The sequence below is a fragment of the Streptomyces sp. NPDC060031 genome (genome assembly GCF_042736805.1).
In the GTDB taxonomy this organism is placed as follows: domain Bacteria; phylum Actinomycetota; class Actinomycetes; order Streptomycetales; family Streptomycetaceae; genus Streptomyces.
In genome coordinates, this window is sequence record NZ_JBHWVM010000016.1 from 1 (window position 1) to 55,250 (window position 55,250).

Genomic DNA, 55,250 nt, shown 5'->3' on the forward strand with positions numbered 1-55,250 from the left:
GCCGTTTTGTGGGGGTTGTTCGGGTTGCCGGGGCCGGGGGGCGACCTGCGGGGGGGGGGCTTGCCGCTGCCCGCGGCCGGTGGAGGGGCGGCCCCGCGGGGGCGGCCCCGGCCGTGGGGGCTGCCCGCGCGGACCCCGCGTACCGTCAGCCGACCGCCTTCGCCGCCGCGCGCCCGGCCGCCCGGCCCGAGAAGATGCAGCCGCCGAGGAAGGTGCCCTCCAGGGCCCGGTAGCCGTGCACGCCGCCGCCGCCGAAGCCGGCCGCCTCGCCCGCCGCGTACACACCGGGCAGCGGCTCGCCGTCCGCGGCCAGGACGCGCGAGGACAGGTCCGTCTCCAGCCCGCCCAGGGACTTGCGGGTCAGGATCGAGAGCCGCACCGCTATCAGCGGGCCGGCCTTGGGGTCCAGGATCCGGTGCGGGGCCGCGGTGCGGATCAGCCGGTCGCCGAGGTACTTGCGGGCGCCGTGGATCGCCGTCACCTGGAGGTCCTTGGTGAACGGATTGGCGATCTCCCGGTCCCGGGACACGATCTCCCGGCGCACCGTCTCCTCGTCGAGCAGGTCCTCCTTGGTGATCTCGTTCATCCGGCGGACGAGTGTGGACAGGTCCCGCTCGACGACGAAGTCCGCGCCGTTGTCCATGAAGGCCTTCACCGGGCCCGGTACGGCCTGTCGTGCGCGGTCGATGACGTCGCGGACCGACTTGCCGGTGAGGTCGGGGTTCTGCTCGGAGCCGGAGAGGCCGAACTCCTTGCCGATGATGCGCTGGTTGAGGACGAACCAGGTGTGGTCGTGGCCGGTCTTCATGATGTGGTCGAGGGTGCCGAGGGTGTCGAAGCCCGGGAAGAGCGGTACGGGCAGCCGTCGGCCGGTCGCGTCCAGCCAGAGCGAGGAAGGGCCGGGCAGGATGCGGATGCCGTGCCTGGCCCAGATCGGGTTCCAGTTCTCGATGCCCTCGGTGTAGTGCCACATCCGGTCCTTGTTGATGTGGCTGGCGCCCGCCGCCTCGGCGATGCCCAGCATCAGGCCGTCGACGTGCGCCGGGACCCCGGAGAGCATCCGCCGCGGCGGGGTGCCGAGCCGGGCCGGCCACTGGCCGCGCACGAGGTCGTGGTTGCCGCCGATGCCGCCGCTGGTCACGATCACGGCCTGGGCCCGCAGGGAGAAGGCCCCGGCGCTCTCGCGGCCGCTCGCGGTTCCCCGTACGGCGTCGGAGGGCTCCAGAACCTCGCCCGTGACCGTGTCCACCGCGCCGGCCGTCCGGGAGAGGCCGGTGACCCGGTGGCGGAAGCGCAGCTGGACCAGGCCGCGGGCCACGCCGGCGCGGACCCGCCGCTCGAAGGGCTCCACCAGGCCGGGGCCGGTGCCCCAGGTGATGTGGAAGCGGGGTACGGAGTTGCCGTGGCCGTTCGCGTCGTAGCCTCCGCGCTCGGCCCAGCCGACGACGGGGAAGAAGCGGACGCCCTGGGCGTGCAGCCAGGGGCGTTTCTCGCCCGCCGCGAAGTCGACGTACGCCTCGGCCCAGCGGCGCGGCCAGGCGTCCTCGGCGCGGTCGAAGCCGGCCGTGCCCAGCCAGTCCTGGAGGGCGAGGTCGTGGCTGTCCTTGATCCGCATCCGGCGCTGCTCGGGCGAGTCGACGAAGAACAGGCCGCCGAAGGACCAGTGCGCCTGGCCCCCGATGGACTGCTCGGGCTCCTGGTCGAGCAGGATGACCTTGCGGCCGGCGTCGACGAGCTCGGCGGTGGCCACGAGGCCCGCGAGCCCCGCCCCGATCACGATCACGTCTGCGTCGTACGTCATGCGAAACCCGTCCTCCGTCGATGGTGGGGCGATCCTTGGCTACGGACCGGTAACCCGTCAACAGGGGTGATGGGATGAACCGCGTGAGTGCCGCTGATGAAGTACTGGACGTGGTGGACCGGGCCGACCGGGTGACGGGGCAGGCGCCGCGGGGCGAGGTGTACGCGCGCGGGCTGATCCACCGGTGCGCGTTCGTGCGGGTCAGGGACGCCGCCGGGCGGATCTTCGTCCATCGCAGGACGGCCTCGAAGCTGGTCTTCCCCTCGCACTACGACATGTTCGTGGGCGGGGTGCTGGGCGCCGGGGAGGACTACGCGCGGGCCGCGCTGCGGGAGGCCGAGGAGGAGCTGGGGGTGACGGGGCTGGCGCAGCCGGAGCCGCTCTTCAAGTTCCTGTACGAGGGCCCGGGCGGGGCCTGGTGGTCGTACGTCCACGAGGTGCGCTGCGAGCTGCCCGTCCACCCGCAGGCCTCGGAGGTGGCGTGGCACGACTGGCTCCGCGCCGATGAGCTGGAGCGGCGGGTGGCCGACGGGCAGTGGGCGTGGGTGCCCGACGGGCTGGAGGCCCACCGGCGGCTGCAAGGGTTCCTGGAGCCGCGCCAGTAGATTGTCCGGGTGATCGACTTCGTCAAGGACGTGCGGCTCTGGTTCGCACCGCAGCGGGTGCGGGACGAGGGCGAGACCCCCGACTACCGTTTCTCGCTGGCCAACGAGCGGACCTTCCTGGCCTGGATCCGGACCGCGCTCGCCCTGGTGGGCGGCGGTTTCGCGGTGGACCAGTTCCTGCCGGACCTGCGGTGGGGGGTGCGGGTCTCGATGGCCCTCGCGCTGCTCGCGGTGGGCGCGGCCTGTGCGCTGCGGGCGGTGAACCACTGGGTGCACTGCGAGCGGGCGATGCGGCGGGGCGAGGACCTGCCGATGTCCCGGTTCCCGGTGGTGCTGAGCCTGGGGGTGGGGCTGGTCGCGGTGGCGATGGTGGTCGTCGTGCTGCTGGGCTGGACGACGGAGCGGTGAGCCCTTCCGGCACGGCGCACCGCGATGCCGGGCTGCAGCCGGAGCGGACCCGGCTCGCGTGGCGGCGTACGACGCTCTCCTGTTCGGTCACGGCCGTACTGGCGCTGCGGCAGGTGCTGCGCGGGTCCGGTTCCGGGGTGGAGATCATCGGGGCGGCGGGCATCGCCCTGCTCTGGCTGGCCTTCCTGGGGGTGGCGCACCGGCGGATGGGGGCGCTGGCGGCCGACCGGCCCCCGGCACTGGCGCCGCGGGCGGCCCTGGCGGCGGTGGCCTGCACGGTGGCGTTGGCGATGGCCGCGATGACGCTCATCGTCTGAGCGACACGACCGGAACACGTGGAGGACACAACCGGCGATACGGGGCAATTCGCACTAGCCTCGGCGCCATGACGACCCTGCACCACGAACACCCCACGCACGAGCACGCGCACGGCCCGGACTGCGGTCACGCCCCGGTCGAGCACGGCGATCACGTCGACTACGCGCACGACGGCCATCTGCACCGCGAGCACTCGGGGCACTGGGACGAGTGCGAGCCGCAAGGGCACACCGCCCACGAAGGCCACGAGCACGCACACGGCCCGGACTGCGGACACGAGGCGGTCCGGCACGGCGACCACGTCGACTACGCGCACGACGGGCACCGGCACGCGGCGCACGACGGGCACTACGACGACCACTGATCGCCCGGCTGACCGACTGGCCGACGGACCGACTGACCGGCCGACTGGCCGACCGGCCGACTGACTGACTGAGCGGGCTCCGCTCGACCGCCCCTCCTCCCCCGGGGCCGCCGCGACTGGCAGGATGCCGATCACCTGTCAAAGCGACCCGGGGAGAGCGCAGATGCCCATCGACGACCCGTACCTCGTCCAGCCCGCGGACGGGGTCTACGCCTACGTCCAGCCGGACGGCGGCTGGTGCCTCAACAACGCCGGCTTCGTCAGCGACGGGGGGCGGACGCTGCTCGTCGACACCGCCGCCACCCAGCGGCGGGCGCTGGCGCTGCGCGAGGCGGTCGTCGCCGCCGGGGCGGCGCTGCCCCGCACCGTGGTCAACACCCACCACCACGGCGACCACACCTACGGCAACGGCGTCTTCGCCCCCGAGGCGCTGATCCTCGGGCACGACAACGCGCGGGCCGAGCAGCTCACCGCCGGGCACCAGCTGGAGATGATCTGGCCCGCCACCGACTTCGGCGCGATAGAGATAACGCCCCCGACCCTCACCTACAGCGACCGGATGACCTTGCACGTCGGGGAGACGGAGGTCCGGGTCATCCACCCCGGCGTGGCCCACACCACCGGGGACTCGATCGTGTGGCTGCCCCGCCAGGGGGTCGTGTTCACCGGGGACCTGGTCTTCGCCGGGGGCACGCCGTTCCTCGCGATGGGCTCGCTGGCCGGGTCGCTGCGGGCGCTGGAGCTGCTGCGCTCGCTCGGCGCGCAGACCGTCGTACCGGGGCACGGGCCGCTGACCGACCCCTCGGCGTACGAGTCCACCGAGCGCTATCTGCGGTACGTGGCCGAACTCGCCCGGGAGGGCCGCGCGAAGGGGCGGAGCGCACTGGAGGTGGCGCAGCAGGCCGACCTCGGCGAGTTCGCCGCCTGGCGGGAGAGCGAGCGGCTGGTGGCCAACCTCCACCGGGCGTACGCGGAGCTCGCCGGTGAGCCGGAGGGTGCGCCGCTGGACATCCTGACGGTGCTGCGGGACATGACGGTGATGAACGGCGGGACGCCGATCCTCTGCCACGCCTAGGCGGTCTCCGTCCTGGTGGGCGGGTCGGAAGAGTTTCTTTCGGTCCGCACTCTGGACGGCATACCGACTGGTCGGCATGATGGCCCCAGACACCATCGACTCAGTACGGAGGCGCCCACCATGACCTCAGCCCCGGACGATCCGCGGGGACTCGATCTGGAGCGGCTGCGCGGCCATCTCGACGCCGCGCGGCCGGGACTCGTGGCCGGGGCACTGAGCGGCCGGCTGATCGAGGGCGGCCGCTCGAACCTCACGTACGAGATCACCGACGGCGCCGCCCGCTGGGTGGTGCGCCGGCCCCCGCTCGGCCACGTGCTGGCCACCGCGCACGACATGCGGCGCGAGCACCGGGTGATCGAGGCGCTGCACGGCACCGCCGTGCCGGTGCCCGAGCCGATCCTGCTGTGCGAGGACGAGGCGGTGCTCGGGGCGCCGTTCTACGTCATGGAGTACGTGGACGGGGTGCCGTACCGGACGGCCGGGCAGCTCGCGGCCCTCGGCCCCGAGCGCACCCGGCGGGCCGTGCTGGGCCTGGTGGACACGCTGGTCGAGCTGCACGCGGTGGACCCGCGGGCTGTGGGCCTGGGCGACTTCGGACGGCCCGAGGGCTTCCTGGACCGGCAGCTGCGCCGCTGGGGCAAGCAGCTCGCGGCCTCCCGGGGCCGGGAGCTGGCGGGCGTCGACGAGCTGCACGGCGCGCTCGGCCGGGCGCTGCCCGACTCCCCCGCCCCCACCGTGGTGCACGGGGACTTCCGGCTCGACAACGTGCTGATCGGCGCGTCCCCGTCCGGTACCGACACCATCCGTGCGGTGCTGGACTGGGAGATGTCCACGCTCGGCGATCCGCTGACGGACCTCGGGCTGCTCGTGATGTACAGCTCCGACCTGGGGCTGAAGGACTCCCCGGTCAGCACGACGAGCGGAGCCCCGGGGCACCCGGCGCCCGCGGAGCTGATCGAGCGCTACGCCGCCCGATCCGGCCGGGACACCTCGTCGATCGCCTGGTACACGGCCTTCGCCTGGTTCAAGCTCGCCGTGATCCTCGAAGGAATCCACTACCGGTACACGCTCGGGCAGACCGTCGGGGCCGGCTTCGACCGGATCGGCGAGCTGGTGCCGGTCTTCATCGAGCACGGTCTGACCACTCTTCATGAACGCCAAGGACTCCAGGAAAACTGAGGCAGCCACCCATGGACTTCGCATTCGACGCCCGGACCGAGGAACTCCGCGAGCGGCTCCTCGCGTTCATGGAGGAGTACGTCTACCCGGCGGAACCCGTCGCCGCCGAGCAGCGCGCACGGCTGGCCTCGCCCTGGGACACCCCGGCCGTCTTCGGTGAACTGAAGGCCGAAGCGCGCCGCCAGGGCCTGTGGAACCTCTTCTTGCCGGACGCGGAGTACGGCGCCGGGCTGACCAATCTGCAGTACGCCCCGCTCGCCGAGATCACCGGCCGCAGCCCGCACCTGGCACCGACGGCCACCAACTGCGCGGCCCCGGACACGGGGAACATGGAGCTGCTCGCCCAGTTCGCGGACGAGGAGCAGAAGAAGCAGTGGCTGCACCCGCTACTGGCGGGCGAGATCCGTTCGGCCTTCGCGATGACCGAGCCCGAGGTGGCTTCCTCGGACGCGACGAACATCGAGACGCGGATCGAGCGCGCGGGCGACGAGTACGTGGTCACCGGCCGCAAGTGGTTCATCTCCGGGGCCATGAACCCGGACTGCAAGATCTTCATCGTGATGGGCAAGACCGACCCGGACGGCGCCGACCCGCGCCGCCAGCAGTCGATGATCCTGGTCCCCCGCGACACCCCGGGCGTGGAGGTGCGCCGGGCGATGACGGTGTACGGGTACGAGGACCACGACCACGGCGGCCACGCCGAGGTGGTCTTCGACGGGGCCCGGGTCCCGGCGGGGAACCTGATCGGCGAGGAGGGCACCGGCTTCGCCATCGCCCAGGCGCGCCTGGGGCCGGGCCGGATCCACCACTGCATGCGGCTGATCGGCATGGCGGAGCGGGCCATCGAGCTGATGTGCCGGCGCGCGATCGGACGTACGGCCTTCGGCAAGGAACTGGCCGCGCAGGGGGTCGTGCAGAACTGGATCGCGGACGCCCGGGTCACGGTGGAGCAGCTGCGGCTGCTGGTGCTGAAGACGGCCTGGCTGATGGACACCGTGGGGAACCGGGGCGCGCACACCGAGATCCAGGCCATCAAGATCGCGACCCCGCGGGCGGTCGTCGGGATCCTGGACCAAGCCGTGCAACTGCACGGCGCGGGCGGGGTGAGCCAGGATTTCCCGCTGGCCGAGCTGTGGGCGGCGGCGCGGACGCTGCGGCTGGCGGACGGCCCGGACGAGGTGCACCAGCGCTCGCTGGCCCACCGGGAGCTGAAGCGGTACCGCTGACGCGCGCACCTGGGCGTCAGCGATACGCCTCGGGGAGGGGACTTCGGGGTGGTCTAAACCACCCCGAAGGTCCGATATATTCGGTACCTCCCCCACCGAAGGTGCATATCGTCATGCCTAGCTCCACCCTGGCCGCCCCGGCGCCGGTGACCGCGCCCGCCACCGAGCCGCAGGCCCCGGCCGCCAAGGTCGCCAACCCCGGGCCGCTCGGTCTGGCCGCGTTCGCCCTGACCACCTTCGTGCTCAGCCTCTTCAACTCGGGCCTGATCTCGAACGCGGCCCTCAGCGCCGTCGTGCTGCCGCTGGCCCTCTTCTACGGCGGGCTCGCGCAGTTCGTCGCGGGCATCCTGGAGTTCCGCCGCGGCAACACCTTCGGGACCACCGCGTTCGTCTCGTACGGGGCGTTCTGGATGGCCTTCGCCGGCTACGTGAAGTTCGTCGTCCCCACGCTGCCCGCCGACCAGGCGCACATCGCCACCGGCTGGTTCCTCGTGGCCTGGTTCATCTTCACCGCGTACATGTCCGTCGCAGCGCTGCGCCTCGACCTCGCGCACCGGGCCCTGTTCATCGTGCTGACCCTGACCTTCCTCTTCCTCGCGCTCGGTGACCTGGCCGAGGCCACCGCCCTGACCCACACCGGCGGCTTCCTCGGCCTGCTGTGCGCGGGCATCGCCTGGTACATCTCCTTCGCCGTGGTGACCGAGGAGACATGGGGCCGCAAGGTCCTGCCGCTGGGCTGAACCGCCCCGGCGGGGCCCTCAGGGGCGCAGCGCCCGCAGCAGCAGGTCGGCGAGGTGGTCGGCGACCTGCTGCGGGGTGAGCGGGCCGTCCTCCCGGTACCAGGTGGACAGGTGGTGGACGGACCCGAAGTGGTAGTCCACCACCAGGTCGGCCGGCGTGGCCGTCGAGAAGACGCCGGTGCGCTGACCCTCCTCGACCAGCGCCCGGAAGCGCTCGTGGTAGCGCCGGCGCTCCGCCCGCACCTGCTTGAACTTCTCCGGGCTCAGCTGGTGCATCGAGCGGAAGAAGATCATCGCGTCATCGAGGTTCTCGATGGTCGTGACGACCACGTCGGCGGCCGCGGCGCGCAGCCGCTCCTCGACGGGTGCATCGGATTCGGCCACCGCGTCCAGCCGCTGCTGCTGGAGGCGCAGCATCCGCGCGTACACCTCGTGCAGGAGGTCGTCCTTGGACCCGAAGTAGTGGTAGAGCGCGCCCTTGGTCACCCCGGCCGCCTCGACGATCTCCTGGACCGAGGTGCGGTCGTAGCCGCGCTCGGCGAACAGCCTGGTGGCGACGGCCAGCAGCCGCTGCGGCACCGGTGCCTCGTGTGCGGCTTCGGGCTCCTTGGTCTTGGCGGCCATGGCGCTCGCCTTCCCTTCCTTCTTGCGGACGTGCCTGCGTGACGCCGTGCGGCCTGCGGCTGTTTTCAGCCGCGCTCGCGCAGTTCCCGTCGCAGGATCTTGCCACTGGTCGTCTTCGGAAGGACAGGCAGGATCTCCACCTGACGCGGGTATTTGTACGCGGCGATGCGCTCGGCGCAGTACGCGGACAGTTCCGCGGGCTCGGCGCTGGCCCCGGGGCGCAGGCTGACGTACGCCTTCACGCTCTCCCCGCGGTACGGGTCGGGGACCCCGACCACGGCCGCCTCGCGGACGGCGGGGTGGGTGTAGAGCACGTCCTCGACCTCGCGCGGCCAGACCTTGAAGCCCGAGGCGTTGATCATGTCCTTCTTGCGGTCGACGACGTAGAGCCAGCCGTCCGCGTCCATGAACCCGACGTCCCCGGTGCGCAGTTCGCCGTCCGGGAAGGCCTTGGCGGTGTCGGCCGGCAGGCCCCAGTAGCCGGGGACCACCTGGGGGCCGCGGACGGCTATCTCACCGGTCTCGCCGAGGGGAACCTCGGCGCCGGCCTCGTCGAGGATCCGTACCAGGGTGTCGGCGCCGGGCAGGCCCACGGAGAGGGTGCCGGAGACGGGGTCGACCGGCGCCTCGCGGTGTGCGGGGACCGAGGCGCAGGGGGCGGTGCACTCGGTCAGGCCGTAGCCGTTGCGCAGGTAGAAGCCGAAGGCGGAGCGCAGGCGTTCCACGAGCGCGGGCGGGAGCGGGGCGCCGCCGGAGGAGATCACCTGGAACGAGGCGAAGTGGTCGGGGGTGACGGCGGGGTGCGCGGCGAGGGCCATGAAGGCGGTGGCCGGGCCGACGGTGTAGGCGGGGCGGTGTTCCAGGAAGGCGTCGAGGACGACGCCCGCCTCGAAGCGGTGGGCGAGGACGAGGGTGCCGGCGTTGGCGACGCAGGCGGCGAGCTCGCAGACCATGCCGGTGATGTGGAAGAGCGGGGCGAGCGCGAAGTAGGCGGCGCCCTCGGGCAGGGGGTGCCCGGCGACCTGCCGGGCGGCGTTGTGGGTGAGGGCGCCGTGCGGGTTCATGGCGCCCTTGGGGGCGCCGCTGGTTCCCGAGGTGTAGCTGATGAGGGCGGTGTCGGCCGCGGTGGGTTCCGGGTCCGGCGGGGCGGGGTGGCCCGCCCGGGCCACGGCGGTGAGGTCGTCGGCGTCCGCGTACCCGTCCGCGTCCGCGTGCGCCTGTGCGGGCCGTGGCTCACCGCCGGGCGCGAGGACCCGTACGTCGTCGCGCGTCTGGAAGTCCAGGTCGCAGGCGGTCAGCGTGATCCGTACGTCGCTGCCGCGGGCGGCCCCGCGCAGGTACGCCGCCCACGCGCCGCCGTCGCAGACCAGCGCGGCGGCCCCCGAGTCGCGCAGGATGTGCCCGACCTCGCGCGACTTGTACATCGGGTTGAGCGGGACGACGACCGCCCCGGCCTTCCAGGCGGCCAGGACGGCGAGGACGAAGTGCGGGGTGTTCTGGAGCATGACCGCGACCCGGTCGCCCCGGCCGATGCCCCGCGCGGCGAGGTGACCGGCGACGGAGTCGGAGAGGGCGTCGGCCTCGGCGTAGCCGATCCGGCCGTCGAAGTAGGCCAGCGCGGTGCGTCCGGGGGCGCGGGCCACCGCGTCACGGAAGGCGTGCAGCACGCTGGGCGGCGGCGAGATCGGCGCCCGCTGGGCCGCACTGAGCAGGGCGGCCCAGGGCTTGGCGGCGTACGGGGAGGGCCGGGGATCGGAGCCGCCGCAGGAGTGGGCCGACCGCGTCAACGCGACTCCCATTTCCGCTGGAGGTGGTTCATGCCGCTCAGCCAGCGGTCCGGCTCGGTCGCGCGGGCGGCGTAGAAGTCCGCGACCTCGGGGTGCGGGAGGATCAAGAACCGGCCCTTCTCCATGCCGTCGAACAGTGCGGACGCGACCGTTTCGGGCTCGATCGCGGTCGGCGCGAGGACCAGCTCGCCCGCCGATCCCGCGGCGGTGAGCATGTCGGTGCGCACTCCCTGCGGGCAGATCGCGTGGACCTGGATCCCGCGGTGGCGGTAGGTCAGCGAGAGCCACTCCGCGAAGGCCAGCGCGCCGTGCTTGGTGACACTGTACGGCGCCGCTCCGATCATGGTCAGCAGACCGGCGGCCGAGACGGTGGAGACGAAGCGGCCGCTCCCCCGCTCCAGCCAGTCCGGCAGCAGCAGCCTGGCGGCGCGCACGTGCGCCATGACGTTGACGTCCCAGGCGGCTTCCCACACGGACTCGTCGGCGAACGCGTCGCCGCCGGAGGCGAGTCCGGCGTTGGCGCAGTAGACGTCGACCGTGCCGCCCAGCGCCGCGCGGGCCCCGTCCACGATCGCCGACGCGTCGCCGGGCACCGCGACGGCCCGGGCGCCGATCGCGTCCGCCACGGCCGCGGCCTTGGCGGGGTCGAGGTCGTTGACCGCGACGGTGGCTCCCTCGGCTGCGAAGCGGTGGGCGAGGGCGGCGCCGATCCCGCCTCCCGCGCCGGTGACGACGACTCGCTGGTCCTGGTACGCGCTCACGGGATACACCTCTCGTCACCGGCTGCTGCTGGACGGCAGACTAACCAGTCGGTATGTCGCTGCGGAAGGGGTCCGGCACCTAGCTTGGCGGGATGACGCTGTCGCGACGGGGGTTGCTGGGGCTGGCCGGGGCGGCGGGCGCACTGGGGGCGGCCGGCGCCGCCGCGCCCGGGGCGGAGGCGGGCGAGGACCGGGTGCGCACCGGGTTCGAGCGGCTCGCGGAGGACGGGTACGACGTACTCGCCGGGCAGAGGATCGGGGTCATCACCAACCCCACCGGGATCACGGCCGACGCCCGCCACCTCGTCGACGTACTGCACGCGGACCGGCGGGTGGACCTGGTCGCGGTCTTCGGGCCCGAGCACGGCTTCCGCGGGACGGCGCAGGCGGGCGGCTCGGAGGGCGCGGGGCGGGACCCGGCGACCGGTCTGCCCGTGTACGACACGTACGACAAGAGCGGGCAGCGGCTCGCGGACGTCTTCACGGCGGCCGGGATCGACACCGTCGTCTTCGACGTCCAGGACGTCGGGGCGCGCTTCTACACCTACATCTGGACCCTCTACGACTGCATGCGCGCGGCCGCCCTGGCCGGCAAGGCGGTGGTGGTGCTGGACCGGCCCAACCCGGTGGGCGGGCGGCGGGCCGCGGGGCCCGTGCTGCAGCGCCCGTACGCGAGCTTCGTGGGCCGGGAGCCCATCGCGCTCGCCCACGGGATGACGGCCGGCGAACTGGCCCTGCTCTTCAACGGGGAGTTCCTGGCCGGGAGCCCGGTGGGGCTGCGGGTGGTGCGGATGTCCGGCTGGCGGCGGGAGTCGTTCTTCGGGGCGACCGGGCTGCCCTGGGTGCCGCCGAGCCCGAACATGCCGACCCCGGACACGGCCCTCGCGTACGCCGGGACCTGCCTGTTCGAGGGGACCAACCTCTCCGAGGGGCGCGGGACGACCACGCCCTTCGAGGTGCTGGGCGCGGAGGGCCTGGACCGGCGGTGGGCGGAGGCGGCGAACGGGCTGGGGCTGGGCGGGGTGTGGTTCCGGGAGGCGTACTTCACGCCGACGTTCTCCAAGTACGCCGGGAAGGTGTGCGGCGGCGTCCGGCTCATCGTGCACGACCGGGAGGCCTTCGACCCGGTACGGGCCGGCATCGGCCTGCTGGTCACCGCGCGGCGGACGTGGAGCGGCTTCGCCTGGCGCGCGGACCGGTGGATCGACCGGCTGACGGGCTCGGACCGGGTGCGGCTGATGGTGGACGCGGGGGCCGGGGTGGAGGAGATCGCGGGCGACTGGGCGGCGGGGCTGGCACGGTTCGAGGCGGTGCGCGGGCGGTACCTCCTCTACTGAACCTCCCTCCCCTGACGGGCTTCTTCAGCCGGTCCTCTTCCGCCGGGCCTCCTCCACTTGCTCCGCCACCGACCGCGCCGCGGGTCTGGCCGAGCGGGCGCGGCAGCAGGATGCTGGCTGCGCTGGAGGCGTACGCCGGTGAGCGTGGAGGGGGACGTCATGGCGGACATCGGTACGGGGTACGGAGCAGGAGCTGGGGTCGCGGCCGGGGTCGCGGCCGGGGTCGGGGCCGGGGCCAAGGCCGGGGCCGGGGTCGGGGTCGCGCCGTACGCGGAGCTGGTCTTCGATGCCGACGGGGACGCGGACCCGGGCGCTCAGGAGGCGCTCTCGCGGGTCGAGGCCACCGATCTGCTGGTCTTCGCGCACGGCTGGAACAGCGACCGGTCCACCGCGACGCGGCTCTTCGACCGGTTCTTCGCCCCCTTCCCGGGGCTGGTGGGCTCGGGGGTGCGGCTGGGGTACGTGGGAGTCATATGGCCCTCCATCCGCTTCTCCGACGAGCCGATACCGGACTTCGACTCCCCCGGTTCACTCGCCGAACCGGGCCACGGGCCCGCCCTGGACCCTCGTACCCGACGGGCACTGGCGGTCTTCTGGCCGCACCGGCGGGCCGAGCTGGACCGGGTCGCCGAACTGCTGGAGGAGCGGCCCGAGGCAGTGGCGGCCTTCATCGAGTTCGGCGCCCTGGTACGGGAGCTGGCCGGGCTGGACGCGGTCGCCACGGCGGTCGCCCCCACGGTCCCGATGATCTTCACCGCGGACGTCCTGGAGGTGTGCCGGGCCCTCACCGACTCCCTGGCCGAAGCGGGCGCCGCCCTGCCCGAGGGCCCGGCCGCAGCGGGATTCTCGGTCGGCGGCGGTCTGCGGACCCTGTGGCACGGCGCCAAGGAACTGCTGCGCCAGGCGACCTACTACGAGATGAAGGCGCGGGCCGGGGTGGTCGGCGAGCGCGGCCTCGGCCCGGTGCTGGCGGAGCTGGCCGGCCGCCGCCCGGCCCTGCGGATCCATCTGATCGGGCACAGCTTCGGCGCCCGCGTGGTGTCCTTCTCTCTGCGCGCGGTGCCGGACGGGACGCGGAACGTGAAATCCCTGACCCTGCTCCAAGGCGCCTTCTCCCACTACGCTTTCGCCGACAGCCTGCCGCACGCCAGGGGCAGCGGGGGCGCCCTGCGCGGGCTGGCCGCCAGGGTCGACGGACCGGTGGCCGCCTGCCATTCCCCGTACGACTCGGCGCTCAAGGTCTTCTACCCGCTGGCCTCCCGGATGGCGGGTGATTCGGCCGGTCTCCTCGGCTTCGACGAACGGTGGGGCGCGATCGGGCACGACGGGGTCCAGGCGGTGCCGGGCGCGCCGCGGCTGACCCTGGACACCGCGCTGCGCGGGGGGCTGCCTGAGGCCGGATGCGTCAGCGTGGACGCGGGCTCCGTCGTCCGGCGCGGCGGCGCGCCCTCGGGGGCGCACAGCGACATCTGCCACGAGGAGCTGGCCCGGCTGGTGGTTGCCGCGGGGCGCATGGGGCGCTGAATTCCGGCCATGTGCCACCCGCACGCCTCGACCGCCCCCGCATGCGCCCACACCGGGCAGGGCATGTTGGGCACATCGGGTGCACCACAGGGTGCGGGCGCGGCGCACGGCGGAGGTGAAGGTGTGATGGCGGGTTTCCGAAGTCTGGCCTACCAGGTGCGCGACGCGCGCAACGACCGGGCCCTGCGACGCCATTCGCTGCGCCGCTGCCTGGAGCGGTTCGCCCCGTACGGGCACCGGGCGACCTGGTGGCACCTGTGCGACCGGCACGGGATCGCCCCCGAGGACCGGGGGGCCGATCCGCTGCGGCTGGTCGCGGCGCTGGAGGAGCTGGAGGAGGCGCGGGCGGTCTGGCTCGAGTACGAGCGCCAGTTCGCGGAGCGGCGCCGGCGGGAGAAACACCACGGGCTGCGGCGGCCGGAGTGGGCGTGGGGCGGCAGCGGGGACGCGGTGGTGCGGTGCGCGGACCCGGGGGTGCGGCCGGAGGGGACGCTGGGCGAGGTGCTGCGAAGACTGGTGACGGCTCTGGAGTCGGAGCCGGGGACGGCCTGTCCGGTGTGCGGGGAGCAGGAGTTGCACTGGCCGCCGGCGGCGGTCTCGGGGCACCGGGCCTGGGAGGGCGCGTGGGCCTGGGACGGGCCGTTGTGCGCGGGGTGCGGGATCGTCGTGCCGAGGCCGGCGCTGACCGACTCGACGGCGGTGGGCACGGGGGCGGGTACGGGGGCGGGGGCCGCCGCGTGAGTGCGCCGCGACTGCTGGTCTCGCTGAACGGGGCTCGGAGCGCCGCCGACGGGCCGGCCGTGCCGATGTCCCCCGGGGATCTGGTGGAGGCGGCGCTCGGGGCGGTTGCCGCCGGGGCCGGGGAGGTTCTGGTGCATCCGCGGACGCCGTGCGGACGGGAGAGCCTCTCGGCGCGGGTGGTGGGGCCGCTGCTGGAGGCGTTGCGGGACGCACTGCGGGATGCGCCGCGGGATGCGGGGACCGGCGTACGGATCTGCGTGCCCGCGAGCATGGCCGCCGAGCCCGGTGCGGCGGGGCGCCTGGCGCGGGTGCGGTCCTGGACGGTGCTGCCCGACCGGGCGACGGTGCGTTTCGCGGAGCCGGGGGCCGCGGAGCTCGCTGAGGCCCTGCTGGCCCGGGGGGTGGCGGTGGACGCGGTGGTTCCGCTGGGCGGCGAAGCCGGGCCGGAGCCGCTGGCGCGCTTCGCGGGCTGGCCGGTACGGGAGCCCGCGCGGGTCCGCCTCGCCGCCGAACTGGCGGCCGGCGAGCCGGGGTTGGTGGCGCAGCTGCGGCGGCTGCCGCCGGTGGCGGTACTGCTGCACGGGCGGGAGGCGGCCGGCCTGGCCGGTCCTGCGGCTGGCCGCGCGGTGCGGGGCGGGCGCGCGGACCGGCGTCGGCGACGTACTGCACCTGCCGGACGGGCGCCCGGCCCGGTCGAATGCCGAACTGGTGGCGGCGGCCCGCGAGCAGACGGCCTGCGCCCGCACCGGACGGCGCCGCTGAGACGGCAGACGGTCTAGAGGCGCGAGCCGGTGAGGCGGGCGCCGAAGGCGTCGTCGGGGTTGGACAGCGCGCAGTTCTCGAGCGAGAGGCAGCCGCAGGCGATGCAGTCCGTCAAGTGGTCGCGCAGACGCCCCAGTTGAGAGATGCGCTGGTCGAGCTCGGCGCGCCAGGCCTCGGAGAGCCGGGCCCAGTCCTCACGGTTGGGGGTGCGGCCCTCGGGGAGCTGGGCGAGTGCGTCGCGGATGCTGGCGAGCGGGATGCCGACGCGCTGGGCGGCGCGCACGAAGGCCACCCGGCGCAGCGCGTCCCGGGTGTAGCGGCGCTGGTTGCCGGAGGTGCGACTGCTGCTGATCAGGCCCTTGGTCTCGTAGAAGTGGAGCGCGGAGACGGCCGCGCCGCTGCGGGCGGACAGCTGGCCGACGGTCAGTTCGTGGACTTTCTCGGGAATCTGCGGCACGGCGCCGAGCCTAGTCGGACGTGCGGGAGTCCGTTGACAGATACATGTGGTCCCACCATGCTGAGCAAGCGCTTATTCGTCAGGCGTTGCCAGGGAGAGGGAGCGGTATGGCCGAGCCGAGGATCTTCACGTCCGCCGAGGAGCTGCGCGCCGGGGTCGGCGAGCCGCTCGGCCCGAGCGACTGGCTGGAGGTGGACCAGAAGCGGATCGACCTCTTCGCGGACGCCACCGGCGACCACCAGTGGATCCACGTGGACCCGGAGCGGGCGGCGACCGGACCCTTCGGTTCCACCATTGCGCACGGATACCTCACGCTGTCGCTGCTGCCGAGCCTGGTGCCGCAGATCATGCGGGTCGAGGGCATGAAGATGGGCATCAACTACGGCACGAACAAGGTGCGTTTCCCCGCTCCGGTGCCGGTGGGCTCGCTGCTGCGCGCCACCGCCGTGATCACGGAGGTGACGGAGGCGGGCGGCGGTGTGCAGGTGACGGCCACGGTCACGGTCGAGCGCGAGGGCGGCGAGAAGCCGGTGTGCGTGGCGGAGTCGGTGTCGCGGTACTACTTCTGAGCGCCCGGGCTGCGTCCGGGCAACGTCCGAGCGTCCGGGCTACGTCCGAGGGCGCGGGCCCGAGCCCACCATGCGGAGCACGAGGTCGGCGTAGAGCGTGCCGACCTCGTCGGGCGTGCGCTGCCCGGCCACGTTGAACCAGCGGGCCACGTCGATGCACAGGGACAGTACGGCCAGGGTGGTGCCGGGCACGTCCGGGACGTCGAACTCACCCTGCGCGACCCCGTCGGCGAGGATGCGGCGCACGGCGGCGTCGCTCTGCCGGCGCAGTGCCACGATTTCGGAGCGGTGCTCCGAAGCGAGAGCATCGAGCTCGTACTGGACCACCCGCGCGGTGGTGTGATGTGCCGCGTGCCACCGCACGAAGGAGCGGACGGCTTCGTCCAGCCGTTCGGCCGCGGTTCCGGGCGCGGAGGCCGCCGTCTCCAGGATCTCCAGGGCCTTGTCGTGGCCGATCCGGCTGATCCGGTGGAGCAGCTCTTCCTTGGTCTTGTAGTGGATGTAGAGCGCGGCCGGGCTCATCCCGGCCCGCCCTGCGATGTCACGCGTGGTGGTCGCGTGGTACCCGCGCTCGGCGAAGGCGTCGACGGCGGCGACGAGCAGCCGCCGCGCGGCGTCGGGGGTGACCTGCGACCACGGCTGACCGCCGGCGGCCGTCTCCTCCGCGTTGTCCATCGCCCGCTCACCCTCTTCGCCCTGTAGGAAGGAACAGCTTACCGGAGGGTGAGCAAGCGCTTAGGCGGCTGCGGTCAAGGCTTCGGCTGGAAGGGGTCGTACTCCGCCAGGATCTTCTCCATCCGGGCCTGGTCGACCCTGCTGACGATCTGGCCCGCCTCCTGCCGGTCCCGGACCACCTTGGCCAGCGTGAAGGCCGAGGTGGTCAGGTACAGGACGGCGATGCCGAGGAAGGCGCGCACCCAGGCGTCCGCGTCGAGGTTGTAGATGCCGACGACCACCGCGCTCATGGCGACGCCGAAGGAGGCAACGGCCTGGCCGTAGTAAGCCCCCGTGTTCTGCTGCTTGACCGGTGTCTCGTTCATGGCCCCAGCATCGGGCGGGGTGCGACGGGTCACATCCGCACGCGTACTCACGTACGTACTCAGAACGCGGAAATCCCGGTGCGTGCGCGGCCGATCAGCAGCTTCTGGATCTGGCTCGTGCCCTCGTACAGGGTCATCACACGGGCGTCGCGCAGCAGTTTGCCCGCCGGGTACTCGTCGATGTAGCCGTAACCGCCGTGCACCTGAAGGGCGTTGCTCGCGGCGCGCACGGCGGCCTCGGAGGCGAAGAGCTTGGCGGTCGAGGACTCGGTGGCGAAGGGCCGCCCTCGGTCGATGAGGTCGGCGACGCGCCAGGTCAGCAGCCGGGCGGCGTCCACGTCGACCGAGATGTCCGCGATCAGCTCCTGCACCAGCTGGTGGTGGGCGATCGGCTTGCCGAACTGCTCGCGCTGGGCGGCGTACGAGACGGCCGCGTCGAGCGCCGCCTGTGCGATGCCGACGCAGCCGGCGGCGACCGACATGCGGCCCTTGGCCAGCGCGGACATGGCCACCGAGAAGCCCTTGCCCTCGGGGCCGAGCATCGCGGAGGCGGGAACGCGGACGCCGTCGAGGGAGAGCTCGGCGGTGGCCTGGCCGCGCAGGCCGAGCTTGCCGTGGATCTCTCGGCGGGTCAGGCCCGGGGTGTCGGTGGGGACCAGGAAGGCGGAGACCCCGCGGTGGCCGGGCTCGCCGCCGGTGCGGGCGAAGAGCAGCACCACGTCGGCCCAGGTGCCGTTGGTGATGAACATCTTGCTGCCGCTGATGACGTAGGAGTCCCCCTCGCGCACGGCCCGGGTGGTGAGGTTGCCCGCGTCGGAACCGGTGCCGGGCTCGGTGAGGCCGAAGCAGCCGAGCGCCTCGCCGGAGCACAGGCGGGGCAGCCAGTCCCGCTTCTGCTCCTCGCTCCCCCAGGCGGCGACGGTCTTGGCGACCAGGCCGAGGGAGACCGAGACGATCCCGCGCACGGCGGAGTCGCCGCGGCCGAGTTCCTCGGTGACCAGGACGTAGGCGAGGTGGTCGCCGCCGCTGCCGCCGTACTGCTCGGGGACGGTCAGGCCCAGGAAGCCCAGGTCGCCGAGCTTCTTCACGATGGCCCGGTCGACGCTCTCGGCGCGGTCCCACTCGGCGGCGTACGGGGCGATCTCGCGCTCGGTGAACTCGCGGGCGAGCTGCCGCACGGCGCTCTGCTCCTCGCTCAGCTCCAGATCCACCGGGCACCTCCGGGCGTGTTCCGGGCCATTAACTAGCACCGGTAGTTTATGGCGGGCAGGCCCTACTATGTGGCGCATGGCCAGACCGCGCAAGCCCCTCCTCAGCAGAGACCGCATCGTCGAGGCGGCGGGCTCGCTCGTGGACGCGGAGGGGCTGGAGGCGGTGTCGACGCGGCGGCTGGCGGCCGCGCTCGGGGTCAGCGGGCCCTCGCTGTACAACCACTTCCGCACCAAGGACGAGATCCTGGAAGCGGTCGCGGACGCGGTCAGCGCACGGGTCGACTTGTCGATGTTCGACGGCACCCGGGAGTGGCGGGACGCGCTGCACGACTGGGCGCACTCCTACCGGGACGCGCTGTCCGACCACCCGAACATCGTGCCGGTGCTGGCGCGCGGCCCCGGCCGGCGGCCCGCCGGACTGCGGTTGGCGGACGCGGTGTTCGGCGCCATGACGGCGGCGGGGTGGCCGCCCGCGCAGGCGACCCGGATCGGCGCGCTCATGCGGTACTTCATCCTGGGCTCGGCGGTGGCCTCGTTCGCCGGAGGTTTCGTGAACGACGAGACGGCATACGACCCGGCGGACTACCCGCACCTGGGCCAGGCCCACCTCCTGGCGGAGCGCCGCCGGGAGGTGGACGAGGGGGCCTTCGACACGGGCCTGGCGGCCCTGCTGGACGGACTGGCGCTCCAGTACGCGGCGCTGCCGGACACCGCCTGACGGGCACGGTGGCGCCCGTCAGGCGGCGGGAGGGCCCGCAGGGTCCGGGGGCCGGGGGTACGGGGGCCCGGGGTCAGAAGACGACCAGCGAGCGGCCGCCCTTGCCCGCGAGCATCGCCTCGAAGGCGGCCGGGATCCCGTCCAGGGTGATGCGGTCGGTGACCATGGCGCCGAGGTCGAGGCGGCCGGCACGGATGTGCTCGGCGATCACGGGGAGGTCGCGGGCCGGGTCGCTGTTGCCGTAGACGCAGCCGGTGAGGGTGCGGGCGAAGTGGAAGATCTCCAGCGCGTGGAAGGTGACCTGCTGCTCCTTGCCGCCGATGCCGACGACCGTGGTGCGGCCGCCTCGGCGGGTCGACTCCCAGGCTCCGCGGATGGTCTCGGCGCGGCCCACGCACTCGATGGCGACGTCCGCGCCCTGTCCGCCGGTGAGGGCGCGGATCTGCTTGGCGGTGGTGTCGCAGGCGAGCACGAACTCGGTGGCCCCGGCCGCGCGGGCCAGTTCCTCCTTGGCCGGCGAGACGTCCACGGCCACGACCGGACCCGTCGTCGCGATCCGGGCGGCCTGGAGGGCCGCCAGACCCACGCCGCCGACGCCGAAGACGGCCACCGACTCGCCCGGGCGGACCTGGGCGCTGTGGTGGACGGCCCCGTATCCGGTCAGGACGGCGCAGCCGAGCAGGGCGGCTTCGGCGAGCGGGATCCCGGCGGGGGCGGGCAGTACGCAGTTGGCCGCGACGACCGTCTCCTCGGCGAATGCGGCCACGTTCAGCCCGGGGTGCAGCTCGGTGCCCTGCGCGTCGTGCGCGTAGACGGCGCCGACCCCGGCGAGGGCCTTGGCGCAGAGCCAGACCTCGCCGATCGAGCAGTGGTGGCACTCCCCGCAGGACGGGGCCCAGTTGAGCACCACCCCGTCCCCGGGGGCGACGTGCGTGACCCCCTCGCCGACGGCCAGCACCGTGCCCGCGCCCTCGTGGCCGAGGACGGCGGGGACGGGGACGCGCATGGTGCCGTTGGTGAGGGAGAGGTCGGAGTGGCAGACCCCGGCGGCGCTGAGCCGGACCCGGACCTGCCCCGGGCCGGGATCGGGCAGCACGATCTCCCGTATCTCCAGCGGGGCTCCGACGGCGGGCAGGATGGCGGCGCGGACCATGGTCGTCTTCTCCGTCTCAGAACTGCAGGGACTTGGTCTGGAGGTACTCGGCCAGGCCGTGCGGGCCCAGCTCGCGGCCGACACCCGACTGCTTGTAGCCGCCGAAGGGCGCGAGCGGGTTGAACCGGCCGCCGTTGATGTCCACCTGGCCGGTGTCCATGCGGCGGGCGAAGGCCACGGCCGTCTCCTCGTCGGCCGCCCAGACGGCTCCGCCGAGGCCGTACACGGTGCCGTTGGCGATGCGCAGCGCCTCGTCCTCGTCCTCGTACGGGAGGATCGACAGCACGGGGCCGAAGATCTCCTCCTGGGCGATGGTCATCTCGGGGGTGACGTCGGCGAACACGGTCGGGGCGATGAAGTACCCCTGCGCGTGCGGCGCCTCGGGGCCGCCCGCGACGAGGCGCGCGCCCTCCTCGACGCCCTTGGCGATGAAGCCGCGCACGCGGTCGCGCTGCTTGGCGTTGATCACCGGGCCGAGGCGGGTGCCCGGGTCCCGGGGGTCGCCGGAGGGGTACTTGGTGACGGCGGCGGCCGCGAGCGAGACGGCCTCCTCGTACTGGTCGCGGTGAACGAGCATGCGGGTGAGCGCGTTGCAGCTCTGGCCGGAGTTGTTCATGACGTGGCCCACGCCTGCCGCGACGGCCTTGGCCAGATCGGCGCCGGGCAGGATGACATTGGCCGATTTGCCACCCAGCTCGAGGGCGACCCGCTTGACGGCGGCGCCGGCCGTGGCGCCGATCTGCTTGCCGACGGCGGTGGAGCCGGTGAAGGAGACGAGGTCGACTCCCTCGTGTGCGGCCAGTGCCTGGCCGGCGACCGGGCCGGTGCCGGTCACCAGGTTGAAGACCCCGGCCGGGATCCCCGCCTCGTGCACGGCTTCGGCGAAGAGCTGTGCGGTCAGCGGGGTGTCCTCGGCGGGCTTGAGGACGAGGGTGCAGCCGGCGGCGAGAGCGGGTGCCACCTTTGCAACGATCTGGTGCAGCGGGTAGTTCCAGGGCGTGATGGCCCCGACCACGCCGACCGGCTCCAGCAGCACGGTGGAGTTCCCGATCCGCTCCTCGAAGGCGTACGAGGCCCCGAGCTCGGCGAAGGAGGAGGCCACCGCGATCGGCGCCCCGACGTGCACCATCTCCGAGAAGCCCAGCGGGGAGCCCAGCTCGGCGGTGACGGTCTCGGCGATCTCGCTCTTGCGGGCGACCAGTACGTCGCGCAGGGCACCGATCAGGGCGGCCCGCCCGGCCGGAGCCGTGGCCGCCCAGCCGGGCAGGGCCGCACGGGCGGCCCGTACGGCCGCGTCGACGTCCTCGGCAGTGCCGGCCGGGACCCCGGCGATGACCTGTTCGTCGGCCGGGTTCACGACCTCGATCCGGTCGCGTCCGGCGGCGGGCCGCCACTCGCCGCCGATGTACATCCCGTCGTGAGCCTTCATGGCTTTCCTCCCGAGTACGCGCCTGGACCTCGCGGACACCCTACAAACTAGCGGCGGTAGTTTTGCGGGCGCCAGGGCCGCGGCCATCAGATGATGCCGAAAAGCATCCCTGCCGCGAGGACGACCAGAGAGGTCAGAGCCGCCCATTTCACCGTGAACCGGGTGTGGTCGCCGAACTCGACCTTGGCCATGCCGACGAGGACGTAGACGGCCGGGACCAGCGGGCTGGACATGTGCAGCGCCTGGCCGACCAGGGAAGCGCGGGCGATCTCCAGCGGGGAGACGCCATGGGCGGCGCCGGCCTCGGCGAGGACGGGCAGGACGCCGAAGTAGAAGCCGTCGTTGGACATGAAGTAGGTGAGGGGCAGGCTCAGCAGTCCGGTGACCAGGGCCATGTGCGGGCCCATGCCCTCGGGGATGGCGCCGACGAGCCAGTCCGCCATGTGCTTGACCATCCCGGTGCCGGTGAGGACGCCGGTGAAGACGGCCGCGGCGAAGACCATGCCGGCGACGTTGAGGACGTTGTCCGCGTGGGCGGCGATCCGGGCCTTCTGGTCCGGCATGTGGGGGAAGTTGACGGTGAGGGCGAGGGCGGCGCCGAGCAGGAAGAGCACCGGAATGGGGAGCAGCTCCATGATCATCGCGGCGAGGAGGGCCACGGTGAGGGCGGCGTTGAACCAGTAGAGGCGCGGGCGGAGGGTGGCGCGGTGCGGGTCGAGGCCCTGGAAGCCGTCACCGTCCGAGCCGGCACCGTCCGAGCCGGCACCGTCCGAGCCGGGGGTGGACGGGGTCGCCGGGGTCGGGGTGCCGGCGTGGTCCGCGGCGGGTCCGGACCCGGACCCGGATCCCGCGCCTGCTCCGGTGCCGCCCGTGCCCGCGCCCGCCGCGGCGGTGACCAGCTCGGGCTCGGCGTCCACCGGGAGCACGAGGGTGCCGATGCGGCGGCGTTCCTTCAGCCCGAGGACGTAGGCGAGGACGAAGACGAAGACCAGGCCGGCCGCGAGGGCCGGGATCATCGGGACGAAGATGTCGGCCGCGTCGAGCTTGAGGGCGGTGGCGGCACGCGCCGTCGGACCGCCCCAGGGCAGGGTGTTCATGACGCCGTTGGCGGTGGCGGCCACGCCCGTCATGACCACGAGGCTCATGCCGAGCCGCTTGTAGAGCGGGTACATGGCCGAGACGGTGATCATGAAGGTGGTCGAGCCGTCGCCGTCGAGCGAGACGATCGCGGCGAGGACCGCGGTGCCGACCACGACCCGCAGCGGGTCGGCCTTGCAGAACCGCAGGATCCCTCGCACGACCGGGTCGAAGAGGCCGACGTCGATCATCACGCCGAAGTAGACGATGGCGAACATCAGCATCGCGGCGGTCGGCGCGAGTTTGCCGACTCCTTCGATGACGTAGTCGCCCAGGTGCGCGCCCCGCCCGGCGAACACGCAGAAGAGCGCGGGGATGAGCACGAGCGCCGCGATGGGCGACATTTTCTTCATCATGATCAGGACCAGGAAGGCCGCGATCATGGCGAATCCGAGGAAGGTCAGCATGCAGGGAACGTAGGTGTCGCCTCCTTGTGCCAACAAGACGTCTGCGTGTGAGCAATACGAGCAAAACCCCAGCTCAGGGCAGTGGTGTCACAACCACGGGGAATCCGTTGAGCACCGCCGTGCCGGAGAGCGGGTCGAGCAGGGTGCCGTCGAGGAGCTGGTTGACGTTGACGCCGGGCGAGGCGGCGGCCACCGAGAGCCGGGCTCCCGCCCGGTCGTGGCCCCAGCCGTGCGGGAGGCTGACCACTCCGGTGCGCACGGCGTCGGTGATCTCCACGGGCACCTCCAGGCTGCCGCCGTCGGCCGTGATGCGGGCGCGGCCGCCGTCGGCGAGGCCGAGCCGCCCCGCGTCCGCCGGATGGACCTGCAGGGTGCAGCGGTTGGAACCTCCGACCAGGGCCGGGACGTTGTGCAACCAGCTGTTGTTGGACCGCAGATGGCGGCGGCCCACGAGCACCAGGGCGGCGGGGCGGTCGGCGAGCGCCGCGCGCAGTCTGGGGAGCTCGGCCGCGATCGGGTCCGGCAGCAGCTCGATCCTGCCGCTGCGGGTCCGCAGCACGCCCGGGAGCCGGGACCGCAGCGGCCCCAGGTCGATGCCGTGCGGGTGCGCGAGCAGGCGCTCCAGGCTGAGGCCCGCCTCGTCGGCGCCCGCGCCCGCGCCGAACCGGTCTCCGTACGGCCCCAGTCGGAGCATCAGGTCGAGGCGGCGCTCGGGGCCGTTCTCGCCCGTCAGGAGCCCGGCGAGGCGCGCGGGGTCCTGGCCGTGCAGCGGCGAGCCGGGATCGGCGGTCTCCTTGCCGAGGGCGGCCTGGACGGCGAGTTCGTCCACGGCGGCCGGGTCCGCGGCGCCGTGCATGCCGGAGACGGCGAGCACGAGACGGGCGTGGATCTCGCACTCGTCGAGCCGGTCCGCGTCCAGGGGCACGGCGGGGCGGGTGTAGCGCACCTGGTTGCGGATGGCGAAGGCGTTGAAGGCGAAGTCGTGGTGCGCGCTCTGGGAAGGCGGCGGCGGGGGCAGCACCACATGGGCGTGGCGCGAGGTCTCGTTGAGGTACGGGTCGATGCTGACCATGAAGTCGAGCCCGGCCAGGGCCGCGTCGAGCCGCCGGCCGTCGGGGGCGGACAGCACGGGATTCGCCGCGATGGAGATCAGGGCGCGGATCCGCCCCTCCCCCGCGGTCTCGATCTCCTCGGCCAGGGCGGCGATGGGCAGTTCGGCCTTGGCCTCGGGGTGGCCGCTGACCCGGCTGTGCCAACGGCCGAGGCTGAAGCCCTTGCCCGGCCCGGCGGGACGGGGCCGCGGGCCGGCGGCCGGGAGCGGGAAGAGGGCTCCGCCCGGCCGGTCGAGGTTGCCGGTGAGGATGTTCAGTACGTCGACGAGCCAGCTGGCGAGCGTGCCGTACTCCACGGTGCAGCTGCCGATCCGCCCGTAGACGGCGGCGGTCGGCGCGGCCGCGAGGTCGCGGGCGAGCTCGCGGATCTCGGCGGCCGTGAGGTCGCAGGCGGGGGCAACGGCCTCAGGGGTGAAACTGCCGAGCGCGTCGGCGAGTTCCCCGAATCCCTCGGTCTGTTCCCGCAGCGCCCCGGGGGCGGTGAGCCGCTCCTCGATCAGGGTGTGCGCGAGGGCGGCCAGCAGCAGCGCGTCGCTGCCGGGGCGCGGCGCGAGGTGCCGGTCGGCCAGCTTGGCGGTGCGGGTGCGGCGCGGGTCGACGACCACGAGGGTGCCGCCGCGGGCGCGCAGCGCCTTGAGCCGGCCGGGGAAGTCGGGGGCGGTGCACAGGGAGCCGTTGGACTCGACCGGGTTGGCGCCGAGGAGCAGCAGGAAGTCGGTGCGGTCGAGGTCGGGCACCGGGATGGCGAAGGGGTCCCCGAAGAGCAGTCCGCTGGACACGTGCTTGGGCATCTGGTCGAGGGTGCTGGCGGTGAACAGGTTGCGCGTGCCCAGGGCCTTGAGGAGCAGCGGCGGGTAGAGGTGGCCGGCCATGGTGTGGACGTTCGGGTTGCCGAGGACGACGCCGACCGCCTGCGCCCCGTGCTCCCGTACGAGGGAGGGTACGGCGGCGGCGATGGCGTCGTAGGCCTCCTCCCAGGTCGCTTCGCGCAGTCGGCCGTCACGGCGCACGAGGGGGGTGCGCAGCCGGTCGGGGTCGGAGTCGAGCGCGCCGAAGGCCGCGCCCTTGGGGCAGATGAACCCTTGGCTGAAGACGTCGTCGCGGTCGCCGCGGGCGCCGGTGACGGTGGTGCCTTCGATGGTGAGGGTGAGGCCGCAGGTGGCTTCACACAGGGGGCAGATGCGAAGGGCGGTGCGGGGCATGGGCCCTCCAGGGGCGGCAGGCTGCGGCACGGGCACGCGGGCGCACCGAGCATACCGACCGGTAGGCACGGTGGGGAGGGGTGTGCGGTGCGGACCGAGCTGCGCGGGACGCCAGGGGGCGGGCAGAGCGGGTGACGGGCGCGGCGCCGGGGCGAAACGGGCGGTGGTCGCCAGGGGACGCGGGCGGCGGCGGGTTCAGTCCAGGACGCGCGCGAGGTAGGCGTGCATCATCGCGCGGGTCTCGGCCACGATGTCGGCGTCGCCCGCCGGGTCGTTGCGGAAGGCCAGCTGGATCAGTGCGTCGGTCGCCTCGACCGCGACCAGGACGGCCCGCTCCAGAGCGGCGTCCCGGGTGAGGCCGAGGTGCGCGCCGAGCAGCTCGGTGAGGCGGCCCGCGACCAGGTTGTTGGGGTCGGAGGCCGGACCTTCGGCGGGCGGCGCGGGGACCCCGAAGTCGACCAGGGCGAAGCCCGGAACGCTGCGCTTCATGGCCAGGTACTCGTCCAGTACGGCGTCCACGACGGGCCGCCAGTCGGTGGCCGGGAGGTCGGCGAGCCGGTCGGCGATGCCCTCGGCGTACTGGTCGAGGTTGCGGTGGGCCAGGGCGATGGCCATGGCCCGCTTGTTGCCGAAAAAGCGGTAGACGGAGCCGATGGGCACGCCGGCGCGCAGCGCGACGGCCCGGGTGCTGAGGTGCTCGTACCCGGTCTCGTCCAGGAGCTCCGCGCAGGCGTCGAGGATCCGGGCGAGCCGGTCGGCGCTGCGCTGCTGGATCGGCGCACGGCGCAGGGGGTGGTCTGGGGACACGTGGTCCATCATGCCGCTCCTGGGTCGCGCCGGGTCATGGCGGGGGGCGCCGGGCTCGGTTCAGTGCGCTTCAGTTCAGCAGGAGGCTGAGTCCGCCGACCGTGTACGTGATCATCAGCGCGAGCAGCGGGAGCTGTCCGGCGATGGCTTTCGCGGGCGGGAAGAGGCGGACGGAGCGGTCGTGGGCCGCGATCACGCCGAGCACGTGACCGGTGACCACGGCGATGACCTGGAGGGCGGCGAGGGCCCCTGGACCCAGTGGCGGCAAGGGTTCGGAGGCGTTGTCAGTGCCGAATGCGATGCTCACTGTGCGTGGTCCTGTGGTGACAAGGAGAGAGAAGTAGTGGGCGATGAGATAGCCGAGCGCGATCGGCACGAGTGAGTGCGCGAAGGCCGTCAGCGGGCCCGGGTGCGGGCCGCTGACGAGGCGGGTGGCCGCCGCGCAGAGGCAGTACAGGGTGGCGACGAGGGCGATGGAGCCGAGGAGTCCGAGGGTGGCCGTGGGGGTGCGGCCGAGGGGGGAGGTCTGGATCGCGTTGATCCACGAGGGGCTGTCCGAGAAGCCGTCGTAGGCGGTGGATCCGAGCAGGACGCAGACGGTGGCGACGAGTCCGGGCCGCTCGGGCGTCGCGTCGAGTCCGTGGAAGGGGTTACGGAGAACCAGGCGGCCGTCGCTGCGACGGCCGAGCGGGGAGAGCCGGGCCAGGAGGCCGGAGTACACCTCGAAGGCGTCTCCGTCGGCGAACCAGCGCTCGCCGAAGCGGGCGGCGAGCAGGAGCTGGGCGGTGGCGTAGGCGGTGAGGGCGATCAGGAGGGTGGTGGTGGACGCGGGTTCGGGAGAGACGAGTTCGAGCCAGGTGAAGGCGAACAGCCAGGCGGCGGCGGGCCATTGGCCGAGCCGGGCGGGCAGGGGGCGGTCGCCGGGGGGCCGCGCCCGGGAAAGGAGGGCGTGCAGAGCGCGGAGCGGGTTGAGCAGGCGCCAGACGGGGCCGAGGAGGAGGGAGGCGGGGACGAGCCCGACCCAGAGCAGGACGTAGACGGCGCCGGGAGCGGGGTTGCGGGCGGGGTCGTCGGGACCGAGGAGGAGGTGCAGGAGGACCGCGAGCGCGGCTGCGAGGCCGAGCCCGCGCAGGGTGGTGCGGGTGGCCGGCGCGTCGGCCACCCGCTGGATCCCGGCGGGCAGGGCGAGGCCGGAGCGGTCGCCGCGGAAGCGGGAGGTGGACCAGAGCAGGCCGAGCGCGAGGAAGGAGACGAAGAGTGCGGTGAAGGCGCCGGCGAAGGCATAGAAGGGAGAGATGGGCAGATCGTGCTGGGACCCGATGCCGTGCGCGAGCACGGTGGACGGATCGGCCGGGTGAAGGACCACGCCCCGGCCGCCGCCGCCCACCGCCGGGAGCGTGGTCATCGGACGAGGAGCTGGGTCAGGACGAGGTCGGACTCGTGGGTCTCGACCTCGAAGAGGCCCGTGCGGTCGGCCGTCAGGACCAGGGTGGCCTCCTGGCCTGCCGGCAGGGCGAGTTCCTTGTCGAAGCCGTGGACGTGGAGGGTGTCCGCGCGGTCGCTGGTGACCCGCAGGGCGAGGCGTTCGCCGCGCTTCAGCTCGGTGCGGCCCGGGGCGGGGGTGACCTTCCCGTCCCGGACGGTGAGGGTGACCGTGCGGTCGGCCTGCGCTTCCGCGGGCGGGGACGCGGGTGTGGAAGCCGGCGGGGACGCGGGCTGGGATGCGGCCGGGGTGTGGCTGTGGCCGGTCGTGCCCGGGGGGCCGGCGGTGAGCTGGAGCGTGCCCTCGACCGGCTTGCCGGCGACGGCCCAGGCGGTGTGGTCGTCCGCGTAGAGGCGGACGGTCAGGGTGTGCGTGCCCTCGGGCACCTGCGCCGCGGGCAGGTGGAACCAGGGTCCGTACAGGCGGGCCAGTTTGCGGCCGTCGAGCTCCAGGTGCGCGTGGCCGGCGCCCAGGAGGGCGGCGCCGCCGGTGCTGTCGGGGGTGAAGTCGAAGTTCCGCACGGTCAGCTGGAGGTTCCAGCCGTCCTCGGAGTCCGGCCGGGCGGCGACCCGCACCTCCGGCGCGCCCTCGGCCGGGACCTGCCGGAGCCGGTGGCCGGCGCCGTCGTCGGTGGTCAGGAGGGTGCCCGTGCTGCCGGAGGCCTGCTCGTGGCTGGTGCCGGGCTTGTGGTGGGTGGTGGCCCGCCCGCCGCAGCCGGCCGCCGCGCCGCCGGTGAGCAGCAGGACCAGGACGAGCAGGGCCGCCGTGCGGGCGCTCCGGGCGCTCCGGGCGCTGCGGGCACCCCCGCGGCGGCGGGGCGGCGTACCGCAGGCGTCGCACCGGATGCGGTCCTCGGGGTGGTCCGTCACGGCGCGCCGCCCGTGGTGGTGTCGGGGCCGGCCTGGGCCTCGGCGCTCAGGGCGGAGGTTTGGCCGGCCGGGACCGGGGCGCGGCCACCGACCGGATCCTCGCCCGGGACGGCGGGGCGGACCGGGGCGTCGGCGCCCGGGCGGGCCGCGGCGACGACCGCCCACAGCACCCAGAACACGGCCACCAGGGCGCGCATCCAGGCGGGGCTCAGCGGGATCCAGGGGATCATCAGGACGGCCTTGTCGAAGGCGTCGAGCAGGGTCAGCGCCCCGAGCAGCATGCTCAGCCGCGCCAGCCAGGGGCGGGTGGGGTTCAGGGCGACGCCGGTACCGGTCCACCACAGGCCCAGGCACAGCAGCCCCAGCGCCGGGACGGGGGTGCCGACCAGGGGCATCGTGGAGCCGGACACGTCCAGGGCCAGTCCCGCGAGGCCCAGCAGGAAGGCCGCGGTGCCCAGGCGCGAGGTGCGCAGGCGGCGCCACCACAGCAGGCCGCCGACCAGCAGCAGTACGGCCGCGACGGCCAGGGCGATCTGGGTCTCCACCCGCTCCAGGCCCCGGGCGCCGTACCAGTCGCAGCCGGCCGGGAGCTTGCGGGCCTGGACGCTGTAGTCGGCGCAGACCAGCAGCTGGGCCAGCTTCACCGGCTCGCCCACGAGGCGGGCCGAGGCCCCGGAGACCGAGCCGCGCCGGTCCCCGCACTGGGGCAGCGTGCCGGGGGTCGAGCCGTCCGGGCCCGCCTGCCAGCAGTTGCCGCGGCCCTGGCCGTCCCACCAGACGTCCATGCCGTTGGGGCGGGAGGCTCCGGACTTGTCCTTGCCGAGGATGTTGGCGGCGTAGCGGTTGTGGTGGGAGGTGTCGGTCTGCTTGTCCCAGGACTCCTCGCCGCGGATGAAGGCCGGGACCGCGCTGAGGAAGAAGGCCGCGCGCTTGTGCCCGTACACCCAGTTGTTGTCGTACACGTTCCAGTTGCCGCCGGCGGTGATGATGCCGGTGCCCGGGGGCATGGAGATCTGCGGGCAGACGACGCCCTGCTCGTAGCCGCGCTCGACGGGCGGTTTGGCGCAGGTGCCGTCGGCGACGTAGTGGTAGTAGTCCGCGTTGTTGTCGTGGATCAGGTTCCGCTCGAACTTGGCGTGGTTCTGCGGGAGTCCGGGGTGTCCGGGGAAGGCGCTGTCCATCGAGGCGCCGCCCATGTTCTGGTCGAACTCGTTGTCGTGCACCCACACCGAGTCGCCCGCCGTGCCGGAGTAGCCGACCATGTTGTGGTGGCTGCGGCAGCCGGTGATCTCGATGGAGTAGCGCGGGACGTCGTAGCCGCGGCCGTCGTTGATGTTGGAGGCGCTGCCGGGGTAGATGCCGGAGTCGCCGTTCCCGTACGACTCGCAGTTCTTGTAGAGCCCGTGGTCGCTGGCGAAGGTCAGGAAGCCGTACTCGTCGTTCCAGCGCGTGAGCACGTCGTCGATGACGAAGCCGTCGCCCGCGAGGACGTACAGCGAGTTGAAGGTGGTGCGCTGCGCGGTGAAGTTGCGGAAGTAGATGCCGTTGGACTTGTCGGCACGGATCCCGTTCAGCTTCTGGTACTTGGCGTCGATGACGACGTCCAGGCGGGTGGCGCCGGTGCCCTCGATCTGGAGGCCGCTCTTGCCGAGGATGGCGACGAGGTTCTGGTTGTGGCGGCAGGCGGCCTGCTGCTCGTACGACAGGATCTGGTAGCCGAGCGAGGAGTTGGGGGCCTGGAGCGCGGAACACTCGCCCGTCGGCTTGGCGAGCGAGGGCTCCTCCTCGTAGAGGCCGGGGAGGATCGCGATGTTCATCCCCGGCCGGCCGACGGCGTCCACGGCTTCCTGCAGGTGGCGGTAGCCGCTCTTCTCGCACCGCTCGTACAGGGCGAGGTTGCGCTGCCTGAGCTCCTCGGGGAAGGCGGATATCCGGCGCTCGAAGGCGGGCCGGTCGGTTTTGCAGACGATCAGGTCGGGCTCGGCCTGGCGGTACTGCGGTACGGAGCCGGTGCCGTCCGGGAGGGTGACGGGGCGCTCCTCGTGCGCGTCGGCGGGGGGCGCGGCGACGAGGAGGGACAAGAGCGCGAGAAGGGCGGCGAGGAGCACCGCCGGCACGGCAGGAAACCTGCGGGTCCACGACATGCGCGAGAGAGTAGAGCAATGTTCATCTTTTGGGATCCCCCTTCGCAGTAATCAGTCGGAGCAATGAGTCGGAGCAATGAGTCGCAGCGGTCAGGCGCGGCAGTCGCGGCAGTCGCGGCCACATTCGGGCAGGCCGCCGAAAGCCGTCGTTGACGTGCGGGGCGGGGAATCCTACTGTCAGCCATAGGATTCCTTGACGGTCCCCGAGAGACCTCCGACAGAGCGGGAGCAGCCATGAGCGAGCAGGCCACGAAGACGGCGCAGGGGCTGGAGTACCTCACCGGCTTCGGCAACGAGCACAGCTCGGAGGCCGTCCCCGGCGCGCTCCCGCTCGGCCGGAACTCACCCCAGCGCGCGCCCCTCGGCCTGTACGCGGAGCAGCTCAGCGGCAGCGCGTTCACCGAGCCGCGCAGCCACAACCGCCGCTCGTGGCTCTACCGGATCCGCCCGTCGGCCGCGCACCCGCCCTTCACCCGGACCGACAACGGCGCACTGCGCACCGCGCCGTTCACCGAGACGGTTCCCGACCCCAACCGGCTCCGCTGGAACCCGCTGCCCGACCCGGCCCCCGGCACCGACTTCCTGGCCGGCCTGTGGACGCTGGGCGGCAACGGCGACGCGACCCAGCGCGCCGGCATGGCCATCCACCTCTACGCCGCCAACTCCTCGATGACCGACCGGGTGTTCAGCAGCTCCGACGGTGAGCTGCTGATCGTCCCGGAGCGCGGCGGACTGCTGCTGCGCACCGAGTTCGGGCTGCTCAGCGCCGGTCCCGGCGAGATGGCCCTGATCCCGCGCGGCGTCCGCTTCCGCGTCGAGCTCCTCGACGCGGACGACGACGCCTCGGCCCCCGCCCGCGGCTACGTCTGCGAGAACTACGGCCAGCCCTTCGAGCTGCCGAACCTGGGCCCGATCGGCGCCAACGGCCTCGCCGCCGTCCGTGACTTCCGGGCCCCGGTCGCCGCGTACGAGGACGCCGACCGCCCCACCGAGGTGGTCAACAAGTTCTGCGGCAACCTCTGGTCGGCGACCTACGACCACTCCCCGCTCGACGTCGTGGCCTGGCACGGCACGCACGTCCCGTACGTCTACGACCTGCGCCGCTTCAACGTCATCGGCTCCATCAGCTACGACCACCCCGACCCGTCGATCTTCACCGTGCTCACCTCGCCCTCCGATACGCCGGGCCTGGCGGGGGTGGACTTCGTGGTCTTCGCCCCGCGCTGGCTCGTCGGCGAGGACACCTTCCGCCCGCCGTACTTCCACCGGAACGTGATGAGCGAGTACATGGGCCTGATCGAGGGCGCCTACGACGCCAAGGCCGAGGGTTTCGTCCCCGGCGGCGGCTCGCTGCACAACATGATGTCCGCGCACGGCCCCGACCGGGAGACCTTCGACCGGGCGAGCGCCGCCGAGCTGAAGCCGCAGAAGATCGACGACGGGCTGGCCTTCATGTTCGAGACCCGCTGGCCGGTCACCGCCACCGCCCAGGCGGCCGGCGCGGACCACCTCCAGCCCGCGTACGACGACGTCTGGCAGGGTCTCCAGCGCCACTTCCGCGCCTAATATGCGCAGCACGCCCCCTGTCCAGCCGTACGGAGAACCACCCGTGACCGCCTTCGCCCCCGACTCGCTGGTCCTGAACCGGAAGCTGCCGCTCTGGTACCAGGTCTCCCAGTCGCTGCGCGCCTCGATACTGGGGCGCACCGCGGACGCCTCGCTGCGCCTGCCCACCGAGGAGCGGCTCGCCGAGCACTACGGGGTGAGCGTGCTGACCATGCGGCAGGCGCTCAAGGAGCTGGAGGGCGAGGGCCTGATCAGCCGCCACCGGCGGCGCGGCACCTTCATCGAGCCGGCGGCGATGCGCGGGGCCCCGGTACGGCTGCTGGGCTCGGTCGACGCGATCGTGGCGCAGCAGTCGGGTGACCGTACGACGATTCTCGGCCATGAGCGGACGGCCGTGTCCGGGGAGCTGCTGGAGCACTTCCCGGACACGGCCGAGGTGATCTCGTACCGCAGGCTGCGCCACGACAGCGAGAGCGGCGAGCCGACCAACTGGGCGGAGAACGCGGTCCTGCCGGAACTCGCCGAGGCCATCGACCTGGGCGATCTGGAGCGCTGGCCGATGACCAAGGTGCTGCGTGACATCGTCGGGGTCCGGATCAGCCGGATCACCGACACCGTCGAGGCCCGGCTGGCCGACCCGGTGACGGCCGAGCTGCTCCAGGTCCCGCTGCTCAGCCCGATCCTGCACTACACGGGCGTGACGTACGACAAGGACGGCCGGGTGGTGGACGTGGCGCGGATCCGCTACCGCGGAGACCGCTTCTCCTTCACGGTCACCGTCGACGCCCACTGACCGGCTGACCGGCTGACCGGCTGATTACGGCAGCCCGGCTACTTCTCGTCCTCCTCTGCCCGGCGCTCGCCCTCCGCCTGGGACGGCGTGGTGCGCGTCGTCTCGGGGTGGTGGCGCTGGTCGCGCTGCCTGTCGTCCATGTCCTCGTCGAGCCGCTCGCCCTCGGCCTGCGAGGGAGTCGAGTATTCGTCGTACTGACTCATGACCGTCTCCTCGATCCGCTCGTCCGCTCGATCCACCCGATCCGCCTGATTCCGCCCGATCTGCTCGATCGGATCATTCGGACACTTTCGGGTACATCACGAGCGTAGTCCTCCGGCCTGGACACAGCCCGGCCGCCGGGCGGCGTCGCTACCATCGCCGGGTGAGCGCTGACGTACCGCTGCTTGACGATCTGATGCCCTGGGCCGTCGACGGCCTGCGCCTGGGCCGGTCCTGGGTGGCCGCCCCCGACCCGGCCACCCTGCGCGCCCGCTGGACCGTCCTGACCGGCGCCGAAGGAGCGGAGCGGGAGCGGCTGTTCCGCCCGACCCGCAGCCGTACGCCCGCCGCCGGCGCGGCCGCGCTCCCGGGGCAGCGCGCCGGCTCCACGGCCCGGTTCGCGGACACGCCCGGCCCCTGCCCCGAGCCCGTACGGGTGCTGCGCGAGCCCTTCGACGAGCAGTGGCTCCTGCCCGACCAGCGGCTGATCGACACGGCCCGGCCGGAGCTGTGGCGGGTCCTCGACGAGCACCAGCTCTTCGCCGTCGAGGTGCCGGAACTGCTGGTCACCGCCCATCTCCCCGCCGGCCGGCTCGGCCGGATCCGCCCGCTGCACCGGCGACCCGGAGGCGCCGAGCCCAATCTCGCACCCGGGCTGCTGCCGCTGCTCGGCGAGCACTACGGCGGCTGGGTCACCCCCGAGGACGTGCTGTGCTGGATCCTCGCCGCGGGCCGCCCGGGGCCGCGGGGCTACGAGGTCCCGCTCACCGCGGACCCCGGGCGCTGGCGCGCCGGCCTGGAGCTGGGCCACCGGCTGCTCACCGTCCAGCTGCGCGGCGCCCGCGGCGGGGAGGCGCCCCGGCTGCCCGGCGGGCGCCGGCCGTACGTCCGCTCCGCGCTCGCGGCGTGGCCGCACGAGGCGGCGTACGACCCGCAGACCGAGACGCTGAGCCTCGGGAGCGGGACCGTCTCCCCCGTCCCGGCCGCGGCCTGGGAGTACGAGGTCCAGGGCACCCGGGTGCTGGAGGCCTGGTTCGCGGCCCGCCACGCCCACCGCGACCCGGAGGCCGACGGGCTCGAGGCGCTGGGCCCGGCCGAGTGGCCGCAGCACTGGACCTCGGAGCTCCTCGCCCTGGTCACGACCCTGGCCCTGCTGGCCGACCTGGCCCCCGAGCGGGCGCGGTTCAGCCCCGGGCCGCCGCTGGCCGCCGCCGGGCTGCGGGCGGCCGGGGTACTGCCGCCGCCGCGCTGGGCCCGACGCCCCGCCTCGGTGCTGGACCACCAGGAGGAGGGCCCGGGCGGCCAGTTCGCCCTCCTGTAGTCCGGGCGATCGGTCCGGGCGATCAGGCCCGGGCGATCAGGCCCGGGGTTCAGGCACCCCATGCCGTCAGCAGCCGGGCCATCGAGCGGTCGAAGGCGGCGGCCAGCTCCGGTCCCGCGGTGGTGACCGGAGTGGCCGAGGCGAGCGCCGCCGCGAGGTGCGGGTACTCCCCCGTCGCCAGCCGGGAGCCGAGCCAGGCCGCCCGTACGCCCTGCTCCTCGGCCTCGCTCCAGGGGAGTTGGCGACTCCGCTCGGCCAGCGCCAGCTCGCCCGCCACGTACGTGGCCACCGTGCCGTTGATCGCGGCGATCAGCTCCAGCTTCTCGCCGTCGGGCGCCTTCAGCGGCGCCAGGCAGGCGAGGCTGTGCTCCAGGTACCGCAGGGCGTTCGGGCTGAAGCCGTGGACCGGGCTCAGCAGCCGGGGCAGCCAGGGGTGGCGCCGCATCAGCTGCCGCGTCTGGCGCGCCAGCGCCAGCTGGTCGGCGCGCCAGTCGCCGGTGGGCGGGGTCAGGTCGTACTCCGCGCTGACGGCGTCGACCATCAGCTCGTACAGGTCCTCCTTGCGGGGGACGTAGTTGTACAGGGACATCGTCCCGGCGCCGATGCCCGCCGCCACGCGCCGCATGGAGACGGCTTCGATGCCCTCCGCGTCCGCGATCCGCACCGCCTCCGCCGCGATCGAGTCGCGGCTGTGCGCGGGCCGGGGGCCGCGGCCGGCCCGCTGCGGGCGGGCCCAGATCACCGCGGGTTCAGTGGCGCGGTCGCCGGTCGTCATCGCGCACCGCCTCGTCGCTCTCGTAGCCCTCGTCGTCGCCTCTTCACGTCCATGGATCACCATCCTAGTTACGTACGGCGTACGTAGTGCGGTAGGGTGCCACTCATGACGACTACGTACGCTGTACTTAGTGAGGCGCTGGAGAAGCGCTACGGTGACGTCCAGGCCCTGCGCGGCCTCGACCTCGCCGTCCCCGAAGGCACGGTCTGCGGCCTCCTCGGCCCGAACGGCGCGGGCAAGACCACCGCCGTCCGGATCCTCGCCACCCTGACCGCGCCCACCGGCGGCCGCGCCCTGGTCGCGGGCCACGACGTGACCCTCGAGCCCGCCGCCGTCCGCCGCGCCATCGGGGTCACCGGCCAGTACGCCTCGGTGGACACCGACCTGACCGGCCGCGAGAACCTCCGGCTCTTCGCGCGCCTCACCGGACTGCGCGGGGCCGCCGGCCGGACCCGCGCGGACGAGCTGCTGGACCGCTTCGGCCTCGCCGAGGCCGCCGACCGGGTGGCGTCCACCTGGTCGGGCGGGATGCGCCGGCGCCTCGACCTGGCCGCGGGACTCCTCACCGACCCCCGGGTGCTGTTCCTCGACGAGCCCACCACCGGCTTGGATCCTGCGGCCCGCGAGCAGATCTGGACCGCGGTACGAGCCCTCGCCGACCAGGGCACGACCGTGCTGCTCACCACCCAGTACCTGGAGGAGGCCGACCGCCTCGCCGACGACATCGTGGTCGTGGACCGCGGCCGAACCGCCGCCAGCGGCACCCCGGCGGAGCTCAAGGCCCGGATCGGCTCCCACGCGGAGGTCACCGTGACCGCGCGCGAGGCGCTCGCGGGTGCGGCCGTCGTGCTCGACCAGCTCACCGGCGGCCGGCCCGCGCTGGACGAGGAACGCCTCACCGTCGGCGTGACCGTGGCGGACGGCGCCCTCACCCTGCCCGGGATCGTCCGCGCCCTCGACACCGCCGGGATCCCGGTCACCGACGCGAGCCTGCGCCCGCCCACCCTCGACGAGGTGTTCCTGCGCCTCACCCGCGTCCGCCGGGCCGAGCACGCCGGCCGACACCCCGACCAGAGCCAGGAGCACGCGGCATGAGCACCCTGCTGTCCGACGGCGGCGCCGTCCTGACCCGCCAGTTGCAAAAGGCCCGGCACGCGCCGGCGCTGCTGATCCTGACCCAGACCATGCCGATCACCATGCTGCTGTTCTTCGGGTACGTCTTCGGCAGCGCGCTCGCCATGCCGGGCGCGGAGTACCGTGAGTTCCTGGTTCCGGGGCTGCTCGCCGCGACCGCCGCGAACGGCCTGATGACCGGGATGTTCACGGCCGCGCAGGACGCGCACCGCGGGGTGATGGACCGGCTGCGGACCCTGCCGATGAGCCGGGCCGCCGTACCTCTGGGCCAGACGGCCGCGGACCTGCTGACCACAGCGGTCTCGATGGTGCCGCTGATGCTGGTCGGGCTGGCGATGGGCTGGCGGGTCGAGAACGGCCTCGGGGGTGCGCTCGGGGCCCTCGGCGTGCTGCTGCTGTTCCGGTTCGCGACCGCGTGGGTGGGGACGTACCTCGGGCTGCTGAGCCGGAGCGAGGAGGCGGCGGGCCAGCTCGGCAGCGCCACCTTCGTCCTGCCGATGCTGTCCAGCGCGTACCTGCCGACCGCCGGGCTGCCCGGGTGGCTGCGGGCGGTCGCCGAGTGGAACCCGATCAGCGCCGTCGCCACGGCCGTGCGCGCGCTGTGCGGGAACGCGGGCGGCGAGGCCGCGGCGGGCGCCGCCTGGCCGGCCGCGCACCCGGTCGCGGGGGCGCTGCTCTGGTCCCTCGTACTGCTGGTCCTCTTCGCGCCGCCGGCCACGCGCAGGTTCGCGCGCGGCCGGGACTGAGGCCGGGACGCAGTGACGGTGCCGCCGCCGTCGTCGAGGGCGTCCGTACGCGGCACCTGGACATCGGCCGTGAAACGGCCAGGGTCACCCGCGCGCCGGTGGACTCCAGCGCGGCCAGGGTTCCGCCCGCCCGGAGCGGGAAGTCGATGCCCAGTTGCGAGGGCAGCGGCGAGAACACTCCGGCGGAGAGGGGCGATGCGGCCGGGCGGCCGGGCGGCCCATGGGCGGCCCTTCCGTACGAGTCGACGGACGACACGCCGTACATTACGCACGCGAACTGATCATCAGTGTGCATTTCGCACCGCACACGGGTGACAGACCGCCCTCCACCCGGTAGGCAGGGCGCCATGACCACCACCGAGCCCCTCCCCCTGGACGGCATCACCGTCGTCGCCGTCGAACAGGCCGTCTCGGCCCCGTTCGCCACCCGCCAGCTCGCCGACCTCGGCGCCCGCGTCATCAAGGTCGAGCGGCCCGACGGCGGCGATTTCGCGCGCGCCTACGACACCGCCGCGCACGGGCTGGCCTCGCACTTCGTCTGGGCCAACCGGGGCAAGGAATCGATCGCGCTCGATCTGAAGGACCCGCGCGGCCGGGAGGTCCTGCACGGGCTGCTCGACGGCGCCGACGTGTTCGTACAGAACCTCGCCCAGGGGGCCGCCGCCCGGCTGGGGCTCGACTCGGCGGCGCTGTGCGCCCGCTATCCGCGGCTGGTCGCGGTGGACGTCTCCGGCTACGGCGCCGAAGGCCCGTACGCCCACAAGCGCGCCTACGACATGCTCGTGCAGTGCGAGGCGGGCCTGGTCTCGGTGACCGGCACCCCGGAGCAGCCCGTCAAGGCGGGCATCCCGGCGGCTGACATCGCGGCCGCCATGTACACCTTCTCAGGGGTGCTCGCGGCCCTGCTGCGGCGCGGGACCACGGGGCGCGGGGGCAGGGTTGAGGTGTCGATGCTGGACGCGCTGGCCGAGTGGATGGGCCATCCGCTGCACCTGACGATGCACGGCGGGCAGGAGCCGGTACGCACCGGCCTGGCGCACGCGGTGATCGCCCCCTACGACGCCTACCCGACGGCGGACGGCGACCGGGTGCTGCTGTCGGTGCAGAACGACCGGGAGTGGCGCCGCCTCGCCGAACAGGTCCTGGAGCGGCCGGAGTTGGCGCTCGACCCGGCGTACGCGACGAACGCGGCGCGCACCGCGAACCGGGAGAAGACCGACGCGGTGGTGGCCGAGGCGCTGGTCCGGCTGGGCGCGGACGAGGCGATCGCCGCACTGGAGGCGGCGGGCCTGGCCTGCGCACGGCTGAACTCGGTGGCCCGGCTGGCCGGGCATCCACAGCTGGCGGCGCGGGACCGCTGGCGGGAGGTGGGATCGCCGGCCGGTCCACTGCGGGCCCTGCTGCCGCCCATCGGACTGCCGGGTGGCGCGGCACCGCACATGGGTGCGGTGCCCGCGCTCGGCGAGCACACCGAAGCCCTGCTGGGCGCCCTGGGGATGACGGGCGCACAGATCGCGGCATTGCGCCGGGACGGTGTGATCGGGTGAATCAGGCCGGGACGAAACGGCGTCGCTTCGGGGACAGTTACGAGCGGCGGCTGCCGAAGAGCGTGCGACGCAGACGGCGCAGCGGCGCGAAGAGCGAGACGCGCGCGCTCCGGCTCCGCAGACGGTGCGTGTGGTCGCGGGAGGTGAGCTCGCGCATCAGCAGCGTCGCCTCGGCGGCCTCGCGCTGCGGGACGGCGGGGCCGCCCAACACGGCGAGATGGCGGTCGAGGCGCGAGCTGGTCGCGCTGCTGCCGCAGGTGATGGCAGGCACGCGAGGCGGCCTGCTGCGCATTGCTATCTGTTCCATGTCTCTCCCCACCCGTACGAGGGCACCCGGCCCGGGCAGGTTAACCCTATCGCCCCCGCGTCGCGCCCGGGTATCCCGGTGGTGTGAATTACCCCTACCACAACGGGGAGTTGACGATTACTCAGCGGAGTCGACGGTTACTCTCCGCACAATTTCGACGCCATGCGGACTCCCTGCGCGGCGGGAGTCACTCAGCGCGCACTGCGCTAACTTGGAGTGATCAACCAGTAACGCATTGGGGGGCTCCCGTGAATGAGGCTCGCTCGGATGGGGAGACGGACGGCGAGCGGGTCATCGCCGGCCGGTACCGCCTGCTGGGCCCGCTCGGCCGGGGCGGCATGGGCATCGTGTGGCGGGCCCGGGACGAACTGCTCGGCCGCGAGGTGGCGGTCAAGGAGGTACGGGCGCCGGCCGGGCTGGACGAGGCCGACGTGAGCCGGATGTACCGGCGGCTCGAGCGGGAGGCCTGGGCCGCGGCCCGGGTCTCGCACCGCGGGGTCGTCACCGTCTACGACGTGGCGACCGAGGGCGGCCGGCCCTGGATCGTGATGGAGCTGGTGCGCGGGCTCACCCTGGCGGACGTGCTGGAGGCCGAGGGGCCGCTCACCCCGCAGCGGGCCGCGCACATCGGCGAGCAGGTGCTGGCCGCGCTGCGCTCCGCGCACGAGGCGGGGGTGCTGCACCGGGACGTGAAGCCCGGCAACGTGCTGATCGCCAATGACGGCCGGGTGGTGCTGAGCGACTTCGGGATCGCGAGCCTGGAGGGTTCCTCCTCCATCACGATGACGGGCGAGGTGATCGGCTCCCCCGAATTCCTGGCGCCGGAGCGGGCACTCGGCCGCGAGCCGGGTCCCGAGTCGGACCTGTGGGCGCTCGGGGTGATGCTCTACGCGGCCGTCGAGGGGGTCTCGCCCTTCCGCCACGACACCCCGCTGTCCACGCTGCGGGCGGTGGTGGACGAGGAGTTCCCGCCGCCGCGGCGGGCCGGCGCGCTGGAGCCCGTACTGGCGGGGCTGCTGCGCAAGGACCCCGCCGAGCGGCTGCCCGCGGCCGAGGCGGCCCGGATGCTGCGGATCATCGGCGCGGGCGGGACCGTTCGGGCCTCCGGCGGGCCGGTGTCGGGGCCGGACTCGCCGACCGCCATCGTGCCCCACCGGCACGACGAGCAGGGCGGACCCGGTGCGTACGGCGCGCACGGCGGGCCCGGCGGGCCGACCCCGCCGATGCCGATGCCGATGCCCGGACCCGCGGCGGCCCGGGGGCCCGCCCCGGAGCCGGCCCGGAAGGGACGGGCCGGGCTGGTCCTGACGGCCGGGATCTTCGTACTCGCGCTGGCCCTGGTCGCGCTGGCCTGGCTGGCGCTGAAGGACCGCGAGGGCTCGGGCGGGGACGGCGGCGACAGCCCGACGGACGCTCCGACCGCCTCGCAGTCGGCCTCCCCCTCCACCTCCCCTTCGGAGAGCCCGTCGCCCTCCCCGAGCCCCTCCGCCTCCCCGTCGGCCACCCCCGCGCCGCACGTCACCGTGTCCGCGGTGACGGCCGTACGGGACACCTACAGCGGCAGCTGCCCCCCGCCGGCCGACCGGGCGCCCGCCTTCAGCGCCACCGTCGAGGTGGACGGGACGCCCGCCGTGCTGGAGTACCGCTGGGCCACGCGCAGCGGGGTGACCACGGGGCCGGGCTGGCAGTCCGTCACGTACGAGGCGGGCGGGCCCTCGAGCAGGAAGCTGGAGCACACGGAGCTGACGTACTTCGCGAGCGCGACCTTCGAGGACGCGGTCAGGCTGGAGGTCCGGGCGCCGGAGGAAAGCACCTCGGACTGGGTGGAGTTCTCCGTGACGTGCGAGGAAGAGGCCCCGGCGGACGGGGCCTCCTCCCCTGGAACACCCGGAACGCCCGGAACGCCCGGCGCGTCCGGTCCGCCCGCGTCACCGGGCCCGACGAAGTCGGGTCAGGCCGCCGAAGGCGGGGCACTGGACGAGTGAGCGTCAGGCCGCGTTGGTGAAGGCGGGCAGGTAGCCGCCGGAGTGTCCGGCGGCGGTGGGGTGGTAGGACTCGCCGATGTTGAGCCAGTTGAGACTGTGCAGCCACGCGTCGCCGGAGCAGATCTCGTGGCCGGTGAAGGCGCCGACCAGCGAGGCGAAGGCGAAGCCGTGGTTGGCGGCGCGTTTGGCGACGGCGGCGTTCAGGTAGTCGGAACCGCCGTTGATGGCGGTGCGCTCGCCCTCGGTGAGGCCGGTGACGCAGGACCCGTTGAGCTTGTAGAAGCGGGGATAGCCGAGGACGACCACGCGGGCGTTCGGCGCCTTGGCGTGGATGGCGTCGTAGACCTGGTCGAGCTGGCCGGGGAGGGTGGAGTCGACGTACGCCTTGGCCTGGTTGACGCGGCTGACGCAGGTGGACTCCGACTGGAGCACACAGGTCGTCATGACGTCGGCGAAGCCCGCGTCGTTGCCGCCGATGGTGATGCTGACCAGGTCGGTGCCGGAGTTCAGCGGGCCGAGCTGGCCGGCGAGCACATCACCCGTACGGGCGCCCGAGCAGGCGGTGAAGGAGAAGGTCTGGGGGGAATGGGCGGCGGCCCACAGGGCCGGGTAGGCACGGGTGGTGCGTTTGCAGTCGCCGCTCCCGCTGTCGTAGTTGCCGGCGCCGACGCCGGAGGAGTACGAGTCGCCGAGGGCGACGTAGCCGAAGTCCGCCGAGGCGGCGGCCTGGCCGGCGCCGAACAGGGCGGCGCCCGCGGCGAGTAACAGCGAGGAGGTCAAGGCTGCGAAGCGCGACATTCTCATGCTCATGTGTGCGGCTCCTTGTGGGGGTTACTCCTGAGTCCGTGGTACTGGGAGACGGGAGCCGCAGGAAGCGTCCATGCCAAGAATGTTCGGGGTGGAGTTGCGGTCCGAATCTTCACGTCCGATGCGTTTGAAGAGGGAACTTGGGCACCCGATCCGGCGAAACACGGGTGCATGAGGACACTTCGTGCCGGATCATGGGCGCCATGCCAGCCAACCCGCATGACGCGCTGCCGATCCGGCTCAACGTCGACGACAGCGACTCGCCGTCCGACGTCGTCGATGCGCTGTTCCTCGGCCGGTTCGCGTCCGGCGAGCAGCCGTACTCGCACAGCGTGTCGATCGAGCGGGTGAAGGCCGACGCGAGCCTGCTGCCGCCCGAGGCCACCGTGCTGCGCTCGGCGCGCGACACCGACCGCAGCGCGACGCTCGCGGAGGGCGACGGCTGGACCATGCTCGTCTCCCGCTGGAGCCGGGGCGCGGACGTGACGGTGACCGCGGTCAGCGACGAACTCGCCGCCGGGGTGCTCGGCAAGGCCACGGAGGGGGTGCAGGACGAGCCCGCACCGCAGCCGGAGAACGTCACGATGGGCTTCTGGTACGTCTCCCCGCGCCGCGGCCCGTACCGTACGACGCGTCAGATCGCGGCCGGTACGTGGGCGGAGGTGCGGCCCAACTACACGGCGCCGGTGGCGGGGGCCATGGACCGGCTGATGAAGGTCACCCCCGACGACATCGCGGGCCGGCTGCTGCTGCTGCACGGTCCGCCGGGCACCGGGAAGACCTCGGCCCTGCGGACGCTGGCCCGCTCATGGCGGGACTGGTGCCAGGTGGACTGCGTCCTGGACCCGGAGCGGCTGTTCAACGACGTCGGCTACCTGATGGACATCGCGATCGGCGAGGACGAGGGCACGGCGAAGGGCCGCTGGCGGCTGCTGCTGCTGGAGGACTGCGACGAGCTGATCCGCGGCGAGGCCCGGCACACCGCCGGGCAGGCGCTGTCCCGGCTGCTCAACCTGACGGACGGCCTGCTGGGCCAGGGGCGCAACGTCCTGGTCGGGGTCACCACCAACGAGGACCTGGAGCGCCTGCACCCCGCGGTCGTGCGGCCGGGCCGCTGCCTGGCCCGCATCGAGGTCGGCCGGCTGACGCACCGCGAGGCGGTGGACTGGCTGGGCACGGACGAGGGCGTCCCCCGCGAGGGCGCCACCCTGGCCGAACTCTTCGCCCTCCGCCGAGGCGCCACGGGCCCGACGGCCCTCCTCCCGGCCCAGGGGCACGACGCCGACGCGGGTCTTTACCTGTAGCGGCACTGCGGGCTGCGTCCCAGGGGGCCGCGCCGCGGGCGGACTTACTGGCCGTACCGCGCCCGGAGGGCGTCGGCGGCGGCCGCCGTGGCCTCCTCCAGGGTCAGGCCCAGCCGGTGGACCCGGTCCGCGTACGCCTGGCCGGCCGCCGCGGCCTCGCGGGAGGCCCCTTCCCCCGCCGCCGCGACGAACGTGCCATGGCGGCCCCGCGTCTCGATGACCCCGTCGGCCTCCAGCGCCCGGTACGCCTTGGCGACCGTGTTCGCCGCCAGCCCGAGCTCCTCCGCCAGCCCCCGCACCGTGGGCAGCTTGAACCCCGTCGGCAGCTTCCCCGACCGCGCACGGTCCGCGATCTGCGCGCGCAGCTGCTCGTACGGGGCGGCGGCGCCGGCCGCGCCGTCAATCCGGATCTTCAGGTTCGTCGAGGTCACGCGGCTGATTCTCCCCCATCACCCCCGAAATCCGCAGGCATCCGTCCCGCACCGCCCGTACGGTCCGGGGCATGACCGTATCGATCCGCGACCTGCGCCCGGGCGACGCCTCCGACACGGAGGCCGTCGTACGGGTGCTCCGCGCGGCCCTGCCCTTCATGATCACCACCGCCCGCGGGGTCGCCTTCCAGCTGGACTCCGCCCACCCCGACAAGCGCTACCGCCTGCTCCTCGCCGAGAACGGGGACGGCCTCGCCATCGGCACCGCCCAGGCCGGCATCGCCTACGACAGCCCCGAGCCCGGCCAGGGCTTCGTCAACGCCTACGTCGACCCCGCGCACCGCGGCCTCGGCGCCGGGACCGGCCTGCTGCGCGCGGCCGAGGAACACCTCGTCGCCGAGGGCGCGTCGGACTCGTACGCCTGGGTCCTCGACGAGCCCGCCCACCGCGCCTTCGCCGAGCGGCGCGGCTACCGGGTCGGCCGCTCCGCGCACTTCCTGCGCCTGGACCTGACCTCGGCCGCGCTGCCCGCGCTCCCGGACCCGCTGCCCGCCGGGGTGGAGCTGCGCCCCGGCTCGGCCTTCGCCGCCGACCCGCGGCCGCTCTTCGAGGCCGACGCCGAGACCACGCTCGACGAACCGGGGGACGTGCAGGCCGAGTTCGACGACTACGAGGACTGGGTGCGGCACACCTGGAACAACCCGAACCTCGACAAGGACCTCAGCACCGTTGTCCTCGTGGACGGTTCGGTCGCCGCCTTCACGGCCGCGCAGAGCGACGGCGCCACCCGCTACGGCTCGGGGATGACCGGCACCCTGCGGGCCTTCCGCGGCCGGGGCCTGGCTAAGCTCGCCAAGACCGATTCCCTGCGCCGGGCCCGCGCGGCCGGCTACACGGAGGCGTTCACCGGCAACGACACCGGGAACGCGCCGATGCTCGCCGTCAACCAATGGTTCGGGTACGAGATCTGCGCGACCGAGACGCGCTACGCGAAGAAGCTGGAGACCACGAGAACATGACCGAACAGCTCACCGTCGCCCTGGTCAAGGCCGGCCGTACCAAGATCCGCTACCCCGCGGACCTGGTCGCCGACACCGGCAGCCGGATCTCCGTGCGCGCCCCCTGGGCGGCAGAAGGCGTACGGGACTTCGGCTTCGTGCGCTTCGAGCCGGGTGATGTGTTCACCGAGCACTTCTGGCGCGACCGCTGGTACGCGGTCAAGGAGGTGCGCACCGGCGAGGGCGTCCTCAAGGGCTGGTACTGCGACGTCACCCGCCCGGCCGTGGTGGAGGACGGCGTGATCGTGGTCGAGGACCTGGACCTCGACCTGTGGGTCTCGGCCGACGGCACGTCCGTGCTGCGGCTGGACGAGGACGAGTTCGCCGAGAGCGGCCTCGCCGAGACCGACCCCGAGGCGGCGGCCGAGGCCGTACGGGCCCTCGACGCCCTGGACGCGCAGGCTCGGACGGCGGCGGGGCTGAACGCACTGCTGGCCTAGCCGACAGCGCTTCCTGTGGGCACGCTTAGTGGTTCCTTAAGCGGATCCTAAGGATCACCTTCCGGGCCCCGGAGCCGGGGAAACCCGGGGTGCGGGCGGTTAGTTTGGCTGGGCCAGGGAGGGCCGGAGGCGGCGCCGCGACCCCGTAGGGGGCGGCGCCGCACAGCCCGGGTCTCCCGGCGCACCCCTGCCTTGCGCCCGAAGGAGATCCACCATGCCCGCACGCCGCACCGCCACCCGTATCGCGTCCGTCGCGCTGGCCCCCCTCGCGGTGGCCGCGTACGCCGCGGCGCCCGCGGCGGCCCACGGTTCGATGACGGACCCGGTCAGCCGGGTGGCGGCGTGCTACGCGGAGGGGCCGGAGGCCCCGAAGTCGGCGGCCTGCAAGGCGGCGGTGGCGGCGAGCGGGACGCAGGCGTTCTACGACTGGAACGCGGTGAACATCGCCAACGCGGCCGGCCAGAGCAAGTCCCTGATCCCGGACGGGCAGTTGTGCTCGGCCGCCAACCCCAAGTACAAGGGCCTGGACCTGGCCCGCGCCGACTGGCCGGCGAGCCCGATGGCGGCGGGCGCGCACACCTTCCGCTACAAGGGGACCGCCCCGCACAAGGGCTCCTTCGAGCTGTACGTGACGAAGGACGGGTACGACCCGTCGAAGCCGCTGAAGTGGTCGGACCTGGAGCCCGCGCCGTTCGTGAAGGTCACCGACCCGGGCATGCAGAACGGCGACTACGTCTTCTCCGGCACGGTCCCGAACAAGTCGGGCCGCCACCTGATCTACAGCGTCTGGCAGCGCTCGGACAGCCCCGAGGCCTTCTACACCTGCTCGGACGTGGTGTTCGGCAAGGACAACGGCGGCAGCGGGGGCGGTTCCACCGCCACGCCGAGCACGAAGCCCGGCTCGAAGCCGAGCACCCAGCCGTCGCGGCAGCCCTCGCAGCAGCCCTCGCAGCAGCCCTCCGCGGAGCCTTCGGACGAGAGCGGCCCCCAGGCCCCGACCGACGAGCAGATCGCCGACGGCGCGGACAAGTCCACGGTGGAGCACAACGGCCACGGCGACAACGACCCCAAGACGAACGCCGAGACCGCCGAGTCGCCGGTCCCCGCACAGGGCACCCACCTCGCGGAGACGGGCGCCAGCAGCACCACCCCGGCGATCGCGATCGCCGGGGCGGGCATCCTGGCCGTCGGTGCGGCCGTGCTGTTCGGCCTGGCCCGGCGCCGTGCGACGCCGGGCCGCCGCGGCCGCTAGTCCAGGGCGGGGTTCACGCCGGACGGACCGTCTGCCGCGTCAGTCGAAGACCGACGCGCAGGTGGTCCGTCCGGCGTGCGCCGGGTCGAGGGCGTTGGCCGCCTCGTGCCAGGCGATCCGGTCGGTGAGGCCGATGGCCACGTGCTCCGAAAGGTCAAGGAGGCACATGTCCTGGAGCACCACGTTGCGTACGTCCGGCCCGTCGAGGAACGCGCTGCGGTAGGGGGTGACCACCTCGTCGTACTTGGTCGCGATCACGGTGTACTTGACGCCGGGAACGGTGTCCCCGCCCGCGTTCAGCTTGTTCTGGAAAGCCGACCCGGCGATCTGGTCGGCGAGTCCGGGTGTCGCGGCGCTGATCAGGTCCTCGGCTCCGGGGAAGTACGGGAGCAGTTGGGCGAGCCCGTTCAGGTCCGTGCCGTGGTTGTCGGGGGCGAGCCCGATCAGCGCGTTGACCTTGGCGGCGCCGCCGAGGAACTTCAGGTAGTAGCGCGGCATCATGCCGCCCTGGGAGTGGCCGATGAGGTCGGTCTCGGCGGCGCCGGTGGAGGCGAGCACCTTGTCGACGAAGACGGAGAGCTGTCCGGCGGACTTGTCGATGGGACCGAGCCCGTTGAAGAGGGGTACGCCGGGCAGTTGACCGTAGTCGAGCGAGTAGACGCAGTACCCGCGGTGGACGAGGTACGGCGCGAGGCCCAGCCAGTTGTCGATGGAGTTGCCGAAGGTGCCGTGTACGAGTACGACGGGCCGGGGGTGGGCGGCGGACGGCTTGCAGGACCAGTTGTTCCAGCCGCTGCTCGGTGCGGACGCGGCCTGCGCGGCGGCGGTGGGGGCGACGAGCGCGGCGGCGGTGAGGGTGAGGACGGCCAGCAGGCGGAGCAGGCGTCTCCAGGGCAGCATCGTGTGATCTCCTTGCGGCTCAAGGGGAATGCGTGGGGGTGAGTGGGGATGATGTGGGGGCTCGTCCCGTGATCCGGATCACAAGGGGGGCTGCTGTCGCCAAATTACGGGCGGGTAGCAAAACAAGGAAGTTACGCGTCAGTAAAAGATGCGTGTCGCAAGCCGCGCTCCAGCGCCGCGCCAGTGCTGCGGCAGACCTCCGCCGGGTGCTACGCCGATGCGGCGAACGTCGCCGCGGGACGGACCGTGCCCGCACCGAAGCGGGCGTTCGCGCGGTCGATGGCCGCCTCCACCGTCAGCCGGGCCTCGCGGACCGGGTCCAGGGAGATCTGCCGGGCCGCCTTCTCCGCGCCCGTGAGGTCCTCGGCGCGCAGCACCATCCCGGTCAGCCGGGCCCGTTGCAGGCCGGCCGCGTCCAGCAGCCGGTACGCGAGGGCCCGCAGGTCCTCGTCGTGCGCGGAGGGCTCGGCGAGCCGCCGGGACTTCTCCCAGCGGGTGCCGCCGGCGAACTGCAGGGTCAGCGACAGGGACCGGGCGGCCTGGCGGCGGCCGCGCAGCAGCGCCCCCAGCCGTACGGCGAGGCCGAGCAGTTCGGCGCGCGCGAGGGGGCCGTCCAGTTCGTGCCGGGCGAAGCCGGTCCGGACCGCGGCCGACGGCGGCAGGCCCTGCGGGGTGACGGGGCGCGGGTCGATGCCGCGGGCGCGCTCCGCGGCGGGCCGGCCCGCCCGCCGGCCAAGGACCCGCTCGACGACCCCGGGCGGTACGGCGGCCAGCGCGCCGACCGTGTGCAGTCCGTACCCGCGCAGCACCGCCGCCTGTTGGGAGCCGATGCCGTACAGCGCCTCCACCGGCAGCGGCCCCAGGAAGCCGGACACCGCCCCGTCGGGCACGCTCAGCACTCCGCCGGGGCCGGGGACCCGCGCGGAGGCCATCGAGGCCACCGCCCAGGTGCCGGCCACCCCGATCCGTACGTCCGTGCCCAGCCGGGCGACCGCGCGCAGCCGTACGACCTCGGCGATCCGGCCCGCGTCCGCGCCGAAGTACCGCTGGGCGCCGCGGACCTGGACCAGTGCCGAGCGGGGCGGCAGTGCCTGGACCAGCGGGGAGAACTCCCGCAGCAGCTCCAGGACCTCCCGGTACCCCTCCTCCGGCAGGGCCGCGGCGCACCGGAGGTGCAGGACCGCGCTCCCGCGGACCGCGCTGCGCGAGGTGCCGGTCATCCCGCGCTCCCCGGGCTGGAGTGCCACAGCTTGCGGCCGGTCAGGGCGCCCTCGCCGGGCGGCCGGAGGTCGGCCCAGGGGTTCATCTCGTAGCCGGTGGGCAGGTGGATGCGGCGCCCGGAGTCCGTGGAGGACGCTGCCCCGGGCTCCGTCGTCACCGGCTGCGAGAGGTGGGCGGTGACGGCTTCCAGGCCGCGCTGCCCGCGCAGTTCGATCAGCTCCGACAGGTTCCAGGCCGCCGCTCCGACGACGCTCAGGCTCTGCGGGCCGCGCCGCTGCACGACTCCCCGTACGAGCAGCAGGAAGGAGTGGAAGACGGTGTGCGCGCAGGCGTCGTGGCTGTCGTCGAAGAAGGCCAGGTCGACCAGGCCGCTGCCGTCGTCCAGGGTCGTGAAGATGACCCGCCTGCCGGATCTGATCGGCGGGGTCTGGGTGGCCGCCTTGGCCCCGGCGACCAGGACGGTCCGGCCGTGCTCGACCTCCCGCAGCCGGTGCGCCGGGACCACGCCCAGCTCGGCCAGGAAGGCCTGGTGGTCGCCCATCAGGTGCCGCGAGGCATCCATGCCGAGGACGCCCAGTTCGGCACTGAGCCGCTCGGCCTCGTTCAGGTCGGGCAGGCCGATGGCGGCGGTGGACAGGCCGCCGTCCAGCGGGAGCTGGGAGCTGCCGCGGGCGGCGTGCGCCCGCGAGGCGCCGTGCAGTTCCGTCAAGTGCAGGAGCAGGTCGCGGCGGTTGGCCCCGAAGGAGTCCAACGCGCCGACCTGCGCGAGGCGTTCGGCGACCGGCCGGCCCGGATGCGCCCGGTCCCAGAAGTCGCGCAGCGAGGCGTACGGCTGCCCGTCCTCGATCCGGGCCGCCTCCGCCTCGCCGATGCCGTGGACGTCGGACAGCGCGAGCCGCAGCCCCCAGCCCTTACCGGACACCAGTTCGATACGGTGGGCGACCGCCGACCGGTTCACGTCCAGCGGCAGCACGGGCACGCCCCGGCGCCGCGCGTCCGCCAGCAGCAGCCGCTTCGGGTACATGCCCGGATCGTGCGTGAGCAGCCCGGCGTAGAACGCCGCCGGGTGGTGGGCCTTGAGCCAGGCCGACTGGTACGTGGGCACCGCGAAGGCCACCGCGTGCGCCTTGCAGAAGCCGTACGAGCCGAAGGCCTCGACGATCTCCCAGGTACGGGCGATCACTTCGGCCGGGTAACCGCGCCCGGCGGCCGTCGCCGCGAACCAGACCTTGATCCGCCCCTGCGACTGCGGATCCGAGAGCCCGCGCCGCACCCGGTCCGCCTCGTCCCGGCCGCAGCCGGTCATGGTGTGCACGATCTCGATGATCTGCTCGTGGAAGACCACCACCCCGTACGTCTCGCGCAGCGCGTCGGCCAGGTCCGGGTGCGGGAAGCGGACCGGGGCCCGCCCGTGCCGGGCTTCGATGAACGGCCGCACCATGTCGGCGGCCACCGGCCCCGGCCTGAACAGCGAGATGTCCACGACCAGGTCGTGGAAGGTGGCCGGCTGGAGCCGGCCCACCAGGTCGCGCTGGCCCGGCGACTCGATCTGGAAGCAGCCCAGCGTCTCGGCGGAGCGGATCAGCTCGTACGTCGCCTCGTCGCCCGGCGGCACCTGCGCCGGGTCGTCCAGGTCCAGCTCCTCCCCCGTCGTCCGCCGCAGTTCGGCGACCGCGTGCGCCATCGCGGACTGCATCCGTACGCCCAGCACGTCGAGCTTGAGCAGCCCGAGCTCCTCCACGTCGTCCTTGTCGAACTGGGACATCGGCAGCCCCTCGCCGCTGGTGGGCACCACCGGGGTGCGGGCGAGCAGCGAGGCGTCGGAGAGCAGGACCCCGCACGGGTGCATGGCGATCCCGCGCGGCAGCGCGTCCAGCGCCTCGACGAGCTCCCACAGCCTCCCGTACGACTCCCCGCGCACGTCACGCAGTTCGGGCAGTTCCTCCAGCGCGGCGCGGGCGTCGCGGGCCCGGATGTGCGGGAAGGCCTTGGCGAGCCGGTCGACGGCGGCCGGTTCCATGGACAGGGCGGCGCCCACGTCGCGGATGGCGTGCCGGACCCGGTAGGTCTCGGGCATGGAGACGGTGGCGACGCGCTCGGTGCCGAACCGGTCGATGATCCGCCGGTAGACCTCCAGCCGGCGGGCGGACTCCACGTCGATGTCGATGTCGGGCAGGACGTGGCGGCGCTTGGAGAGGAAGCGCTCCATCAGCAGGCCGTGCGCGACGGGGTCGGCGTGCGCGATGCCGAGCAGGTGGTTGACGAGGGATCCGGCGCCGGATCCGCGGGCGGCCACCCGGATGCCCATCTCCCTTACGTCATGCACCACTTGAGCGACCGTCAGGAAGTAGGAGGCGTACCCGTGGTAGGCGATGATGTCGAGCTCGTGGTGCATCCGCTCCCAGTACTCGGGGCTGTCGGGGCCGTTGGCGTATCCGCGCAGCACCATGCCCGCGGAGGCCCGGGAGGCGAGGACCCGCTGGGCGGTGCGGTGGGCGGCGCCGACGAGCCGGGCCTCGGGGAAGTGCACGGAGCCGATGCCGAGGTCGTCCTCGGGGTCCACCGCGCAGGCCTCCGCGGTACGCCGGGTCTCCGCGAGCAGCCGGCGCGCGTCGGCGGGGCGCTGGCCGGCCGCCCGGGCGATCCGGTCGGCGGCCTCGGCCATGGCGTCGGGGGGCTTGAGCCAGCGCTCGCCGCCGTCCAGCGGTTTGCGGGGGTCGACGGGAATCAGCCGCCGGGCCGCGTCGAGGACGTCGGCGACCGGGCCCTGGCCGGGGTCGGCGTAGCGGACGGCGTTGGTCAGTACGGCCGGGATGCCGTGCTCGGCGGCGAAGCCGACCGTACGGGCGGCCAGCCGCAGGGAGCCGGGCCCGGTGCCGGCGCGGCCGTGGTGGACGGCCTCCAGGCGCAGCGCGTCGCCGTAGACCTCCCGCCAGGGCGCGAGCAGCCGGGCCGCCCGGTCGGGCCGTCCGGCGGCGAGTGCCCGGCCGACCTCGGAGTCGGGGCCGAGCAACACGAACACGCCGCTCACGCCGTGGGGGCCGAGGGTGTCGCGCAGGGCGCTCCAGGGGAGGACCGGCGGCCCCGCGGCGCCGGCCGCCGCGTGCGAGGCGTGCGCGGCGGTGACGAGCCGGCACAGCTCGGCCCATCCGGCGGCGCCGTCCCGGGCCAGGAAGACCGCGCGCGGGGCGGACTCGTCGACGAAGGCCCCGCCCTTGACGGGGTTGCGGCGGCGGTAAGAGGCCTCACCGGCGGGGCCCGGACCCCCGGATCCGGCCTGACCCGCGGATCCCCCCGGACCCGCGGATCCGCCCGGGCGCGCCGCGGCCGACACGGCCAGGTCGACCCCGAACAGCGGCCGGATCCCGGCCTCCGTGCACGCTTTCGCGAACCGCACCGCGCCCGCGAGGGTGTCGCGGTCGGTCAGGGCGAGGGCGTCCATGCCCCGCTCGGCGGCACGCTCCGCCAGCCGCCCGGGATGGGAGGCTCCGTAGCGCATGGAGAACCCCGAAACGGTGTGCAGATGCGTAAAACCGGGCACCCGCGGCCTCCTGCTTTCACTCGGCGAACATCACCCCCGTCTCCACCATAGAGCAATTCGAATATTCGTGCGAAACGTTTGTTCGATACCCCACCGGGGTCGATCCCCGCACCCGGACACGTGTCATCCATTCGGCCCGCCCCTGCTGCGCGCCACCTCCGGCACGCCGAGCGTGTGAGACATGAACCAGCCCACCCAGAGCCCCGAGCCAGCTCCGCCCGGCGGCTTCCTCGCCGAGATCAAGGACGCCGTGACCACCCGGGCAGCCGTGCTGGTCCTGGGTGTGCTGGCCCTCCAGCTCGCCTTCATCACCTCGTACATCGGGGCCTTCCACCATCCGAAGCCCAGCGAGATCCCGATCGCGGTGGCCGCTCCCCTCGCGCCGGTCGCCGAGCGGTCGGCCGACCAGCTCGACACCCTGCCCGGCAAGCCCCTCGACCCCCACGCGGTCAAGGACGAGGCCGCGGCGCTGCGGCAGATCGAGAACCGGGACGTGGACGGCGCACTGATCATCGACCCGGGCGGCAAGACCGACAGGCTGCTGGTCGCGAGCGGCGCCGGGGCCGCGCTCTCCCAGGCCCTCACCGAGGTCGTCGGCCTCGCCGAGAAGGCCCAGGGCCGCACCGTCCTGGTCACCGACGTGGCCCCGGCCGCCGCCGGCGACGGGCGCGGCCTGAGCTCCTTCTACCTGGTCATCGGCTGGTGCGTGGGCGGCTACCTCTGTGCCGCGATCCTCGCGATCAGCGCCGGCGCCCGGCCCGCCAACATCCACCGCGCCGTCATCCGGCTCGGCGCCCTGCTGCTGTACTCCATCGCCGCGGGGCTGCTCGGCGCCGTGATCGCGGGCCCGGTCCTGGACGCCCTGCCCGGCTCCATTCCGGCCCTGTGGGGGCTCGGCACCCTGGTCGTCTTCGCGGTCGGGGCGATCACCCTGGCCTTCCAGGGCGTGGCCGGCGTGGTCGGCATCGGCCTGGCGATCCTGCTGGTCGTGGTCTTCGGCAACCCGAGCGCCGGCGGCGCCTACCCGTACCCGCTGCTGCCGCCGTTCTGGAGGACCATCGGCCCCGCCCTGCCCCCGGGCGCCGGTACGTACGCCGCGCGCTCCATCACGTACTTCAAGGGCAACGGCGCGGGCGGCCCCATGCTGGTGCTGGCCGCCTGGGCGGTGGCGGGCTCGGCGGTCACGCTGGCCTGCGCGGTGTTCCGCAAGGGCCGGTCCGGGGCGGCGGTGGGCAGCGGGCTGCCCGACGACTCGCCCGCGGTCCCCCGCTTCGCCGACACCGAAGGCGGCGAAGGCAGCGGAGGCGGCGAGGGAGCGGGCGCCCGGTGAACACCCCCCGTCTTGCGCAACCCACCCCGCTCGCCGTCGAGAACCACCGCTCCCTGCGCAGCCCCGCGACGGGGGGACCCCCGGACGGAGTCCGGGGGGGGACGATCCGGTCCTGGCGGTTCCACGAGCACGGCCGCACCGATGCCGAGACGCCCGCCCGGACCCCGCGGACCGGCGCCCGTACGCCTTCCCGGACAGCAGGGTGAAGTCGCGCGCCGCGAGGGCCCGCTGGGCGAACCCCGCTGGTACCGGCCCCATCGCCGGCCCTGCCCGCGGGCGGGGTCAGGGGGCTCGGTGGGCGACCTCGCCCGCCACCACCACCGTCTCCGCGACCGTGCCCGGGATCTCGGACGCCGGGACGGAGAGGATGTCCCGGGACAGGACCACGAAGTCCGCCGCCTTGCCCACCGTGAGGGAACCCCGCTGCTCCTCCAGGAAGTTGGCGTGGGCGGAGCCCATCGTGTAGCCGTACACCGCCGTCCGCACGTCCACCGTCTCGGCCGGCTGCCACGGCTCGCCGCCGGCCAGGGGGCGGCGGGTCACCGCCGTGTAGATGCCGATCATCGGGTCCATCTCGGCCACGTTCCAGTCGCTGGAGAAGGCCAGCACCGCCCCCGCCTCGTGCAGGCTCCGCATCGGCCAGGCCTTGTGCCAGCGGCCTTCGCCCACGTTCTCGGCCCAGTCCTGCCCGGGGCCCGCGATCTCCGGTGCGCAGTGCCTCGGCTGCATGCAGGCCACCACGCCCAGTTCCGCGAAGCGCTCCACGTCCGCCGGGTCCAGGCATTCCACGTGCACCACCTGGTGACGCGCATCGCGCGGGCCGTTCACCGACCGCGCGTGTTCCACCGCGTCCAGGACGGTCCGGATCCCCCGGTCGCCCGTGGCGTGCACGAAGCACTGGAAGCCCCGTGCGTCCAGGTCGGCCAGCAGCTGCGCGAATTCCTCGGCCGGGTAGAAGGTCTCGCCCCGGTGGTGCCCGCAGCCCGCGTACGGCTCCAGCAGCGCCGCCGTACGCGGTTCCACCACGTCGTCGATGTACAGCTTGAGCGGGCCCACCCGCAGCCGGTCCCCGGAGTACCGGCGGGCCGCTTCCTCGAAGTCGGCCAGGTCGGCCTCCCCGGTGCCGCGCGGGTGGAACAGCGCCGCGACGATCCGCGAACGCAGCCGGCCCTCCGCCCGGGCCCGTTCGTAGAGTTCGAGGTCGTCGAGGGAGTTCTGCGGCTCCACCACCGTGGTGATGCCGAAGCGGATCGCGTCGTCGAGGCTCTGGGCGAGCCGCCCGTACTGCCGGTCCGGCGAGGCCCACGGCACGCCCAGTTCGCGCAGCGCCCGGTGGCCGTCCCGCGAGAGCCCCTTGACGGCGAAGTCCTTGACGAACCCGGTGGGTTCGCCTGTCCGCGGGTCCACCGCCGCCGTGCCGAAGGGCAGGTCAGTACGGTCCCGGGTGACGCCCAGGCGCCGTATGGCCGCCGTGTTCAGCCAAGCCGTGTGCACGTCGTACGAGAGCACGAGCGCCGGGATGTCACCGGTGACCGGGTCCAGGTCGGCGGCGTCCGGCATCCGCCCGCCCGGGATGGCGGAGTAGTCGAAGGCCTCGGCCT

The 55,250-nt window shown here is 73.6% G+C and carries 51 protein-coding genes and 1 pseudogene (1 of these 52 running past the window's edge); 27 read left to right on the plus strand and 25 right to left on the minus strand.

Annotated features, from left to right (window positions below):
* Window positions 1-145: 145 nt before the first annotated feature.
* The gene (locus ACFWB8_RS09805; RefSeq protein ID WP_385224026.1) at window positions 146-1,801 is read right to left on the minus strand and encodes an FAD-binding dehydrogenase; all 1,656 of its coding nucleotides are present in this window, start codon (window positions 1,799-1,801) and stop codon (window positions 146-148) included.
* Between the two features lie 74 nt (window positions 1,802-1,875).
* On the opposite strand from ACFWB8_RS09805, the gene ACFWB8_RS09810 reads away from it, so the two are divergent.
* The 8 genes from ACFWB8_RS09810 to ACFWB8_RS09845 all read left to right on the plus strand — a co-directional run bounded on the left by ACFWB8_RS09810 (window position 1,876) and on the right by ACFWB8_RS09845 (window position 7,716).
* A complete protein-coding gene (locus tag ACFWB8_RS09810) occupies window positions 1,876-2,406 on the plus strand; it encodes an NUDIX hydrolase (protein ID WP_385224028.1) in 531 nt (176 codons plus the stop codon).
* Window positions 2,407-2,415: 9 nt separating this feature from the next.
* Complete coding sequence (locus ACFWB8_RS09815; RefSeq protein WP_385224030.1) at window positions 2,416-2,814, plus strand: YidH family protein; 399 nt, start codon at window positions 2,416-2,418, stop codon at window positions 2,812-2,814.
* On the plus strand, window positions 2,811-3,131 hold the full coding sequence (locus ACFWB8_RS09820; RefSeq protein WP_385224032.1) for a DUF202 domain-containing protein: 321 nt from the start codon (window positions 2,811-2,813) through the stop codon (window positions 3,129-3,131). Before ACFWB8_RS09815 ends, ACFWB8_RS09820 begins: the two co-directional genes overlap by 4 nt.
* A gap of 68 nt (window positions 3,132-3,199) precedes the next feature.
* Window positions 3,200-3,496: a hypothetical protein gene (locus ACFWB8_RS09825; protein WP_385224034.1), complete on the plus strand. Its 297-nt coding sequence runs from the start codon at window positions 3,200-3,202 to the stop codon at window positions 3,494-3,496.
* A gap of 163 nt (window positions 3,497-3,659) precedes the next feature.
* Window positions 3,660-4,571, plus strand: a complete 912-nt coding sequence (locus ACFWB8_RS09830) for an MBL fold metallo-hydrolase (protein WP_385224036.1) — start codon at window positions 3,660-3,662, stop codon at window positions 4,569-4,571.
* A 120-nt stretch (window positions 4,572-4,691) separates the two neighbouring features.
* A complete protein-coding gene (locus tag ACFWB8_RS09835) occupies window positions 4,692-5,750 on the plus strand; it encodes a phosphotransferase family protein (protein ID WP_385224038.1) in 1,059 nt (352 codons plus the stop codon).
* An 11-nt stretch (window positions 5,751-5,761) separates the two neighbouring features.
* Complete coding sequence (locus tag ACFWB8_RS09840; RefSeq protein WP_385224040.1) at window positions 5,762-6,976, plus strand: acyl-CoA dehydrogenase family protein; 1,215 nt, start codon at window positions 5,762-5,764, stop codon at window positions 6,974-6,976.
* Window positions 6,977-7,089: 113 nt separating this feature from the next.
* The gene (locus ACFWB8_RS09845) at window positions 7,090-7,716 is read left to right on the plus strand and encodes an acetate uptake transporter (RefSeq protein WP_385224042.1); all 627 of its coding nucleotides are present in this window, start codon (window positions 7,090-7,092) and stop codon (window positions 7,714-7,716) included.
* An 18-nt stretch (window positions 7,717-7,734) separates the two neighbouring features.
* Here the strand turns inward: ACFWB8_RS09845 and ACFWB8_RS09850 are convergent, their stop codons facing one another.
* The 3 genes from ACFWB8_RS09850 to ACFWB8_RS09860 all read right to left on the minus strand — a co-directional run bounded on the left by ACFWB8_RS09850 (window position 7,735) and on the right by ACFWB8_RS09860 (window position 10,897).
* Complete coding sequence (locus tag ACFWB8_RS09850; RefSeq protein WP_385224044.1) at window positions 7,735-8,340, minus strand: TetR/AcrR family transcriptional regulator; 606 nt, start codon at window positions 8,338-8,340, stop codon at window positions 7,735-7,737.
* Between the two features lie 65 nt (window positions 8,341-8,405).
* Window positions 8,406-10,127 carry an AMP-binding protein gene (locus ACFWB8_RS09855; RefSeq protein ID WP_385224046.1) on the minus strand — a complete coding sequence of 574 codons (1,722 nt, stop codon included), beginning with the start codon at window positions 10,125-10,127 and terminating at the stop codon, window positions 8,406-8,408.
* The gene (locus ACFWB8_RS09860) at window positions 10,124-10,897 is read right to left on the minus strand and encodes an SDR family oxidoreductase (RefSeq protein WP_385224048.1); all 774 of its coding nucleotides are present in this window, start codon (window positions 10,895-10,897) and stop codon (window positions 10,124-10,126) included. Before ACFWB8_RS09860 ends, ACFWB8_RS09855 begins: the two co-directional genes overlap by 4 nt.
* Window positions 10,898-10,980: 83 nt before the next feature.
* Here ACFWB8_RS09860 and ACFWB8_RS09865 point away from each other — a divergent pair, with 83 nt between their 5' ends.
* From ACFWB8_RS09865 to ACFWB8_RS09885, 5 genes and pseudogenes are all read left to right on the plus strand, one after another.
* Window positions 10,981-12,225: an exo-beta-N-acetylmuramidase NamZ domain-containing protein gene (locus tag ACFWB8_RS09865; protein WP_385224050.1), complete on the plus strand. Its 1,245-nt coding sequence runs from the start codon at window positions 10,981-10,983 to the stop codon at window positions 12,223-12,225.
* A gap of 144 nt (window positions 12,226-12,369) precedes the next feature.
* Window positions 12,370-13,749: a serine-threonine protein kinase gene (locus tag ACFWB8_RS09870; protein WP_385224192.1), complete on the plus strand. Its 1,380-nt coding sequence runs from the start codon at window positions 12,370-12,372 to the stop codon at window positions 13,747-13,749.
* Window positions 13,750-13,875: 126 nt separating this feature from the next.
* Complete coding sequence (locus ACFWB8_RS09875) at window positions 13,876-14,490, plus strand: hypothetical protein (protein ID WP_385224052.1); 615 nt, start codon at window positions 13,876-13,878, stop codon at window positions 14,488-14,490.
* 65 nt (window positions 14,491-14,555) lie between these two features.
* Window positions 14,556-14,777, plus strand: a pseudogene (locus ACFWB8_RS09880) (hypothetical protein); the annotation flags it as partial.
* Complete coding sequence (locus ACFWB8_RS09885) at window positions 14,722-15,252, plus strand: 3-keto-5-aminohexanoate cleavage protein (RefSeq protein WP_385224194.1); 531 nt, start codon at window positions 14,722-14,724, stop codon at window positions 15,250-15,252. The pseudogene ACFWB8_RS09880 and the gene ACFWB8_RS09885, both read left to right, overlap by 56 nt.
* A 13-nt stretch (window positions 15,253-15,265) precedes the next feature.
* Here the strand turns inward: ACFWB8_RS09885 and soxR are convergent, their stop codons facing one another.
* A complete protein-coding gene (gene soxR, locus ACFWB8_RS09890; RefSeq protein WP_385224054.1) occupies window positions 15,266-15,709 on the minus strand; it encodes a redox-sensitive transcriptional activator SoxR in 444 nt (147 codons plus the stop codon).
* A gap of 107 nt (window positions 15,710-15,816) precedes the next feature.
* On the opposite strand from soxR, the gene ACFWB8_RS09895 reads away from it, so the two are divergent.
* Entirely contained in the window at window positions 15,817-16,278 is a 462-nt protein-coding gene (locus ACFWB8_RS09895; protein WP_385224056.1) for a MaoC family dehydratase, read from the plus strand.
* Between the two features lie 39 nt (window positions 16,279-16,317).
* On the opposite strand, the gene ACFWB8_RS09900 is transcribed toward ACFWB8_RS09895, so the two are convergent.
* The 3 genes from ACFWB8_RS09900 to ACFWB8_RS09910 form a co-directional block, all read right to left on the minus strand.
* Window positions 16,318-16,953 (minus strand): TetR/AcrR family transcriptional regulator, encoded by a 636-nt coding sequence (locus ACFWB8_RS09900; protein WP_385224058.1) that lies wholly within the window; start codon window positions 16,951-16,953, stop codon window positions 16,318-16,320.
* 74 nt (window positions 16,954-17,027) lie between these two features.
* Entirely contained in the window at window positions 17,028-17,318 is a 291-nt protein-coding gene (locus ACFWB8_RS09905; RefSeq protein ID WP_385224060.1) for a YiaA/YiaB family inner membrane protein, read from the minus strand.
* A 59-nt stretch (window positions 17,319-17,377) separates the two neighbouring features.
* Window positions 17,378-18,529 (minus strand): acyl-CoA dehydrogenase family protein, encoded by a 1,152-nt coding sequence (locus ACFWB8_RS09910; RefSeq protein WP_385224062.1) that lies wholly within the window; start codon window positions 18,527-18,529, stop codon window positions 17,378-17,380.
* Between the two features lie 76 nt (window positions 18,530-18,605).
* Between ACFWB8_RS09910 and ACFWB8_RS09915 the strand changes: the two genes are divergently transcribed.
* Window positions 18,606-19,247, plus strand: a complete 642-nt coding sequence (locus ACFWB8_RS09915; protein WP_385224064.1) for a TetR/AcrR family transcriptional regulator — start codon at window positions 18,606-18,608, stop codon at window positions 19,245-19,247.
* 73 nt (window positions 19,248-19,320) lie between these two features.
* On the opposite strand, the gene ACFWB8_RS09920 is transcribed toward ACFWB8_RS09915, so the two are convergent.
* From ACFWB8_RS09920 to ACFWB8_RS09955, 8 genes are all read right to left on the minus strand, one after another.
* Window positions 19,321-20,400, minus strand: a complete 1,080-nt coding sequence (locus ACFWB8_RS09920; protein ID WP_385224066.1) for a Zn-dependent alcohol dehydrogenase — start codon at window positions 20,398-20,400, stop codon at window positions 19,321-19,323.
* 16 nt (window positions 20,401-20,416) lie between these two features.
* The gene (locus ACFWB8_RS09925; protein ID WP_385224068.1) at window positions 20,417-21,829 is read right to left on the minus strand and encodes an aldehyde dehydrogenase family protein; all 1,413 of its coding nucleotides are present in this window, start codon (window positions 21,827-21,829) and stop codon (window positions 20,417-20,419) included.
* A gap of 86 nt (window positions 21,830-21,915) precedes the next feature.
* Window positions 21,916-23,373: a CitMHS family transporter gene (locus tag ACFWB8_RS09930; protein ID WP_385224070.1), complete on the minus strand. Its 1,458-nt coding sequence runs from the start codon at window positions 23,371-23,373 to the stop codon at window positions 21,916-21,918.
* Between the two features lie 73 nt (window positions 23,374-23,446).
* Entirely contained in the window at window positions 23,447-25,687 is a 2,241-nt protein-coding gene (locus tag ACFWB8_RS09935) for a molybdopterin oxidoreductase family protein (RefSeq protein WP_385224072.1), read from the minus strand.
* Window positions 25,688-25,882: 195 nt separating this feature from the next.
* On the minus strand, window positions 25,883-26,503 hold the full coding sequence (locus tag ACFWB8_RS09940; RefSeq protein WP_385224196.1) for a TetR family transcriptional regulator: 621 nt from the start codon (window positions 26,501-26,503) through the stop codon (window positions 25,883-25,885).
* Window positions 26,504-26,564: 61 nt separating this feature from the next.
* On the minus strand, window positions 26,565-27,899 hold the full coding sequence (locus ACFWB8_RS09945) for a hypothetical protein (RefSeq protein WP_385224074.1): 1,335 nt from the start codon (window positions 27,897-27,899) through the stop codon (window positions 26,565-26,567).
* Complete coding sequence (locus ACFWB8_RS09950) at window positions 27,896-28,735, minus strand: hypothetical protein (protein WP_385224198.1); 840 nt, start codon at window positions 28,733-28,735, stop codon at window positions 27,896-27,898. Before ACFWB8_RS09950 ends, ACFWB8_RS09945 begins: the two co-directional genes overlap by 4 nt.
* A gap of 107 nt (window positions 28,736-28,842) precedes the next feature.
* Window positions 28,843-30,990, minus strand: a complete 2,148-nt coding sequence (locus ACFWB8_RS09955) for a right-handed parallel beta-helix repeat-containing protein (RefSeq protein ID WP_385224076.1) — start codon at window positions 30,988-30,990, stop codon at window positions 28,843-28,845.
* Window positions 30,991-31,224: 234 nt separating this feature from the next.
* Here ACFWB8_RS09955 and hmgA point away from each other — a divergent pair, with 234 nt between their 5' ends.
* Window positions 31,225-32,556 (plus strand): homogentisate 1,2-dioxygenase, encoded by a 1,332-nt coding sequence (hmgA, locus tag ACFWB8_RS09960; RefSeq protein ID WP_385224078.1) that lies wholly within the window; start codon window positions 31,225-31,227, stop codon window positions 32,554-32,556.
* A 43-nt stretch (window positions 32,557-32,599) separates the two neighbouring features.
* On the plus strand, window positions 32,600-33,349 hold the full coding sequence (locus ACFWB8_RS09965; protein WP_385224080.1) for a GntR family transcriptional regulator: 750 nt from the start codon (window positions 32,600-32,602) through the stop codon (window positions 33,347-33,349).
* A 38-nt stretch (window positions 33,350-33,387) separates the two neighbouring features.
* Here the strand turns inward: ACFWB8_RS09965 and ACFWB8_RS09970 are convergent, their stop codons facing one another.
* Window positions 33,388-33,552, minus strand: a complete 165-nt coding sequence (locus ACFWB8_RS09970) for a hypothetical protein (protein WP_385224082.1) — start codon at window positions 33,550-33,552, stop codon at window positions 33,388-33,390.
* Between the two features lie 194 nt (window positions 33,553-33,746).
* Here ACFWB8_RS09970 and ACFWB8_RS09975 point away from each other — a divergent pair, with 194 nt between their 5' ends.
* Window positions 33,747-34,871, plus strand: a complete 1,125-nt coding sequence (locus tag ACFWB8_RS09975) for a type ISP restriction/modification enzyme (protein WP_385224200.1) — start codon at window positions 33,747-33,749, stop codon at window positions 34,869-34,871.
* Window positions 34,872-34,920: 49 nt separating this feature from the next.
* Here ACFWB8_RS09975 and ACFWB8_RS09980 read toward each other — a convergent pair whose 3' ends face one another.
* The gene (locus ACFWB8_RS09980; protein ID WP_385224084.1) at window positions 34,921-35,646 is read right to left on the minus strand and encodes a TetR/AcrR family transcriptional regulator; all 726 of its coding nucleotides are present in this window, start codon (window positions 35,644-35,646) and stop codon (window positions 34,921-34,923) included.
* Window positions 35,647-35,751: 105 nt separating this feature from the next.
* Between ACFWB8_RS09980 and ACFWB8_RS09985 the strand changes: the two genes are divergently transcribed.
* The 3 genes from ACFWB8_RS09985 (at window position 35,752) to ACFWB8_RS09995 (ending at window position 39,073) form a co-directional block, all read left to right on the plus strand.
* The gene (locus ACFWB8_RS09985; RefSeq protein WP_385224086.1) at window positions 35,752-36,741 is read left to right on the plus strand and encodes an ATP-binding cassette domain-containing protein; all 990 of its coding nucleotides are present in this window, start codon (window positions 35,752-35,754) and stop codon (window positions 36,739-36,741) included.
* The gene (locus ACFWB8_RS09990) at window positions 36,738-37,526 is read left to right on the plus strand and encodes an ABC transporter permease (RefSeq protein ID WP_385224088.1); all 789 of its coding nucleotides are present in this window, start codon (window positions 36,738-36,740) and stop codon (window positions 37,524-37,526) included. Before ACFWB8_RS09985 ends, ACFWB8_RS09990 begins: the two co-directional genes overlap by 4 nt.
* Window positions 37,527-37,873: 347 nt before the next feature.
* Window positions 37,874-39,073, plus strand: coding sequence for a CaiB/BaiF CoA transferase family protein (locus ACFWB8_RS09995; RefSeq protein WP_385224090.1), 1,200 nt, complete (start codon window positions 37,874-37,876; stop codon window positions 39,071-39,073).
* A 37-nt stretch (window positions 39,074-39,110) separates the two neighbouring features.
* Here ACFWB8_RS09995 and ACFWB8_RS10000 read toward each other — a convergent pair whose 3' ends face one another.
* Window positions 39,111-39,380 (minus strand): hypothetical protein, encoded by a 270-nt coding sequence (locus tag ACFWB8_RS10000; protein WP_385224092.1) that lies wholly within the window; start codon window positions 39,378-39,380, stop codon window positions 39,111-39,113.
* Between the two features lie 248 nt (window positions 39,381-39,628).
* On the opposite strand from ACFWB8_RS10000, the gene ACFWB8_RS10005 reads away from it, so the two are divergent.
* Window positions 39,629-41,365: a serine/threonine-protein kinase gene (locus tag ACFWB8_RS10005; RefSeq protein ID WP_385224094.1), complete on the plus strand. Its 1,737-nt coding sequence runs from the start codon at window positions 39,629-39,631 to the stop codon at window positions 41,363-41,365.
* 3 nt (window positions 41,366-41,368) lie between these two features.
* Here the strand turns inward: ACFWB8_RS10005 and ACFWB8_RS10010 are convergent, their stop codons facing one another.
* On the minus strand, window positions 41,369-42,169 hold the full coding sequence (locus ACFWB8_RS10010) for an SGNH/GDSL hydrolase family protein (protein ID WP_385224202.1): 801 nt from the start codon (window positions 42,167-42,169) through the stop codon (window positions 41,369-41,371).
* 206 nt (window positions 42,170-42,375) lie between these two features.
* On the opposite strand from ACFWB8_RS10010, the gene ACFWB8_RS10015 reads away from it, so the two are divergent.
* Window positions 42,376-43,476: a DUF5925 domain-containing protein gene (locus ACFWB8_RS10015; RefSeq protein WP_385224096.1), complete on the plus strand. Its 1,101-nt coding sequence runs from the start codon at window positions 42,376-42,378 to the stop codon at window positions 43,474-43,476.
* A gap of 44 nt (window positions 43,477-43,520) precedes the next feature.
* Here ACFWB8_RS10015 and ACFWB8_RS10020 read toward each other — a convergent pair whose 3' ends face one another.
* Entirely contained in the window at window positions 43,521-43,907 is a 387-nt protein-coding gene (locus ACFWB8_RS10020) for a GntR family transcriptional regulator (protein WP_385224098.1), read from the minus strand.
* Between the two features lie 71 nt (window positions 43,908-43,978).
* On the opposite strand from ACFWB8_RS10020, the gene ACFWB8_RS10025 reads away from it, so the two are divergent.
* The 3 genes from ACFWB8_RS10025 to ACFWB8_RS10035 all read left to right on the plus strand — a co-directional run bounded on the left by ACFWB8_RS10025 (window position 43,979) and on the right by ACFWB8_RS10035 (window position 46,657).
* The gene (locus ACFWB8_RS10025; RefSeq protein ID WP_385224100.1) at window positions 43,979-44,926 is read left to right on the plus strand and encodes a GNAT family N-acetyltransferase; all 948 of its coding nucleotides are present in this window, start codon (window positions 43,979-43,981) and stop codon (window positions 44,924-44,926) included.
* A complete protein-coding gene (locus ACFWB8_RS10030; RefSeq protein ID WP_385224102.1) occupies window positions 44,923-45,405 on the plus strand; it encodes a DUF402 domain-containing protein in 483 nt (160 codons plus the stop codon). Before ACFWB8_RS10025 ends, ACFWB8_RS10030 begins: the two co-directional genes overlap by 4 nt.
* Before the next feature lie 214 nt (window positions 45,406-45,619).
* Window positions 45,620-46,657: a lytic polysaccharide monooxygenase gene (locus tag ACFWB8_RS10035; protein ID WP_385224104.1), complete on the plus strand. Its 1,038-nt coding sequence runs from the start codon at window positions 45,620-45,622 to the stop codon at window positions 46,655-46,657.
* A 39-nt stretch (window positions 46,658-46,696) separates the two neighbouring features.
* Here ACFWB8_RS10035 and ACFWB8_RS10040 read toward each other — a convergent pair whose 3' ends face one another.
* The 3 genes from ACFWB8_RS10040 to ACFWB8_RS10050 form a co-directional block, all read right to left on the minus strand.
* Window positions 46,697-47,557, minus strand: coding sequence for an esterase/lipase family protein (locus tag ACFWB8_RS10040; RefSeq protein WP_385224106.1), 861 nt, complete (start codon window positions 47,555-47,557; stop codon window positions 46,697-46,699).
* A gap of 209 nt (window positions 47,558-47,766) precedes the next feature.
* Entirely contained in the window at window positions 47,767-48,777 is a 1,011-nt protein-coding gene (locus ACFWB8_RS10045; protein WP_385224108.1) for a hypothetical protein, read from the minus strand.
* Window positions 48,774-52,319: a DNA polymerase III subunit alpha gene (locus ACFWB8_RS10050; protein ID WP_385224110.1), complete on the minus strand. Its 3,546-nt coding sequence runs from the start codon at window positions 52,317-52,319 to the stop codon at window positions 48,774-48,776. The genes ACFWB8_RS10045 and ACFWB8_RS10050 overlap by 4 nt, the downstream gene beginning before the upstream one ends.
* 181 nt (window positions 52,320-52,500) lie before the next feature.
* Here ACFWB8_RS10050 and ACFWB8_RS10055 point away from each other — a divergent pair, with 181 nt between their 5' ends.
* Window positions 52,501-53,649, plus strand: a complete 1,149-nt coding sequence (locus tag ACFWB8_RS10055; protein WP_385224112.1) for a DUF3533 domain-containing protein — start codon at window positions 52,501-52,503, stop codon at window positions 53,647-53,649.
* A 282-nt stretch (window positions 53,650-53,931) separates the two neighbouring features.
* Here the strand turns inward: ACFWB8_RS10055 and ACFWB8_RS10060 are convergent, their stop codons facing one another.
* Window positions 53,932-55,250 carry the 3' portion of an amidohydrolase gene (locus tag ACFWB8_RS10060; RefSeq protein ID WP_385224114.1) on the minus strand. The gene runs 337 nt beyond the window's last position, so only the last 1,319 of its 1,656 coding nucleotides appear in the window; its start codon lies beyond the right edge, outside the window; the stop codon is at window positions 53,932-53,934.

Bases quoted from the DNA above. Each gene is read 5' to 3' on its own strand.
- ACFWB8_RS09805 (WP_385224026.1), bottom strand. From the start codon at position 1,801: ATGACGTACGACGCAGACGTGATCGTGATCGGGGCGGGGCTCGCGGGC.
- ACFWB8_RS09810 (WP_385224028.1), top strand. From the start codon at position 1,876: ATGAACCGCGTGAGTGCCGCTGATGAAGTACTGGACGTGGTGGACCGG.
- ACFWB8_RS09825 (WP_385224034.1), top strand. From the start codon at position 3,200: ATGACGACCCTGCACCACGAACACCCCACGCACGAGCACGCGCACGGC.
- ACFWB8_RS09830 (WP_385224036.1), top strand. From the start codon at position 3,660: ATGCCCATCGACGACCCGTACCTCGTCCAGCCCGCGGACGGGGTCTAC.
- ACFWB8_RS09835 (WP_385224038.1), top strand. From the start codon at position 4,692: ATGACCTCAGCCCCGGACGATCCGCGGGGACTCGATCTGGAGCGGCTG.
- ACFWB8_RS09840 (WP_385224040.1), top strand. From the start codon at position 5,762: ATGGACTTCGCATTCGACGCCCGGACCGAGGAACTCCGCGAGCGGCTC.
- ACFWB8_RS09845 (WP_385224042.1), top strand. From the start codon at position 7,090: ATGCCTAGCTCCACCCTGGCCGCCCCGGCGCCGGTGACCGCGCCCGCC.
- ACFWB8_RS09850 (WP_385224044.1), bottom strand. From the start codon at position 8,340: ATGGCCGCCAAGACCAAGGAGCCCGAAGCCGCACACGAGGCACCGGTG.
- ACFWB8_RS09865 (WP_385224050.1), top strand. From the start codon at position 10,981: ATGACGCTGTCGCGACGGGGGTTGCTGGGGCTGGCCGGGGCGGCGGGC.
- ACFWB8_RS09875 (WP_385224052.1), top strand. From the start codon at position 13,876: ATGGCGGGTTTCCGAAGTCTGGCCTACCAGGTGCGCGACGCGCGCAAC.
- ACFWB8_RS09885 (WP_385224194.1), top strand. From the start codon at position 14,722: ATGCGGGGACCGGCGTACGGATCTGCGTGCCCGCGAGCATGGCCGCCG.
- ACFWB8_RS09895 (WP_385224056.1), top strand. From the start codon at position 15,817: ATGGCCGAGCCGAGGATCTTCACGTCCGCCGAGGAGCTGCGCGCCGGG.
- ACFWB8_RS09900 (WP_385224058.1), bottom strand. From the start codon at position 16,953: ATGGACAACGCGGAGGAGACGGCCGCCGGCGGTCAGCCGTGGTCGCAG.
- ACFWB8_RS09905 (WP_385224060.1), bottom strand. From the start codon at position 17,318: ATGAACGAGACACCGGTCAAGCAGCAGAACACGGGGGCTTACTACGGC.
- ACFWB8_RS09915 (WP_385224064.1), top strand. From the start codon at position 18,606: ATGGCCAGACCGCGCAAGCCCCTCCTCAGCAGAGACCGCATCGTCGAG.
- ACFWB8_RS09920 (WP_385224066.1), bottom strand. From the start codon at position 20,400: ATGGTCCGCGCCGCCATCCTGCCCGCCGTCGGAGCCCCGCTGGAGATA.
- ACFWB8_RS09925 (WP_385224068.1), bottom strand. From the start codon at position 21,829: ATGAAGGCTCACGACGGGATGTACATCGGCGGCGAGTGGCGGCCCGCC.
- ACFWB8_RS09930 (WP_385224070.1), bottom strand. From the start codon at position 23,373: ATGCTGACCTTCCTCGGATTCGCCATGATCGCGGCCTTCCTGGTCCTG.
- ACFWB8_RS09935 (WP_385224072.1), bottom strand. From the start codon at position 25,687: ATGCCCCGCACCGCCCTTCGCATCTGCCCCCTGTGTGAAGCCACCTGC.
- ACFWB8_RS09940 (WP_385224196.1), bottom strand. From the start codon at position 26,503: ATGGACCACGTGTCCCCAGACCACCCCCTGCGCCGTGCGCCGATCCAG.
- ACFWB8_RS09945 (WP_385224074.1), bottom strand. From the start codon at position 27,899: ATGACCACGCTCCCGGCGGTGGGCGGCGGCGGCCGGGGCGTGGTCCTT.
- ACFWB8_RS09955 (WP_385224076.1), bottom strand. From the start codon at position 30,990: ATGTCGTGGACCCGCAGGTTTCCTGCCGTGCCGGCGGTGCTCCTCGCC.
- hmgA (WP_385224078.1), top strand. From the start codon at position 31,225: ATGAGCGAGCAGGCCACGAAGACGGCGCAGGGGCTGGAGTACCTCACC.
- ACFWB8_RS09970 (WP_385224082.1), bottom strand. From the start codon at position 33,552: ATGAGTCAGTACGACGAATACTCGACTCCCTCGCAGGCCGAGGGCGAG.
- ACFWB8_RS09975 (WP_385224200.1), top strand. From the start codon at position 33,747: ATGCCCTGGGCCGTCGACGGCCTGCGCCTGGGCCGGTCCTGGGTGGCC.
- ACFWB8_RS09980 (WP_385224084.1), bottom strand. From the start codon at position 35,646: ATGACGACCGGCGACCGCGCCACTGAACCCGCGGTGATCTGGGCCCGC.
- ACFWB8_RS09985 (WP_385224086.1), top strand. From the start codon at position 35,752: ATGACGACTACGTACGCTGTACTTAGTGAGGCGCTGGAGAAGCGCTAC.
- ACFWB8_RS09990 (WP_385224088.1), top strand. From the start codon at position 36,738: ATGAGCACCCTGCTGTCCGACGGCGGCGCCGTCCTGACCCGCCAGTTG.
- ACFWB8_RS09995 (WP_385224090.1), top strand. From the start codon at position 37,874: ATGACCACCACCGAGCCCCTCCCCCTGGACGGCATCACCGTCGTCGCC.
- ACFWB8_RS10000 (WP_385224092.1), bottom strand. From the start codon at position 39,380: ATGGAACAGATAGCAATGCGCAGCAGGCCGCCTCGCGTGCCTGCCATC.
- ACFWB8_RS10010 (WP_385224202.1), bottom strand. From the start codon at position 42,169: ATGAGAATGTCGCGCTTCGCAGCCTTGACCTCCTCGCTGTTACTCGCC.
- ACFWB8_RS10015 (WP_385224096.1), top strand. From the start codon at position 42,376: ATGCCAGCCAACCCGCATGACGCGCTGCCGATCCGGCTCAACGTCGAC.
- ACFWB8_RS10025 (WP_385224100.1), top strand. From the start codon at position 43,979: ATGACCGTATCGATCCGCGACCTGCGCCCGGGCGACGCCTCCGACACG.
- ACFWB8_RS10030 (WP_385224102.1), top strand. From the start codon at position 44,923: ATGACCGAACAGCTCACCGTCGCCCTGGTCAAGGCCGGCCGTACCAAG.
- ACFWB8_RS10035 (WP_385224104.1), top strand. From the start codon at position 45,620: ATGCCCGCACGCCGCACCGCCACCCGTATCGCGTCCGTCGCGCTGGCC.
- ACFWB8_RS10040 (WP_385224106.1), bottom strand. From the start codon at position 47,557: ATGCTGCCCTGGAGACGCCTGCTCCGCCTGCTGGCCGTCCTCACCCTC.
- ACFWB8_RS10045 (WP_385224108.1), bottom strand. From the start codon at position 48,777: ATGACCGGCACCTCGCGCAGCGCGGTCCGCGGGAGCGCGGTCCTGCAC.
- ACFWB8_RS10055 (WP_385224112.1), top strand. From the start codon at position 52,501: ATGAACCAGCCCACCCAGAGCCCCGAGCCAGCTCCGCCCGGCGGCTTC.